The 53,871-nt window shown below is 38.3% G+C and carries 50 protein-coding genes, 3 pseudogenes and 1 riboswitch; of the genes and pseudogenes, 30 read left to right on the top strand and 23 right to left on the bottom strand.

From position 1 onward, the window contains the following. Nucleotides 1–158: 158 nt before the first annotated feature. Entirely contained in the window at nt 159–1,445 is a 1,287-nt protein-coding gene (locus HMPREF2574_RS05670; RefSeq protein ID WP_070812276.1) for an aminotransferase-like domain-containing protein, read from the bottom strand. Nucleotides 1,446–1,665: 220 nt separating this feature from the next. Here HMPREF2574_RS05670 and HMPREF2574_RS05665 point away from each other — a divergent pair, with 220 nt between their 5' ends. From HMPREF2574_RS05665 to rpsU, 3 genes are all read left to right on the top strand, one after another. After that, nucleotides 1,666–3,981, top strand: a complete 2,316-nt coding sequence (locus tag HMPREF2574_RS05665) for a CAP domain-containing protein (protein WP_070812275.1) — start codon at nt 1,666–1,668, stop codon at nt 3,979–3,981. 250 nt (nt 3,982–4,231) lie between these two features. Then, nucleotides 4,232–4,570, top strand: coding sequence for an ATP cone domain-containing protein (locus tag HMPREF2574_RS05660; protein ID WP_003024641.1), 339 nt, complete (start codon nt 4,232–4,234; stop codon nt 4,568–4,570). Between the two features lie 194 nt (nt 4,571–4,764). Beyond that, complete coding sequence (rpsU, locus tag HMPREF2574_RS05655; RefSeq protein ID WP_000048054.1) at nt 4,765–4,941, top strand: 30S ribosomal protein S21; 177 nt, start codon at nt 4,765–4,767, stop codon at nt 4,939–4,941. A gap of 242 nt (nt 4,942–5,183) precedes the next feature. Here the strand turns inward: rpsU and mscL are convergent, their stop codons facing one another. Then, a complete protein-coding gene (gene mscL / locus HMPREF2574_RS05650) occupies nt 5,184–5,564 on the bottom strand; it encodes a large conductance mechanosensitive channel protein MscL (protein WP_022525808.1) in 381 nt (126 codons plus the stop codon). A gap of 154 nt (nt 5,565–5,718) precedes the next feature. Between mscL and dnaG the strand changes: the two genes are divergently transcribed. The 13 genes and pseudogenes from dnaG (at nt 5,719) to HMPREF2574_RS05585 (ending at nt 20,308) form a co-directional block, all read left to right on the top strand. Then, nucleotides 5,719–7,494 carry a DNA primase gene (dnaG, locus tag HMPREF2574_RS05645; RefSeq protein ID WP_280921401.1) on the top strand — a complete coding sequence of 592 codons (1,776 nt, stop codon included), beginning with the start codon at nt 5,719–5,721 and terminating at the stop codon, nt 7,492–7,494. Between the two features lie 2 nt (nt 7,495–7,496). Continuing rightward, complete coding sequence (gene rpoD, locus HMPREF2574_RS05640; RefSeq protein ID WP_003024631.1) at nt 7,497–8,609, top strand: RNA polymerase sigma factor RpoD; 1,113 nt, start codon at nt 7,497–7,499, stop codon at nt 8,607–8,609. 18 nt (nt 8,610–8,627) lie between these two features. Further along, nucleotides 8,628–8,957: a metal-sulfur cluster assembly factor gene (locus tag HMPREF2574_RS05635; protein ID WP_003024629.1), complete on the top strand. Its 330-nt coding sequence runs from the start codon at nt 8,628–8,630 to the stop codon at nt 8,955–8,957. Nucleotides 8,958–9,111: 154 nt separating this feature from the next. Then, on the top strand, nt 9,112–10,440 hold the full coding sequence (gene brnQ, locus HMPREF2574_RS05630) for a branched-chain amino acid transport system II carrier protein (RefSeq protein ID WP_070812273.1): 1,329 nt from the start codon (nt 9,112–9,114) through the stop codon (nt 10,438–10,440). 136 nt (nt 10,441–10,576) lie between these two features. Next, the gene (gene ccdA2, locus HMPREF2574_RS05625; protein WP_024051563.1) at nt 10,577–11,287 is read left to right on the top strand and encodes a thiol-disulfide oxidoreductase-associated membrane protein CcdA2; all 711 of its coding nucleotides are present in this window, start codon (nt 10,577–10,579) and stop codon (nt 11,285–11,287) included. A 13-nt stretch (nt 11,288–11,300) separates the two neighbouring features. Continuing rightward, nucleotides 11,301–11,864, top strand: a complete 564-nt coding sequence (locus HMPREF2574_RS05620; protein ID WP_070812272.1) for a redoxin domain-containing protein — start codon at nt 11,301–11,303, stop codon at nt 11,862–11,864. Between the two features lie 12 nt (nt 11,865–11,876). Next, nucleotides 11,877–12,452, top strand: a pseudogene (msrA, locus tag HMPREF2574_RS05615) (peptide-methionine (S)-S-oxide reductase MsrA); the annotation flags it as partial. Between the two features lie 129 nt (nt 12,453–12,581). Continuing rightward, nucleotides 12,582–13,955 (top strand): H2O-forming NADH oxidase, encoded by a 1,374-nt coding sequence (gene nox / locus HMPREF2574_RS05610; protein WP_070812271.1) that lies wholly within the window; start codon nt 12,582–12,584, stop codon nt 13,953–13,955. 149 nt (nt 13,956–14,104) lie between these two features. Further along, on the top strand, nt 14,105–15,661 hold the full coding sequence (locus HMPREF2574_RS05605) for a ClC family H(+)/Cl(-) exchange transporter (RefSeq protein WP_070812270.1): 1,557 nt from the start codon (nt 14,105–14,107) through the stop codon (nt 15,659–15,661). A 189-nt stretch (nt 15,662–15,850) separates the two neighbouring features. Further along, nucleotides 15,851–16,834 carry a GMP reductase gene (gene guaC, locus HMPREF2574_RS05600; protein ID WP_024051558.1) on the top strand — a complete coding sequence of 328 codons (984 nt, stop codon included), beginning with the start codon at nt 15,851–15,853 and terminating at the stop codon, nt 16,832–16,834. After that, a riboswitch (purine riboswitch) is annotated at nt 16,830–16,925 on the top strand. (Overlaps the previous gene by 5 nt.) 99 nt (nt 16,926–17,024) lie before the next feature. After that, nucleotides 17,025–17,606, top strand: coding sequence for a xanthine phosphoribosyltransferase (locus HMPREF2574_RS05595; protein WP_070812269.1), 582 nt, complete (start codon nt 17,025–17,027; stop codon nt 17,604–17,606). Further along, nucleotides 17,606–18,871, top strand: coding sequence for a nucleobase:cation symporter-2 family protein (locus tag HMPREF2574_RS05590; RefSeq protein ID WP_070812268.1), 1,266 nt, complete (start codon nt 17,606–17,608; stop codon nt 18,869–18,871). Before HMPREF2574_RS05595 ends, HMPREF2574_RS05590 begins: the two co-directional genes overlap by 1 nt. A 99-nt stretch (nt 18,872–18,970) precedes the next feature. Further along, nucleotides 18,971–20,308, top strand: a complete 1,338-nt coding sequence (locus HMPREF2574_RS05585) for an MATE family efflux transporter (RefSeq protein ID WP_070812267.1) — start codon at nt 18,971–18,973, stop codon at nt 20,306–20,308. A 78-nt stretch (nt 20,309–20,386) separates the two neighbouring features. On the opposite strand, the gene HMPREF2574_RS05580 is transcribed toward HMPREF2574_RS05585, so the two are convergent. Next, entirely contained in the window at nt 20,387–20,587 is a 201-nt protein-coding gene (locus tag HMPREF2574_RS05580; protein WP_256381276.1) for a 4-oxalocrotonate tautomerase, read from the bottom strand. A 103-nt stretch (nt 20,588–20,690) separates the two neighbouring features. On the opposite strand from HMPREF2574_RS05580, the gene HMPREF2574_RS05575 reads away from it, so the two are divergent. The 8 genes and pseudogenes from HMPREF2574_RS05575 to HMPREF2574_RS05540 all read left to right on the top strand — a co-directional run. Further along, nucleotides 20,691–21,275 (top strand): thymidine kinase, encoded by a 585-nt coding sequence (locus tag HMPREF2574_RS05575; protein ID WP_042753923.1) that lies wholly within the window; start codon nt 20,691–20,693, stop codon nt 21,273–21,275. Nucleotides 21,276–21,293: 18 nt separating this feature from the next. Beyond that, nucleotides 21,294–22,373 carry a peptide chain release factor 1 gene (gene prfA / locus HMPREF2574_RS05570; RefSeq protein WP_003024565.1) on the top strand — a complete coding sequence of 360 codons (1,080 nt, stop codon included), beginning with the start codon at nt 21,294–21,296 and terminating at the stop codon, nt 22,371–22,373. Continuing rightward, the gene (gene prmC / locus HMPREF2574_RS05565; protein WP_024051553.1) at nt 22,373–23,203 is read left to right on the top strand and encodes a peptide chain release factor N(5)-glutamine methyltransferase; all 831 of its coding nucleotides are present in this window, start codon (nt 22,373–22,375) and stop codon (nt 23,201–23,203) included. The genes prfA and prmC overlap by 1 nt, the downstream gene beginning before the upstream one ends. Beyond that, entirely contained in the window at nt 23,196–23,786 is a 591-nt protein-coding gene (locus HMPREF2574_RS05560) for an L-threonylcarbamoyladenylate synthase (protein WP_003024558.1), read from the top strand. Before prmC ends, HMPREF2574_RS05560 begins: the two co-directional genes overlap by 8 nt. Nucleotides 23,787–23,835: 49 nt before the next feature. Continuing rightward, nucleotides 23,836–25,092 carry a serine hydroxymethyltransferase gene (glyA, locus tag HMPREF2574_RS05555; protein ID WP_070241675.1) on the top strand — a complete coding sequence of 419 codons (1,257 nt, stop codon included), beginning with the start codon at nt 23,836–23,838 and terminating at the stop codon, nt 25,090–25,092. A gap of 1 nt (nt 25,093) precedes the next feature. Next, nucleotides 25,094–26,068, top strand: coding sequence for a nucleoid-associated protein (locus tag HMPREF2574_RS05550; protein WP_024051550.1), 975 nt, complete (start codon nt 25,094–25,096; stop codon nt 26,066–26,068). After that, nucleotides 26,068–26,670, top strand: a complete 603-nt coding sequence (locus tag HMPREF2574_RS05545; RefSeq protein ID WP_024051549.1) for a lysozyme family protein — start codon at nt 26,068–26,070, stop codon at nt 26,668–26,670. Before HMPREF2574_RS05550 ends, HMPREF2574_RS05545 begins: the two co-directional genes overlap by 1 nt. A gap of 125 nt (nt 26,671–26,795) precedes the next feature. Continuing rightward, nucleotides 26,796–27,551: pseudogene (locus HMPREF2574_RS05540) on the top strand (alpha/beta hydrolase); the annotation flags it as partial. A gap of 65 nt (nt 27,552–27,616) precedes the next feature. Here the strand turns inward: HMPREF2574_RS05540 and guaA are convergent. After that, nucleotides 27,617–29,176 carry a glutamine-hydrolyzing GMP synthase gene (gene guaA, locus HMPREF2574_RS05535; RefSeq protein ID WP_070241687.1) on the bottom strand — a complete coding sequence of 520 codons (1,560 nt, stop codon included), beginning with the start codon at nt 29,174–29,176 and terminating at the stop codon, nt 27,617–27,619. Nucleotides 29,177–29,317: 141 nt separating this feature from the next. Here guaA and HMPREF2574_RS05530 point away from each other — a divergent pair, with 141 nt between their 5' ends. The 5 genes from HMPREF2574_RS05530 to xerS all read left to right on the top strand — a co-directional run bounded on the left by HMPREF2574_RS05530 (nt 29,318) and on the right by xerS (nt 33,761). Continuing rightward, complete coding sequence (locus HMPREF2574_RS05530) at nt 29,318–30,016, top strand: GntR family transcriptional regulator (RefSeq protein WP_003024508.1); 699 nt, start codon at nt 29,318–29,320, stop codon at nt 30,014–30,016. 115 nt (nt 30,017–30,131) lie between these two features. Beyond that, nucleotides 30,132–30,464, top strand: a complete 333-nt coding sequence (locus HMPREF2574_RS05525) for a putative DNA-binding protein (RefSeq protein ID WP_003024506.1) — start codon at nt 30,132–30,134, stop codon at nt 30,462–30,464. Between the two features lie 60 nt (nt 30,465–30,524). Then, nucleotides 30,525–32,075 carry a signal recognition particle protein gene (gene ffh / locus HMPREF2574_RS05520; protein WP_070812265.1) on the top strand — a complete coding sequence of 517 codons (1,551 nt, stop codon included), beginning with the start codon at nt 30,525–30,527 and terminating at the stop codon, nt 32,073–32,075. Nucleotides 32,076–32,150: 75 nt separating this feature from the next. Next, a complete protein-coding gene (locus HMPREF2574_RS10560; protein ID WP_070812264.1) occupies nt 32,151–32,498 on the top strand; it encodes a hypothetical protein in 348 nt (115 codons plus the stop codon). Between the two features lie 192 nt (nt 32,499–32,690). After that, on the top strand, nt 32,691–33,761 hold the full coding sequence (gene xerS / locus HMPREF2574_RS05510; protein WP_070812263.1) for a tyrosine recombinase XerS: 1,071 nt from the start codon (nt 32,691–32,693) through the stop codon (nt 33,759–33,761). Nucleotides 33,762–33,822: 61 nt separating this feature from the next. Here the strand turns inward: xerS and ucpA are convergent, their stop codons facing one another. From ucpA to HMPREF2574_RS11050, 19 genes and pseudogenes are all read right to left on the bottom strand, one after another. Next, a complete protein-coding gene (ucpA, locus tag HMPREF2574_RS05505) occupies nt 33,823–34,620 on the bottom strand; it encodes an SDR family oxidoreductase UcpA (RefSeq protein WP_070584663.1) in 798 nt (265 codons plus the stop codon). Between the two features lie 351 nt (nt 34,621–34,971). Next, the gene (locus HMPREF2574_RS05500; RefSeq protein WP_003034477.1) at nt 34,972–35,961 is read right to left on the bottom strand and encodes a lipoate--protein ligase; all 990 of its coding nucleotides are present in this window, start codon (nt 35,959–35,961) and stop codon (nt 34,972–34,974) included. A gap of 8 nt (nt 35,962–35,969) precedes the next feature. Next, nucleotides 35,970–37,673, bottom strand: a complete 1,704-nt coding sequence (lpdA, locus tag HMPREF2574_RS05495) for a dihydrolipoyl dehydrogenase (RefSeq protein WP_024051538.1) — start codon at nt 37,671–37,673, stop codon at nt 35,970–35,972. A 39-nt stretch (nt 37,674–37,712) separates the two neighbouring features. After that, nucleotides 37,713–38,756 (bottom strand): dihydrolipoamide acetyltransferase, encoded by a 1,044-nt coding sequence (locus tag HMPREF2574_RS05490; RefSeq protein WP_024051537.1) that lies wholly within the window; start codon nt 38,754–38,756, stop codon nt 37,713–37,715. 107 nt (nt 38,757–38,863) lie between these two features. Next, complete coding sequence (locus HMPREF2574_RS05485; protein ID WP_070812262.1) at nt 38,864–39,856, bottom strand: alpha-ketoacid dehydrogenase subunit beta; 993 nt, start codon at nt 39,854–39,856, stop codon at nt 38,864–38,866. 13 nt (nt 39,857–39,869) lie between these two features. Then, on the bottom strand, nt 39,870–40,838 hold the full coding sequence (locus HMPREF2574_RS05480; RefSeq protein ID WP_070584669.1) for a thiamine pyrophosphate-dependent dehydrogenase E1 component subunit alpha: 969 nt from the start codon (nt 40,836–40,838) through the stop codon (nt 39,870–39,872). A gap of 161 nt (nt 40,839–40,999) precedes the next feature. Further along, nucleotides 41,000–42,160: an ATP-grasp domain-containing protein gene (locus tag HMPREF2574_RS05475; protein ID WP_070241692.1), complete on the bottom strand. Its 1,161-nt coding sequence runs from the start codon at nt 42,158–42,160 to the stop codon at nt 41,000–41,002. A gap of 19 nt (nt 42,161–42,179) precedes the next feature. Further along, nucleotides 42,180–42,920: an esterase family protein gene (locus HMPREF2574_RS05470; protein WP_070241694.1), complete on the bottom strand. Its 741-nt coding sequence runs from the start codon at nt 42,918–42,920 to the stop codon at nt 42,180–42,182. A 34-nt stretch (nt 42,921–42,954) separates the two neighbouring features. Continuing rightward, nucleotides 42,955–43,779 (bottom strand): alpha/beta hydrolase, encoded by an 825-nt coding sequence (locus HMPREF2574_RS05465; RefSeq protein ID WP_024051532.1) that lies wholly within the window; start codon nt 43,777–43,779, stop codon nt 42,955–42,957. Between the two features lie 131 nt (nt 43,780–43,910). Continuing rightward, complete coding sequence (trmFO, locus tag HMPREF2574_RS05460) at nt 43,911–45,245, bottom strand: methylenetetrahydrofolate--tRNA-(uracil(54)-C(5))-methyltransferase (FADH(2)-oxidizing) TrmFO (protein ID WP_024051531.1); 1,335 nt, start codon at nt 45,243–45,245, stop codon at nt 43,911–43,913. Nucleotides 45,246–45,418: 173 nt separating this feature from the next. Beyond that, nucleotides 45,419–45,916 carry a phosphoribosylanthranilate isomerase gene (locus HMPREF2574_RS05455; RefSeq protein WP_024051530.1) on the bottom strand — a complete coding sequence of 166 codons (498 nt, stop codon included), beginning with the start codon at nt 45,914–45,916 and terminating at the stop codon, nt 45,419–45,421. A gap of 63 nt (nt 45,917–45,979) precedes the next feature. Further along, the gene (gene topA / locus HMPREF2574_RS05450) at nt 45,980–48,073 is read right to left on the bottom strand and encodes a type I DNA topoisomerase (RefSeq protein ID WP_024051529.1); all 2,094 of its coding nucleotides are present in this window, start codon (nt 48,071–48,073) and stop codon (nt 45,980–45,982) included. Between the two features lie 85 nt (nt 48,074–48,158). After that, nucleotides 48,159–49,001: a DNA-processing protein DprA gene (gene dprA, locus HMPREF2574_RS05445; RefSeq protein WP_024051528.1), complete on the bottom strand. Its 843-nt coding sequence runs from the start codon at nt 48,999–49,001 to the stop codon at nt 48,159–48,161. 82 nt (nt 49,002–49,083) lie between these two features. Next, nucleotides 49,084–49,641: a sugar O-acetyltransferase gene (locus HMPREF2574_RS05440; RefSeq protein ID WP_070812261.1), complete on the bottom strand. Its 558-nt coding sequence runs from the start codon at nt 49,639–49,641 to the stop codon at nt 49,084–49,086. Next, on the bottom strand, nt 49,631–50,458 hold the full coding sequence (locus HMPREF2574_RS05435; protein WP_070812260.1) for a PRD domain-containing protein: 828 nt from the start codon (nt 50,456–50,458) through the stop codon (nt 49,631–49,633). Before HMPREF2574_RS05435 ends, HMPREF2574_RS05440 begins: the two co-directional genes overlap by 11 nt. Beyond that, nucleotides 50,455–51,237, bottom strand: coding sequence for a ribonuclease HII (locus HMPREF2574_RS05430; RefSeq protein ID WP_024051525.1), 783 nt, complete (start codon nt 51,235–51,237; stop codon nt 50,455–50,457). Before HMPREF2574_RS05430 ends, HMPREF2574_RS05435 begins: the two co-directional genes overlap by 4 nt. Then, nucleotides 51,224–52,075, bottom strand: a complete 852-nt coding sequence (gene ylqF / locus HMPREF2574_RS05425) for a ribosome biogenesis GTPase YlqF (RefSeq protein ID WP_024051524.1) — start codon at nt 52,073–52,075, stop codon at nt 51,224–51,226. Before ylqF ends, HMPREF2574_RS05430 begins: the two co-directional genes overlap by 14 nt. 119 nt (nt 52,076–52,194) lie before the next feature. After that, a complete protein-coding gene (locus HMPREF2574_RS05420; RefSeq protein WP_070812259.1) occupies nt 52,195–53,112 on the bottom strand; it encodes an MBL fold metallo-hydrolase in 918 nt (305 codons plus the stop codon). A gap of 3 nt (nt 53,113–53,115) precedes the next feature. After that, nucleotides 53,116–53,403 (bottom strand): annotated as a pseudogene (locus HMPREF2574_RS11050) (acyl-CoA dehydrogenase); the annotation flags it as partial. Between the two features lie 122 nt (nt 53,404–53,525). Between HMPREF2574_RS11050 and HMPREF2574_RS05410 the strand changes: the two are divergent. Continuing rightward, on the top strand, nt 53,526–53,871 hold a 346-nt coding region (locus tag HMPREF2574_RS05410; protein ID WP_180363984.1), incomplete at its 3' end, for a transposase family protein.

Genomic DNA, 53,871 nt, shown 5'->3' with positions numbered 1-53,871 from the left:
AAGTGTCCCAGCTTCTATCAGATTTAGTAATAAAAGAATAACGCAGTAGGTGATTGGACTCTTCATTCGCTTTTCAAGCTCAGAAGAGCACCTAATCACTCTTGCGGGGGTGGGACTACGAACTAAAAATTTTCGATTTTTAGTTCTGTCCCACTCCCTTATAAATATTCATTTAAGCGTTCTAAGGTTTTTTCTAGATCCTCGTATTTAATTTTTGCGTATTGATAAGGACAATCCTGTATATAACTTGCTTCAAAAAAATACAATGGCAGATTGCTATGTTTGAGGGAGCTGACGGATTTAAGTCCACGTAGATCTAGTAAGATACCATCTCTATTGATAAAGTAGGAAAGTTTGAGCTGATTTTGGCTTAAAAGTTTTTTAGCTCTCGTCAATTCTTTTTCTTGTTGATTGAGAAGAGAAAGACGATTTTTTTCAAACATGAGATTGTCAATATAAAGAGATAGAGCTTTCTGCATGATGAGATTGCTGTCGTAGTCTACTGCTTTTTTGTAGGCGATAAAAGTAGACTGAATAGCTGGAGGAAATAGCAGAGCTGTTATCCGAAGGGCAGGGAAGAGGCTAGTAGAAAAAGATTTGATATAGATGACATGCTGGCTGTTGTCCAAGTAATGAAAGGTTAGTTCGCGTTTGCTGTCAAAGTCAGCCAAATAATCATCTTCTATGATATAAACATCATAAAGCCGAGCAAGACGAATGATTTCTTCCTTCTCCTTTCGACTGTAAGAATGCCCCAAGGGATAATGAAAGCGCGGGATAGTATAGAAGAATTTGATACGTCCAGTTTGAAAATTCCGCTCCAAGTCTCCTAAATCAATTCCTTCTGGAGTTCGTTCAATTGTTTGATAAGGAAGTTTTTGGGCAGTTAGCAAATTGTTTATCCGATGATAGGTCGGCTGCTCAACTAGAATTTCATATTTTTCATTTGGAAAGGCAATTTGCGAAAGAATATAAAGAGCCTGCTGGGTACCAGATGTCAGAACAATCTTGTCAGCAGAGGTGTAGATAGCTGAATCTAGAAGCAGCTGCTGGACAGATTCTCGCAAATCCTCTAGCCCCTCTTGTTGCGAGTAGTAGTTAAAAAGATAATTCTCACGTCCAATCAGCGTTTCATTGAGACAAAGTCGAAAGTCTTCATAAATTTGGTAGTGGTCATCTCTAACGGTTAGCTCCATGTCCTGCTGCTCCTCCAGACTATTTTCCAACACATAGTAGCCACTTTTAGGAACCGCATAGATATACTTTTGATATTTCAATTCCATTAGCGCCTTTTGAGCTGTATCCTTGCTACAGCGATAGTATTCTGCCAGCTGACGGACAGAAGGAATCTTTTGTCCCTTGGACAATTTCCCACTTTGAATATCTTGGCTAATCTGATCTACAATACATTGATACTTAGTTTTTATCATCTTAACTGTCCCCATACAGAAGGATTTTTCTCTATTGTAGCGTATTTTGAAATCTTTTACAATCAGGAAATGATAGTTTGGATTGTGTAGGATTCCCCCATAGATTTCTCCCTACCAATAATTAATGTAAAAGAAATTTAATGAAATAGTTATCTGAGTAATACATTAGCGGAATTGTAATTTAGGCTGAAATGGTTTATAATGAAAAGTAACAAGTATATTAGGAGCCCGTCTAATGGAGAGAAAAATTAAAAAATCGGTAGTTGCGACCGGTTTAGCTGCAACCACTATTATTTCAGGCGGTTTATCACATCAAGTAAATGCCGAAGAAGTAAAAACACAATCTACTGAGCCAAAGACATCTGAAAAAATCACCAAACCAGTTACAGAAACAGATGTTCAATCAGCAAAGCTGCAAGCCGATGCTGCAAAGGTTCAAACAGATGCTCAGCAAAAAGTTGTAGAGCAAGTCAAAGGAGATGTAAATACTTCAAAGGATGCGGTGGCAGATAGCGAAAAAGCTGTTGCAAATGCTGAGGCAGAAAAGAAAGAAGCAACTCCAGAAGTTATTGAAACCGCAAAAGAAGAAGTGGCGACATCAGAGAAGACGGTTACAACAGAGGAAAATAAAGTTCAAGCAGCAGAACAGTCTGAAACAAAGGCAAAAGAAGCTGTTAAAAATCAAGAAAATGTTGTTGCGGGGCAACAATCACTTGTTGACGTTGCACAACGCGAATTAGACACAGCTAAAGCTCCAGTTGCCAATGAAGAACAAGATCTTAACCGCGCAAAGGAAGAAGAAAAACAAGCTGAAAAGAATTTGGCAGAAAAGCAAAAAGATCTTGCTAAAGTGAAAGAAGAAATCGCTAATCTTCCTAAAGAAATCGATTCAGCGACTGAGCAAGTCAAGCAAAGTGAGCAAAAACTTGCAGAAAATCAAGCGACTATTGATCAAAAAGCCGCTGAAGTAGCCCGTGCTGAACATTCAGCTACCAATAGAAGAAATGTTGATTTAAACAAGGCAACCTATGGTGAATTTTTACAACACGCTAAAACAAATGGAGCCAACGAAGCGATTCGTAATGCCGCTACTGAAGCTCTAGCAACTTATGAAAGAGCTAAACGTGAAGACGGTATTACAGTTGGTTCTGACGCAACAAGTCCAGCAACTTTAGCAAATAACTTAAAAGCGATTGAATTGGTTAGAGCTATCAATGCTTATCGTAGACAAGCTGGATTAAAAGAATTATTGATTGATCCTTACAAGAATCCAGCCAGCCAAGTCCAAACTCTTTATTTTGAAAGAGCAGATTGGCATATGGGCAAATATTTGAGAAATGAAAATGTAGCGATTAGTTTTACTCCGAAAGGATCCGTTGATTTTTGGTATAAGGAAAAATCTATCTATATGGCTGAGGCAGCTAAGTATGGCTTAACAACCAATGAGCGAGACATTGATTCCAATCAAATTTATACCACCTTACGTAATCGTGGTCAACTTGCTTTCTTCTATAGAGTTGGTCACTATCTTCAAATGATGGATAAAAACTTTAATACCATTTCAGCTGCATATGATAAAGTTCCAAATCAATACAGTAATGTATATGGAACGTCTGAAGTTGGATTTCATAGAGAACCTAATTTTAATGCACGTGTTAACAACGGTACTCTTCTTAGCGCAGATGCGTATGAGCAAGCAATCCGTAATTTTGCTGGTGCTGCAAAGGCCGCAAATGCACAAGCAACAGTAGCGAAGAGTCAATTAGGCGTGTTGCGAGCTCAAAGAACGGGTTATGTATCTACTTTAAATATTCAAAAAGCAAAATTAGCAGACCTTCAAAAGTTGACTGCGAATCGTTCAGCTGCTCTTGCTACTGCGAATGCTGGAGTGATTACAGCTGAAGCGGCCTTGACAAAAGCAAAGCAAAATGTTGTAACAAAAGAAGCTGCTTTGAAGCGCGCAACTGCAACTATTGCATCCAAGTTGGCACCAAAACAAGTAGCTTTAGAAAAAGCTCAAAAAGTGCTAGATAGTGCTAAAAATAAATTAGCAGAACTAAAGAAAGCTTTAATTACAGCGGAGTTAAATGTTGCCAAGGCAAAAGACGCTTTGCAAGCTAGTCAAACCAAGCTAAAAGAAGCACAAGATAACTTGGAAAAATTACAAAATGCACCACAAGTACTTGAAGCAGCTCAAAAGGCCCTTCAAGCTGCACAAGCTGACTATGTCTCTAAGGTTAAAACGTTAAAAGATGAAGAAGCAAAACTAGAGATTTCTCGTTCAATTTATACCAAGTTACAAGAAAACTATGAGCAATTGAGAAGTCAACTTCCTCCGAAGGCTCAAAAAGAAACAGGTGGAAAAGTACAAAACTTACACTTATCCAGAACTTACCAACCAAAACCATTGTTAGTTAGACAACAAAATACTGGTCAAAAAGTTCTGCCTGCTACAGGTACTAAAGCAGATCAGGTTGCTGCATTAGGTTTGCTACTTGGTTTGGGAACTCTAGCTAGTGCTCGCCGTCGTAAAAGAAATAACGAAGATTAAATAATTGAAGATTTTAGAAAAAATCTAATCTTTCTTCCCAAAGGCAAACAACTCTGTTTTCGAGTGTTTGTCTTTTTGATTGAGATAATTAAAATCAACAGTGAAGAAATGATAATAAAATAGAATTTAAATTAAATGTAACTTCTGCCTGATAGATATTTAAAGTATCTATCATTTTGAGAATCAGCACAAAAATAGTATAATAGACTGTATTCTCTTAACGAAACGAATAAAACTAAAGGAGTTTTTCATGCAAGTCATCAAACGTAATGGAGAAGTTACTGATTTTAATCCAGATAAAATTTATCAAGCTATTCTGAAAGCAGCACAAACAGTCTATGTCTTGACAGATGATCTACGTCAAAATTTAGCGCTTGTAACTAAAAAAGTAGTGTTAGATCTAGAGGAAGCTGGTGTTGAACGAGCTACTATCAGTATGATTCAATCTATGGTAGAAAATCGCCTGTTAGGTGCTGGTTATATCACCATTGCCGAGCATTATATCTCCTACCGATTGCAACGAGATTTGGATCGCAATGGTTATGGCGATCATATTGCAGTCCATTTACATTTTGAACAAATTCGATAAATTTACAGCCTAGATTACAGAATGAAGTAGTTGGCAGATTTTTTGAAAAATTTGCTAAAAATCAACTCTCTTTTAAGTTAATAATATTGCTTGTTCTAGAAAAGTTTACACATTCCCTTAATTTCTGGGACTTGACAAGTGTATTTTAATATGATAAAATTTAAAAGATTTTAAGCTTGAAGGGAGTGAAAAAAATGTCAAAAACAGTAGTACGTAAAAATGAATCCCTTGACGATGCTCTTCGTCGTTTCAAACGTGCGGTTACTAAAGCTGGTACTCTTCAAGAAACACGCAAACGTGAATTCTATGAAAAACCTTCTGTAAAGCGGAAACGTAAATCAGAAGCAGCTCGTAAACGTAAAAAATTCTAATTGAGCAAAATGACAGACTTCGGTCTGTTTTTTGTTTCTATTTAGATAAAATCGAACTCGTACTCAATGAAAATCAATAGCTTTAGCAGTTTTACCGTATGGAAGTTATCTGTCATCTCAAAACTCCACCGCAAGATTAATAGAAGTAGCAGCTAGAGGGATAGGTTAAGGCAAACAGAATATCAAGAAACCGTGAGAGTAAACAAAAACACTGATTTTCATCAGTGAATGTTTTTTCATAATTATTTGCTTTCGAGCAATGCTTTGATTTCTTGAAGAACTTCTAATTCAGTTGGTCCTGCAGCTTCTTCAGCAGTATCTTCTTCTTTTTTTGTAAGACTTTGCGCTTTTTCAACAGACTTGACGATGAAGAAGAGAACTGTTCCGATGACAAGGAAATTGATAACAGCGCTTAAGAAACTACCGTATGCAATCCCATTCCATTTTAAACCAGCAATTTGTTCTACACCAGCAGCTTTTAAAGCTGGATTGAGAAAGAGTGGAGTAATAACATCTCCAATAAGCGAAGTCACAATAGCTCCAAAAGCATTGGCAATAATAACACCGACTGCCAAATCAATTACATTGCCGCGAAGCAAAAACTCTTTAAGGTCCTTTAACATTTTCTTTTTCCTTTCAAAATACTAAACTATATTATATCAAAAAAGGGGGGAAAGTCAATAAAATGTCTAAAAAATATAGTGAATATTTTACTTTTTGAAAAATTTATTATAAAATGTAAGTTGTTATTCTATGATAAATTGGGGGTGTTGTCTATTGATTGATAAAGAAATCATTTCTGATATTAAAAATAGTGTCAATATCGTCGAAATCATAGGAGAAGTCGTTGCTCTAACGAAAGCTGGAAGAAATTATCTAGGGCTTTGTCCTTTTCATGGTGAAAAAACTCCATCATTCAACGTGGTAGAAGAAAAGCAATTTTATCACTGTTTTGGCTGTGGAAAGTCAGGTGATGTCTTTAAATTTATTGAAGAATATCGTGGTGTTTCTTTTATGGACGCTGTACAAATTGTTGCCGATCGTGCAGGGTTTCCATTAGAAATAAAGCATAGTAGAAAAGAGCTGTCAACACATACACATCCTCATCAAGCACTTTATGATATTCATGCAGAAGCTGCAAGATTTTACCATGCGGTATTGATGACAACAAAGATAGGAGAAGAAGCACGTTCTTATCTTTATGAACGTGGCTTAACAGATGAAGTTATCAAGCATTTTCAAATTGGTTTAGCGCCCAATGAAAATAACTATCTTTATAAAAGTGTTAGTGGAAAGTTTGATGAGCAAGTCATTATGAATTCTGGTTTGTTCAACTTAGCTGATAACAATTTGGTTTATGACGCCTTTCAAAATCGGATTATGTTTCCATTGGCAAATGATAAAGGACAAGTCATTGCTTTTTCAGGTCGTATTTGGCAAGCAAGCGATATAGAGCAGAAAGTCGCGAAGTATAAAAATAGTCGCAGTACACCGATTTTCAATAAAAGCTATGAGTTGTATCATCTGGACAAGGCCAAAGCGACTATCAAGAAAAGTCACGAAATTTACTTAATGGAAGGCTTTATGGATGTTATAGCCGCTTATCGTGCTGGAATTGAAAATGCTGTAGCATCTATGGGGACAGCATTGACGCATGAGCATGTGGAGCATCTTCGTAAGTTCGCAAAGAAAATTATTTTAACGTACGATGGTGACAAAGCAGGACAAGCAGCGACAGCAAAAGCTCTGAATGAATTGTACGATTTATCAGTTGAAATTGTCAGGATTCCTGATAATATGGATCCAGATGAATTTATCAAAAAAAATTCTGCTGATGATTTACAAAATTTACTGACTAAAACACGAATTAGTGATATAGAGTTTCTTCTGAACTATCTGAAGCCAGATAATATCGAAAACTTGCAAGCTCAAATTGAATTTGTTGAACAAATGTCTCTGCTGATTGCACAGGTTCAATCAATCACTGCACAAAATTCCTATATTTATATGTTAGCTGAATTGTTACCTGATTTTGACTACCAGCAGGTGGAGCAAACTGTTAATAATCATCGTTTGGTAAATAGAAGAGTGCAACAACAGCAATCGCATCAACAAGTGTCAAGACTTGACATTCCGGTAACACGGCAAGTATCACGGCTAATTAAGGCAGAGAGTCATCTTCTGCAGCGGATGATTGATAATCCTGTAATTTTAAATGATTATCGTTTGAGGAAAGATTTTCATTTCGCAACAGTAGAATTGCAGACTTTGTACGATATTTTAAAAACAAATGGCGAGGTAACGCCACAAGATTTGTCTGAGCAAAATGATTCGGTACAGCAAGCTTGGTATCGGGTCTTAGAAGAAAATCTACCAGAGGAAGTTTCTGAGCAGGAACTGATTGAAGTGGAGCAAACGCGAGATAAGGAATTGCTTCGCAAAGAAAATCAATTGATTGGTAAAAAAGTCCGTGAAGCATCTCATAGTGGGGATGCAGATACGGCATTAGAAGAGCTAGAGCGATTTATTGCTCAAAAAAGGAGAATGGAGTAGGAATGGCTACAAAACAAAAAGAAGTAACAACTTTTGATGTTCAAGTTGCAGAATTTATTCGCAACCATAAAAAAACTGGTACAGCAACCGATGATGAAATCAATGATCGGCTAGTCATTCCATTTACTTTGGAAGCTGATGGCATTGAAGATCTTCTTCAACGGATTCAGGACGCAGGGATTGCTATTACGGATAAAGAAGGCAACCCAAGTGAACGGGTTTTAAATACAGAGGAAGAAGAAGCTGAATTAACAGATGAGGAGTTGCTTGGTAGCAATTCTGCTAAAGTGAACGACCCTGTCCGTATGTATTTAAAGGAAATTGGTGTTGTTCCGTTATTGACCAATGAAGAAGAGCAAGAATTAGCTGTTCTTGTGGAGCAAGGCGACTTAGAAGCGAAACAACGTTTGGCAGAAGCTAATTTGCGGTTGGTTGTCTCTATTGCTAAGCGCTATGTTGGACGCGGCATGCAGTTTCTTGACTTGATTCAAGAAGGCAATATGGGATTGATGAAAGCCGTTGACAAGTTTGACTATACCAAAGGTTTCAAATTTTCGACCTATGCCACTTGGTGGATTCGTCAAGCGATTACTCGTGCGATTGCTGACCAAGCACGTACGATTCGGATTCCGGTTCACATGGTTGAGACAATCAATAAATTAGTGCGGGAGCAACGAAATCTTTTGCAAGAATTGGGACAAGATCCAACGCCAGAACAAATTGCTGAGCGCATGGATATGACACCAGATAAAGTTCGTGAAATTTTGAAGATTGCCCAAGAGCCGGTCTCTCTTGAAACTCCAATTGGAGAAGAAGATGATAGTCATCTTGGCGATTTCATTGAGGATGAAGTGATTGAAAATCCAGTTGATTACACAACACGTATTGTCCTACGTGAGCAATTAGACGAGGTTCTTGATACATTAACAGACCGTGAAGAAAATGTACTACGTTTGCGATTCGGTCTAGATGATGGTAAAATGCGTACGTTGGAAGATGTTGGAAAAGTCTTTAACGTGACTCGTGAACGGATTCGACAAATTGAGGCCAAAGCCCTACGCAAATTGCGTCATCCAAGTCGTAGCAAGCCACTTCGTGACTTTATTGAGGATTAGTAGACAAAAGGAGGCACCATGGCATACACAAATGAACAAATTGATGATATTAAAAATCGTATCTTGGAAAGTTTGGAACAAGTTATTGACCCTGAATTAGGAATTGATATTGTAAATCTTGGTTTGATTTATGAAATTCGGTTCAATGGTGAAAATGGTGAGACGCAGATTGATATGACCTTAACAACAATGGGATGCCCGCTGGCTGACTTATTAACTGATCAGATTCATGATGCGATGTCAGATGTACCTGAAGTGAGCAAAGTAGAAGTGAGACTGGTGTGGTATCCAGCATGGACTGTGGATAAAATGAGTCGCTACGCACGCATCGCCCTAGGGATTAAATAAGAATATGGCAGCATGAGTTGATTATGCTGCTTTTGTTTTGCTCAAACATTCAGAATATGTGCAATATTTTAACTTTATACTTTATATCACTTGAAGTATTGTAAGAATCTGTTATAATGGTTGCACATACTGAATTTTAGAAAAGGGAGAGAAGATGATTAAAAAAGGAGCACTGACAGGATTACTATTGTTTGGAATATTTTTCGGCGCAGGAAATTTAATTTTTCCGCCAACTTTAGGAGCTTTGTCTGGCGAACACTTCTGGTCAGCGATTGCAGGATTTGTGCTTTCAGGAGTTGGAATTGCTATTTTAACATTGATTATCGGTACTTTAAATCCCAAAGGCTATGTTTACGAAATTTCTAAAAAGATTTCTCCTTGGTTTGCGACCAGTTACTTGGTAGTTCTGTATCTAGCGATTGGTCCATTTTTTGCCATTCCTCGGACGGCAACGACTTCTTATGAAGTTGGGATTGCACCATTGCTTTCGAGTAATATGACTGGATTAGGACTTATTATTTTTACAATCTTGTATTTTGTGGCTGCTTACTTGATTTCATTAAATCCTTCCAAAATTTTGGATTGGATTGGTCGGATTTTGACTCCTGTGTTTGCCATTTTGATTGTCATTCTAGTCATTTTAGGGGCGATAAAATATGGAGTAGCTGCACCGCAAGATGCTAGCACGGAATACGCAAAAGCAGCTTTTGGAACTGGCTTTCTTGAAGGGTATAATACGCTTGATGCACTTGCCTCTGTTGCTTTTAGCGTTATCGCTGTGCAAACATTGAACCAACTCGGCTTTGCTAATAAAAAAGAATATATCTCAACGATTTGGATTGTTGGAATTGTTGTTGCATTGGGATTTAGTGCACTTTATATTGGATTAGGATTTCTTGGAAATCATTTCCCAATTCCGGCTGATGTAATGGCGTCTGATGCCAATAAAGGAGTTTATGTCTTATCTCAAGCTACACAAGCTATTTTTGGTCCGACAGCACAGATTTTCCTTGCAGCCATGGTAACAGTGACCTGCTTTACGACTACGGTTGGTTTGATTGTTTCAACATCAGAATTTTTCAATAAAACCTTTCCTAAAATCAGCTACAAAACTTTTGCAACAGTCTTTACCTTGATTGGATTTGCAATTGCAAATCTTGGTTTGGGAGCGATTATTCAGTATTCAGTTCCTGTCTTGCAAATTTTGTACCCGATTACCATTGCGATTGTAATGATTGTGATTGTCAATAAGTTTCTTGCCTTATCTAAGATTGGAATGCAGCTAACGGTTGCAGTTGTAACAATTATTGCATTTGCGAATATTATTGGCTCGCAATTTAAATTGACTAGTGTGAGTAATTTAATCAATACTTTGCCATTTGCACAAGCTTCAATTCCTTGGCTGGTACCGACGATTGTCGGGATTGTGTTATCTTTGTTTTTGCCAAATAAACAGAAAAGTGACACATTTGAAATGGAATAATTAAAAAAACTATCATGAAAAGTGATAGTTTTTTTATGACCATATCAAATTCAAGTTTTTACAAATTGTATCCTCTATTTTTAGATAGTGAACTAGTGTATACTTTTCTTAGAAAGAAAATGAGGAGGAAAAGATAATGTTATCTATTGTGTTTTTGATTTCTGTATTTCTAGCGGGAATTTTATCATTTTTCTCGCCTTGTATATTGCCATTGCTTCCTGTATATGTTGGTATTTTATTGGATACAGATGAACCAAGAACAATCATTATTTTGGGAAAGAAGATTGCTTGGCATGGAATTGTAAAAACACTATTTTTCATTGCAGGATTGTCTGTAGTCTTTTTAATTCTTGGATATGGCGCTGGCTTTTTGGGAAAAGTTCTCTATACAGAGTGGTTCCGCTATGTATTAGGAGCAATTGTTATTTTGCTCGGTGTTCATCAAATGGAACTGATCAATTTTAAGCTACTCCAACGGCAGAAAAGTGTTCAATTAAAAAAAGATAAAAATAGAAATGATTTTTACAATGCTTTCTTGCTAGGTGTGACCTTTAGCCTTGGTTGGACACCCTGTGTAGGTCCTGTTTTGAGTTCTGTTCTCGCAATTGCAGCTTCTGGTGGTAATGGAGCAGTACAAGGTGGCTTCCTCATGTTAGTTTATACCCTTGGTCTTGCTATCCCATTTCTCATTTTGGCACTTGCCTCTTCTATTGTTTTACGCCATTTTGGGAAAATAAAACCTTATATGGGACTATTAAAGAAAATTGGCGGGTTACTTATCATCTTGATGGGAATTTTACTTATGCTAGGAAATCTTAATGTTCTAGATTCAATATTTGGTGGATAAAAGGAGGGATCTCATGAAAAAAACAATGTTAGTCATCACAGGTCTTGTTTGTGTTGCTCTGTTGGGTGCCTGTGGAAATCAAAAATCAGCTAGTGGAACTAAGTCTGGACACGGGCAATTTACAAATAAAACGACAGCTACAAAGTTGAATCAAGGCGAAGCAGCTCCTGATTTTGAACCAAAAGGAGTTGACGGGAAAACTTATAAATTGTCAGATTTCAAAGGAAAGAAAGTTTATCTCAAATTTGGGGTATCTTGGTGTTCTATCTGCTTATCTACATTAAAGGATACTGATGAGTTAGCTAAAAATGCTGGGAAAGACTATGTAGTTTTGATGGTTGTTTCACCTGGGCATGTTGGTGAAAAATCTGAAGCAGATTTTAAAAACTGGTATGAGAAATTAAATTATAAACATTTACCTGTTTTACTAGATCCTAGTGGTAAACTATTGGAACAATATGGTGTTCGTTCCTATCCGACAGCTGCATTTATTGGAAGCGATGGAAAATTGGTAAAAACTCGTCCTGGACTTATTAAAAAAGCAGAAATTGAATCAACTCTTAAAAGCATTAAATAGGAGGGGAGGATGATGGAACATAAAATGAAATGGTTATTATTTGGTGGAGCAGTCCTGCTGGTTTTAGGTTTATTTGTGCCGGGAAGTCGCATGATGCCAACCATTAAAAATCAGTCTGCTATTAATCAGATTAAAGAAGCAGCTGTTAGCCAGGCCGAATCGGTCAAGCAAAAGAAAGCGGACTTGAAAAATGCAAATTTAAAGCATATCTATTTGGCAGGAGGTTGTTTCTGGGGTGTAGAAGAATATTTTTTGCGAGTAGATGGAGTGGTTGACGCAGTCTCTGGTTATGCTAATGGCACTAGCGAAACCACAAAATACGAACTAATCTCGCAGACAAAACATGCAGAAACGGTTCATGTAACCTATGATGCCAATAAAATCTCTTTAAGAGAAGTCTTGCTACATTATTTTAGAATCATTGATCCGCTCAGCAAAAATAAGCAAGGCAATGATAGTGGAGTGCAATATCGTACAGGCGTGTATTATAAAGATCAGGCTGATGTAGAAACGATTAACAAAGTCTTTGACGAGCAGAAAGAAAAATTTAAAGAGCCATTGGCGGTCGAAAAACAACCATTAAATCATTCATGAAAAGTTCTTTTAAATTGATAGAAAATGTAATATTTTTCAGTTTTATGAGCAAAAATATTGTAAACGCTGACACGTAATGTTATAATGTTTTAGTAAATTAAAAATTAAGGTAGGAATTGCTCTATGAGTAAAATTGTTGTTATCGGTGCCAACCATGCTGGTACAGCTTGTATCAATACGATGTTAGACAACTTCGGAAATGAAAACGAAGTTGTGGTGTTTGACCAAAATTCAAATATTTCATTTTTAGGATGTGGAATGGCACTTTGGATTGGTAAGCAAATTGACGGCCCAGAAGGATTGTTCTATTCAGATAAAGAAAAACTTGAAGCAAAAGGTGCTAAAGTTTACATGGAAAGTCCTGTTTTATCAGTTGATTATGATAAAAAAGAAGTGACCGCACTTGTAAACGGTCAAGAACATCTTGAATCTTATGACAAATTGATTTTTGCGACTGGTTCACAACCAATTATCCCGCCAATCAAAGGTGTCGAACTTGTAGAAGGAAATCGTGAATTTAAAGCAACTCTTGAAAATATTCAATTTGTAAAATTGTATCAAAACTCTGCTGAAGTGATTGAAAAGCTGAAAAACAACGAAGGCATCAATCGCGTTGCTGTTGTTGGAGCTGGCTACATTGGTGTTGAACTCGCAGAAGCTTTTGAACGCCTTGGAAAAGAAGTAATCTTGATTGACGTTGCAGATACTTGCCTTACTGGTTACTACGACCGTGAATTGTCTGATTTGATGAGTCAAAACTTGGCAGATCATGGTATTAAACTTGCTTACGGTCAAACTGTGAAAGCAGTTGAAGGGGAAGGTAAAGTTGAACGTATTGTAACAGATAAAGAAACGTTTGACGTAGACATGGTCATTATGGCTGTTGGTTTCCGACCAAATACTGCCCTTGGCGCTGGCAAGATTGAACTTTTCCGTAATGGTGCATTCCTTGTTGATAAAAAACAAGAAACAAGCATTCCGGGAGTTTACGCAGTTGGTGACTGTGCAACGATTTATGACAATTCCCTTGGTAAAATGAGCTACATTGCACTTGCTTCAAATGCTGTTCGTTCAGGTATCGTCGGAGCTTATAACGCAACTGATCATGAATTAGAAGGCATTGGTGTGCAAGGCTCAAACGGTATTAACATTTACGATCTTAAAATGGTTTCAACTGGTTTGACATTGGAAAAAGCAAAAGCTGCGGGTTATAACGCAGTTGAAACAGGATTTAATGACCTTCAAAAGCCAGAATTTATCAAACACAACAACCATGAAGTAGCTATTCGTATCGTATTTGATAAAGATACACGCGTCATCCTTGGAGCACAAATGGCTTCGCACGAAGATATTTCAATGGGCATTCATCTCTTCTCACTCGCAATCCAAGAAAAAGTGACTATTGATAAATTGGCATTGACAGATATTTTCTTCCTGCCACACTTTAACAAACCTTATAATTACATCACGATGGCAGCATTAACAGCTGAAAAATAAGAGCAAGATCTTAAATTTACAAACCAGTTTCGTATGAGACTGGTTTATTTTTTTATCTGTATTTTATTCTCTAAAATAATTTCCGCAAGCAATAATAAAAATTGTAAAATTATGCTAAAATAGAGAGAGAATATATTTGGGAGGCAACGATGTCTGTTCAGACAGAAAAAGGTATATCAAATACCAAGAAAGAATTTGCATTTACATCTAGTTCGATTAGTCTGCAAGTTTCAAGAGGAATTTTAGTCGGGATTATCGTGGGTGCAATTGTTGGTTCTTTTCGTTTTTTAATTGAAAGGGGATTTCATATCATTCAACATTTCTATCAGCAAGGGCATGATAGTATGATTTGGGTTGCTTTTATTCTGTTATTTTATGCTTGTGTGATTTGGATAAGTGCAAAGTTAACACTCTCGGAAAAGGATATTAAAGGTTCTGGAATTCCGCAAGTAGAAGCAGAGCTGAAAGGTCTGATGAGCTTATCATGGTGGAGCGTTCTCTGGAAAAAATATATTCTAGGTGTTTTAGCCATTGCAAGCGGCTTGATGCTAGGACGTGAGGGACCCAGTATTCAACTTGGAGCAATGGGAGGAAAGGGAATTGCCAAATATCTTCATTTAAGCCCTGTGGAAGAGCGTTCTTTGATTGCTAGTGGAGCGGCAGCAGGGCTGGCAGCAGCTTTTAATGCTCCGATTGCGGGTTTACTGTTTGTTATTGAGGAAGTCTATCATCATTTTTCGCGTTTCTTTTGGGTCTCGTCTTTGGCGGCAAGTTTAACGGCGAATTTTGTTTCGCTTATGATTTTTGGAATGACCCCTGTATTAAATATGCCAGATAATATTCCTCTGATGGGGCTAGGGCAATACTGGCTTTATTTGTTGTTAGGAATTTTTCTTGGTTTTTCAGGATTTTTATATGAAAAAGTTGTTCTAGCTATGCCTCGTATTTATGATATGATTGGAGAAGTTTTGCACCTTTCTTCGCAATACTATCCCATTATAGCTTTCTCTTTCATTCTTCCAATAGGGTATTTTCTTCCACAACTTTTAGGTGGTGGCAATCAACTGGTTCTCTCTTTAACCAGTCAACACTATCTGCTATTAACATTAATGATGTTTTTCGTTATTCGCTTTATCTGGAGTATGATCAGCTATGGTAGCGGGCTTCCTGGCGGTATTTTTCTACCCATTTTAGCTCTCGGCTCTCTTTTAGGAGCAATTGCTGGCGTCATTTGTGTGCAATTAGGCTTTGCAACACAAGAGCAATTTCCTATTTTTATTATTTTAGGTATGAGCGGCTACTTTGGTGCAATTTCTAAAGCTCCATTGACAGCAATCATCTTGGTGACTGAGATGGTTGGCGATATACGAAACCTCATGCCTCTTGGTTTAGTGACTTTAGTGGCATACGTTGTAATGGATTTATTGGGCGGAGCACCTGTGTATGAAGCTATGCTAGAACGAATGCTTCCAGATAGTGTGGCAGATGACGGAGAGATGACGCTTATCGAAATTCCTGTCTCTGAAAAAATAGCCGGCAAGCAAGTTCATGAGTTGGAGCTGCCAAGAGATATTCTGATTACCATGCAACACCACAACGGAAAGAACCAAACAGTGAATGGCAGCACGCGCCTGTATCTAGGAGATATGATTTATGTGGTATTGAAAAAATCAGATATTGGACGCATTAAAGATTTACTCTTATAAAAGAGGGGGACCTCTTTTTTTAGAATCTGAAAAAATAACTTGCAATTTCCGAACGATAAGAAATATTATACGTCATTATATTGTAATTTCTGTACCTTGTGTTATAATACTAAAGGAAACGTCAGGAAAGGCGTAGCGATGCGAAAGCATAGGTAGGTCATTTTTAACATAAAATTAAAGGAGAATGATATGCTGAACGAATTTCCTATTTTTGACTACGAAGATATCCAATTGATTCCGAATAAATGTATCATCAAAAGCCGCTCAGAAGCAGATACGACAGTTACTTTTGGGAATCATACTTTTAAACTTCCTGTTGTTCCAGCTAACATGCAAACAATTCTGGATGAAGATGTAGCAGAAAAATTGGCGAAAAGTGGCTATTTCTACATCATGCACCGTTTTGACGAAGCTGGCCGCATTCCTTTCATCAAGCGCATGCATGAGCAAGGACTAATTGCGTCTATTTCAGTTGGTGTAAAAAATTATGAATATGATTTTGTTAGCCAGTTGAAAGAAGATGCACCAGAATATATCACGATTGATATTGCGCATGGACATTCAGATAGTGTGATTGATATGATTCAGCACATCAAAAAAGAACTCCCCGATACTTTCGTGATTGCAGGAAATGTCGGGACACCAGAAGCTGTTCGTGAGCTGGAAAATGCTGGAGCAGATGCAACCAAAGTTGGCATTGGACCAGGAAAAGTTTGTATCACAAAAGTAAAAACTGGCTTTGGTACAGGTGGCTGGCAATTAGCGGCTCTTCGTTGGTGTGCAAAAGCTGCTCGCAAACCGATTATTGCGGACGGTGGTATTCGTACGCATGGCGACATTGCCAAATCTATTCGCTTTGGTGCTACCATGGTGATGATTGGTTCCCTATTCGCAGGTCATATCGAAAGCCCAGGTCAAACGGTCGAAGTAGATGGTGAACAATTCAAAGAGTATTATGGTTCAGCTTCAGAGTATCAAAAAGGTGCTTACAAGAATGTGGAGGGAAAGAAAATTCTTTTACCAGTTAAAGGACATTTAGCTGACACTTTGGTTGAAATGGAGCAAGATTTGCAAAGTGCCATTTCCTATGCTGGTGGAAGAGACTTGGCTGGTCTTAAACACGTAGACTACGTCATTGTGAAAAATTCTATTTGGAACGGTGATGCGCATTAACAATAAAATAATTACTTATTTATATTACGAATTTGGCGTAATGTTTCTGCAAGGCATCTAATGTCTAACAATAAGTAAGTCTTCAACTTTCCTGCTATGTTTTTAGCAAGGAATTTTGTATTCAGTTGGGTAACCAATTGTTTTAGGCTTGCTTTTGGCAAGCCTTTTGTTTTTTCTAAAAGGAGATTTTATGAAATTATTAGAAGAACGTATCCTAAAAGATGGAAATGTTTTAGGAGAAAATATTTTAAAAGTGGATTCATTTCTGACTCACCAAGTCGATTTCAACTTGATGAAAGAAATTGGTAAAGTGTTTGCAACCTATTTTCGCTCGGCTGGTATTACAAAAGTTGTGACAATTGAAGCATCTGGCATCGCACCTGCTATTTATACAGCAGAAGCATTGGGCGTTCCGATGATTTTTGCGAAAAAGTCAAAAAACATTACTATGACGGAAGATATTTTGACGACAGAGGTCTATTCTTTTACCAAACAAGTGACAAGTACGGTCTCAATTGCAGGGAAATTTTTAAATCATCATGATAAAGTGCTTATTGTCGATGATTTTCTAGCAAATGGTCAAGCAGCTAAAGGGCTTGTTAATATCATTGAACAATCAGGTGCCCATGTGGAAGCGATTGGTATCGTAATTGAAAAATCATTCCAAGAGGGAAGAAAGTTGCTAGAAGAAGATAAGCGAAAAGTCGTTTCTTTGGCTCGTATTCAAACATTTGAAAATGGAAAAGTTGTATTTATGGAGGCTGATGCATAATGGAACTGAAAGAAGAAAAACATTCACAGGCGGCTGTCTTAGGTTTGCAGCATTTATTAGCAATGTACTCTGGGTCAATCCTTGTACCCATTATGATTGCTGGTGCGCTAGGTTATTCGAGCCAACAGCTGACCTATCTTATCTCCACAGATATTTTTATGTGTGGTGTGGCAACATTTTTGCAATTGCAACTCAATAAATATTTCGGAATTGGCTTGCCAGTCGTACTTGGCGTTGCTTTTCAATCGGTTGCGCCTCTGATTATGATTGGTCAAAAACATGGAAGCGGAGCTATGTTTGGAGCGCTCATCGTTTCCGGTATCTACGTTCTTTTGATTGCAGGCATTTTTTCTAAAATTGCTAATTTCTTTCCACCAATTGTGACGGGCTCAGTCATTACTACCATTGGCTTAACACTTATTCCTGTTGCGATTGGCAATATGGGAAATAATAGTGAAAAACCAACTGCACAAAGTTTGCTGTTGGCTGCTGTCACGATTTTAATTATACTGTTAGTAAATATCTTTGCGAAAGGCTTTCTAAAATCCATTTCCATTCTGATTGGCTTAATTATTGGAACGATTATTGCCAGCTTTATGGGCTTAGTAGATTTTGCGCCAGTAACTCAAGCTCCTCTTGTACATGTTCCGACACCGTTTTATTTTGGAATACCTAAGTTTGAACTTTCATCCATCGTCATGATGTGTATTATCGCAACAGTTTCTTTGGTAGAATCAACAGGTGTTTATTTTGCACTTTCAGATATTACAAACGAAAAGTTAGACAGCATTCGTCTGCGAAATGGTTATCGTGCAGAAGGACTTGCAGTGCTTCTTGGCGGTATTTTTAACACTTTCCCTTATACAGGATTTTCACAAAATGTTGGTTTGGTCAAACTTTCTGGAATTAAAATACGGCTCCCAATCTATTATGCAGCAGGATTCTTAGTCTTGTTAGGATTGGTACCGAAATTCGGAGCTTTGGCACAAATCATTCCAAGTCCTGTACTCGGTGGTGCTATGCTTGTCATGTTTGGTTTTGTTGCTGTTCAGGGAATGCAAATGCTAGCGCGAGTTGATTTTGAACACAATGAACACCATTTCTTGATTGCCGCTGTATCTATTTCCGCAGGAGTCGGTCTAAATGGAAGCAATCTTTTTAACAGTTTGCCAACCGGCTTGCAAATGTTTTTCTCAAATGGAATTGTTATGGCGAGCGTCATTGCGATTGTATTGAACCTTATTTTAAATCGTGAGAAAAAATAAAACTCGACAAGAGGCTGGGAGGATTTTCTCCTAGCTTTTTTGACTATTTTGAGCGCTTATAGTATAGTTAAGAGAGAAAGCTTTGTTTGAGGAGATTGTATGTACCAAGCGCGCAATTTAAAAGAGCGAATGACCCTATTTATTTCGATTTTTTTGCCAATTTTGATTTATCAACTGGCCAATTTTTCAGCCTCGTTTGTGGATACAACCATGACAGGGCAATACCATACGTTGCATTTGGCGGGAGTTTCAATGGCGACTAGCTTATGGAGTCCGTTTTTCACTTTTTTGACTGGTATTGTCTCAGCCTTGGTTCCGATTATTGGACATCATCTAGGACAAAAACAGGAAGAAAAAATCGCTTCTGATTTTTATCAGTTTATTTATCTATCTCTCGGTTTGTCTCTTCTCTTATTTGGGCTCGTTTTTTTAGGTGCACCGCTTGTTTTGTCCAATATTGGCTTAGAACCACTAGTAGTAGAAGTTGCTATACACTACCTCTGGTATTTAGCGTTTGGTATTATCCCTTTGCTTTTATTTAGTGTTGTACGTTCTTTATTAGACGCATTAGGATTGACAAGACTATCCATGTACCTTATGTTGCTCTTGCTACCGTTGAATGCCAGTTTTAACTACATTTTAATTTATGGAGCATTTGGCTTACCAGAAATGGGCGGAGCAGGAGCGGGGCTAGGGACTTCGTTGGCTTACTGGGTGCTGCTAATTCTTTCAATAGTCGTTGCAAAAAGACACTCTAAAATCAAAAAATATCAATTATGGAAAATTCGTCCTTTAGACAAAAAAGAGTTGCTGGAAGGGATTCGTCTCGGTTTTCCTATTGGCGGGACTGTCTTTGCAGAAGTTGTGATATTTTCAGTCGTAGGTTTGCTCATGGCTAAGTTTTCTTCGTTAATCATTGCCAGTCACCAGTCGGCTATCAGCTTTTCCAATCTTATGTATGCTTTTCCTATGAGCATTTCTAATGCTATGGCGATTATCGTTTCTTACGAAATTGGCGCAAAGCGTCTAGACTATGTCAGAAAATATTGTGTTTTGGGAAGATTGACTGCGCTTGGATTCGCTGTTTTCACGCTGACATTTTTATATCTTTTCCGTTATCAAGTCGCTTCATTATATGGAACCAACAAAGAATTCATTCGTCTGACATCGGTTTTCTTAACTTATAGTTTGTTTTTTCAATTAGCAGATACTTTCGCAGCGCCTCTTCAAGGAATTTTACGTGGTTATAAGGATACAAAAGTGCCATTTTATTTGGGATTGATTGGCTATTGGGGGGTGTCACTACCAGTTGGGTTACTATTGGATCACACGACAAATTTAGGTCCCTTTGCTTATTGGATTGGTTTAATCTCTAGTCTGGTCGTTAGTGGCATTTTATACCAACTTCGTCTTAATCATATTCAAAAAAGAAATTAGCTTAAATGTTGCATCTACACCATTTATCATTCTGAATAAAAAAAGAATCTCAGATTTTTATCCAAGATTCTTTTTTTGTTATTTTGTACGCATTTCACCTTGTGGGAAATAAGTCCCTTCTGGCATATCGTTGATGATGACATGAACAGCAGATTGTGGCGCGCCAGTATTTTTCACGATAGCAGCAGTAACTTCTTTTGCAAGAGCTTTCTTTTGTTCTAACGTGCGTCCTTCAAATAAATCAATTCTGACAAATGGCATGTGGTTTCTCCTTTTTATCTTTGATATTTTTATTTTATCACAAATTAGGTTTTAAAGCGTGTCAGAATGTGGTAAAATAAGAAGTATTAAAAATTGGAGAATTTGGAACGAATTAAAGAAAATGGTTCAGTTGTATTATAAATATGGCACGATGAATTCGGGCAAAACAATCGAAATTTTAAAAGTAGCACACAACTATGAAGAACAAGGCAAAGGTGTTGTCATTATGACGAGCGCACTTGATACACGTGACGGTTTTGGCGTTGTTTCTAGTCGTATCGGAATGAAGCGAAAAGCAATTGCAATAGCAGAAGATACTGATATTTTCCACTTTATTCAGGAAATGCCCGAAAAGCCTTATTGTGTATTGATTGATGAAGCGCAGTTTCTATCTCGTCGTCATGTCTATGACTTAGCGAGGGTAGTTGACGAATTAAACGTACCAGTTATGGCTTTTGGTTTGAAAAATGATTTTCGCAATGAGTTATTTGAAGGCTCGAAATATCTCTTGCTTCTAGCAGATAAAATTGATGAGATTAAAACAATTTGTCAATTTTGCTCCAAAAAAGCAACCATGGTATTAAGAACAACGAATGGTAAGCCGGTCTATGAAGGTGAGCAAATTCAAATCGGTGGGAATGAAACATATATTCCTGTCTGTCGGAAGCATTATTTTAAGCCAGAAATTGACGAAATGAAGAGTTAAGGAGAGGTGTAGCAAACGATGAATATTTATGAACAACTACAAGCCGTTGAAGATCGCTATGAAGAGTTGGGAGAACTTCTGAGTGACCCAGATGTTGTTAGTGACACCAAGCGTTTTATGGAATTGTCCAAAGAAGAAGCGAGTACACGCGATACGGTAGCAACTTATCGTGACTATAAAAGGGTGCTCCAAAACATCACAGATGCCGAAGAAATGATCAAAGACGCTTCTGGCGATGCTGATTTGGAAGAAATGGCAAAGCAAGAGCTCAAAGATGCAAAAGCTGAAAAAGAAGAATACGAGGAAAAATTGAAAATTCTTCTTTTACCAAAAGATCCAAACGATGATAAAAACATCATCTTAGAAATTCGTGGTGCAGCAGGAGGTGATGAAGCCTCGCTCTTTGCCGGTGATCTTCTGACAATGTATCAAAAATACGCCGAATCGCAAGGATGGAAATTTGAGGTTATGGAAGCCTCCATGAATGGAGTCGGTGGCTTCAAAGAAGTAGTAGCGATGGTTTCTGGTCAATCCGTTTATTCCAAACTAAAATACGAATCAGGTGCTCATCGCGTACAGCGTGTCCCAGTGACAGAAAGCCAAGGACGGGTTCACACTTCGACAGCAACAGTCTTAGTTATGCCTGAAGTTGAAGAAGTGGAATATGATATTGATCCAAAAGATCTTCGGATTGACATTTATCACGCTTCTGGTGCTGGAGGTCAGAATGTCAACAAAGTTGCAACAGCCGTTCGGATTGTACACTTGCCGACAAATATCAAGGTTGAAATGCAGGAAGAACGAACCCAACAAAAGAATCGTGATAAAGCTATGAAGATCATTCGTGCGCGCGTAGCAGATCATTTTGCACAAATTGCGCAAGACGAGCAAGATGCCGAGCGGAAATCAACTATTGGTACTGGAGACCGCTCGGAGCGGATTCGTACCTATAATTTTCCACAAAATCGTGTGACAGATCACCGTATCGGTTTAACGCTGCAAAAGCTAGATACGATTTTAGCTGGGAAATTAGATGAAATCGTAGACGCCTTGGTATTGTATGACCAAACACAAAAACTGGAAGAATTGAATAAATAATGAATTTAGCTCAAATTATTGCTGAAATGGAAAAACAGCTTGAAGCAGTTGGCGAAGAAGCTGAAAGTCTCTCCTTTACTTTTCAAGTTTTGAGAAACTTATCTTTTACCCAATTTGTGTTGAAAATGCAGGCAGAAGCAACAGAAGATGATATAGAATTACTGGAAAAGATTCAATCTCAATTATTAGTTCATAGACCTGCCCAATACATTATTGGGAACGCAGCATTTCATGGACATTCGTTCAAAGTAGATGAACGAGTGCTAATTCCCCGACCAGAAACCGAAGAATTGGTCAACCTTATCTTGTCTGAAAATCAAAATAGCAGTCTGAAAGTTTTGGATATTGGCACTGGAAGTGGAGCAATTGCTCTATCTTTGGCTGCTGAGCGTGCGAATTGGCAGGTCACGGCTTCCGACATTTCCCAAGATGCTCTGGATTTGGCGCAAGAAAATGCGGAAGCAATTGATGTAGCGATTGATTTTGTTCGGTCTGATTGTTTTCAGGCAATTACAGGAAAGTATGATATTATTGTATCCAATCCGCCCTATATTTCAGAGACGGACAGAGAAGAAGTAGGACTAAATGTACTTGCTTCAGAACCTCATCTTGCTCTTTTTGCTGAAGAAGACGGGTATGCTGTTTATCGAAAAATTGCTGAGAACGCCCAAAAACATTTGACAGAAAAAGGAAAAATCTATCTCGAAATTGGCTACAAACAAGGGGAACATGTAAAAAAAATATTTGAGTCTGCATTTCCAAAAATGAGAATTCGCGTCTTGCAAGATCAATTCGGAAAAGATAGAATGGTAGTGGTAGATAATGGATAAAATTGAGGAAGTACTGAGCAGTGGAGGAGCAGTCGTGCTGCCAACTGAGACTGTATATGGTTTATTTTGTAAAGCACTGGATGAGCAGGCCGTCAGTCATGTCTATGACTTAAAAGGCAGACCTCGCGAAAAGGCCTTGAATTTAAATGTTTCAAGCTTAGAAGAAATTTATCAATTTTCCAAACATCAGCCTCAGTATTTAAAAAAGCTCTATCAAGCCTTTCTACCCGGTCCTTTGACCATTATTTTACAAGCTAATGAACAAGTTCCGATTTGGGTAAATTCAGGTATGAAAACAATTGGTTTTCGTGTCCCTAGTCATCCTAAAACATTGGACTTGATTAGAAAATTTGGACCTCTCATTGGTCCGTCCGCAAATTTATCTGGAAAGAGTAGCGGAGTAAACTTCCAGCAAATTATGACCGATTTCAATCACGAAGTTCTTGGTATAGAAGATGATGCTTTTCTAACAGGACAGGATTCAACTATTTTGGATTTATCTGGTGAAACAGCATATATTCTACGCCAAGGTGCTGTCACTTGCGAAGAAATTCTCGCTAAAATTCCAGAAATTCACTTCTAAACCTTGACTAAATAGGTTTTAGCCCCGCTTTAAGAGAAGGGAGACTCTTATGATTTTTGACCATAAAAACTATAAAGAATATGACGCTGAGCTTTGGGAAGCCATTGCTGCAGAAGAAAAACGTCAGCAAAACAATATTGAATTGATTGCTTCAGAAAACGTTGTTTCAAAAGCTGTTATGGCAGCACAAGGTTCTATTTTAACCAATAAATATGCCGAAGGTTATCCAGGTCGTCGCTATTATGGTGGTACGGACGTTGTGGATGTGATTGAGACATTAGCAATTGAACGTGCTAAAGAAATTTTTGGAGCAAAATTTGCCAATGTTCAACCCCACTCAGGCAGTCAGGCGAATTGTGCGGCTTATATGGCCTTAATTGAGCCAGGTGATACAGTAATGGGAATGGATCTTGCAGCAGGCGGACATTTGACACATGGCGCAGCTGTTAGCTTCTCTGGGAAAACCTATAACTTTGTGCCTTATAATGTCGATCCTGAAACGGAACTTTTAGATTTTGATGCTATTTTGGCGCAGGCTAAAGAAGTCAAACCTAAATTGATTGTTGCAGGTGCTTCTGCCTATTCACATATTATTGATTTTGCTAAATTCCGTGAAATTGCAGATACTGTCGGAGCCAAACTCATGGTAGACATGGCTCATATTGCCGGTTTAGTTGCTGCTGATTTGCATCCAAGTCCAGTACCGTATGCACATATTACGACAACTACCACTCATAAAACCCTTCGAGGACCTCGTGGCGGCTTAATTTTGACCAACGATGAAGAATTGGCGAAAAAGATTAATTCCGCAATCTTCCCAGGAATTCAAGGAGGACCGCTAGAGCATGTCGTAACAGCTAAAGCAGCTGCTTTCAAAGAAGTATTGGATTCAGATTTCAAAGTTTATGCTCAGCAGATTGTAGATAATGCTAAGGCAATGGTTCAAGTATTCCAACAGCATGGTAATTTCCGTGTCATTTCAGGCGGTACGGAGAATCATCTTTTCCTTGTGGATGTGACCAAAGTCGTTGAAAATGGAAAAGTCGCTCAAAACCTTTTGGATGATGTCCATATCACTCTCAATAAAAACTCTATCCCTTATGAAACCTTATCTCCATTTAAAACAAGTGGCATTCGTATCGGAACCGCAGCTATTGCAGCTCGTGGCTTTGGGGTAGCTGAAAGTACTAAAGTAGCAGAATTGATCATCAAAACTTTAGAGAATGCAAACAACGAAGCTATTTTACAGCAGGTTCGTGCAGAAGTTAAAGAATTGACCGATGCCTTTCCACTATATGAGGACTGAAATGGACATTTACGTAAAAAAAGCTATTATTCATCAATTTAGTCCGTCAGACACCGACCTTCTTTTAGCAGATAAATATCTTAATATTACTCCAAAAATTGAAGAATATCTTCGCAAAAAGATTGAACGTATCTATTCAGATGAGGCCAAAACAGGTATTTTTACCGAAGATAATGTCTTTTTATCACATATGACAAAAGACCTTTTAGAAACTTCTATAACGATTGCCAATCTCTGGAAAGAGGAGTTTTCGGTGAGCGAAAATCAGAAAACCAATGATTTGATTTTTGTTCAATTTGACAAGAAAGGAGTAGAGCATCTTGCTTTTTTGCGCATTGCTCTGCGGGAAACCCTCACCCACTTAGGTGGAGAAGTAGATAATCCTATCAAGATTACCCAGAACAACTTGCCGGGATTTGGTACAGGCGCTGATGAAGCCTTGGTCATCAATCTTCAATCACGTAAATACCATTTGATTGAAAAGCGGATTAAATACAATGGTGCTTTTCTCAATTATTTTTCTGATAATCTGTTACAAGTCAATCCTAAAATTTCTCCCAAGAAATCTATCAAAGCCTTAGAAAAAACAGCTCAAAAAGTTGCAGAGAGCTTTCATCAAGATGATTTTCAATTTCAATCCAAGGTTAAATCGTCTATTTTCAAACATTTAGAAGAAAATGATGAATTATCACCAGAAAAATTAGCAGATGACTTGTTCGATAACAATCTGACAGCTCGTTTGACTTTTATTAATCAGGTTAAGGAAACAATTCCAGAAACTGTTAAATTTGATGAAATTGATAGTAGTCATCAGAAGAAAAAATTTGAAAATCAAAAGCTCTCTCTTTCAAATGGGATTGAACTCATTGTCCCCAATAACATCTATCAAGATGCGGAATCCGTAGAATTCATACAAAACGAGAATGGAACCTATTCCATTCTCATCAAAAACATAGAAGATATCCAAAGTAAATAATGTTTAAAATTCTTAGAAAATTGATCCTTCTCATTCTTTTAATCTTTGTTGGTTACAAGCTTGTTCAAGTTCATCATGATATCAAGCAAGTGATGACCTACCGTAGCTTAGTGAGAGAAGTGCTAGACGAGCAAGATACTGCAGCCAATGAAGAACTAGTCCTTGCTATGATTTACACAGAAACAAAAGGAAAAGTTTCTGATGTCATGCAATCTAGTGAAAGTGCGACGGGTCAGAAAAACTCTATTTTAGATAATAAAGAAAGCATTCGTCAAGGTGTTCAGACCTTATCTGCGAATCTAAATGTAGCTCAAGAAAAGAAAGTAGATGTTTGGACCGCTGTACAAGCCTATAACTTTGGTCGAGCTTACATCGATTATATTGCAAAACACGGTGGCGAAAATACCCTTGATTTGGCAAAAAAATACTCCAAAAATGTTGTCGCACCAAGTTTAGGAAACGTGACTGGGCAAACCTATTCTTATTACCACCCCATCGCCCTCCTTCATGGCTCTAAGCTCTATATCAATGGTGGGAATTATTATTACTCCCGACAAGTTCAGATGAATATGCACATCATGAAAGTGATGAATTGGTTTTAATAACATCAACCCTAGTAGCTTATTTCTACTAGGGTTTTTCAAACAAATCAATTATTATTTATATCGTTACGTGTTATACTTAAAAATATATCTCACAGAAAGAAGCGATAAAAATGACGAAAAAAGCGGACGGTAAATTGGACAAAAAGGATTATGTACAATCCACTACGCCAACCCTTTTCTTTCATGGTTATGGAAGTAGTGCCAATGCGGAGTGGCATATGACGAATGCAGTAAAAAAAGCAGGGGTAACAAAAACAGTTATTCGAGCAAATGTTGATAGAAATGGTACAGTTACGTTAAGGGGAGACATTCCCAAAGGTGCTATCAATCCAATCGTAGAAGTGAATTACGAAGACAATCGCAATCCCATTGATGTTGGACGGTATACAAAAGCTGTCGTCAGCAAGCTACAGGAAAAGTATGGCTTTACAAAAATGAATATGGTAGGTCATTCTTTAGGGAATATGTCGATTTTGTATTATCTTTTAGAACATGCTCAAGATGAGAACTTGCCACAGCTGCAAAAACAAGTGAATATCGCAAATTTCGCTGCCGGTTTAAAAGCTATGGGCTTATCATCTGATGTGAAAGTTGACAAAACAACAGGTCAACCAAACCAAGTCACGCAAACTTTCCAAAGATTATTACCATTACGTGAAGTATTCCCACAAAATCAAATTGACGTTTTGAATATCTATGGTGATTATAAAAATGGATCAGACGGTTCTGTTTTAAATTCTTCATCTCGCAGTTTGAAATACTTAGTTGCAGACAATGCCAAATCTTATCAAGAAAAGAAAATTACCGGCAAACTAGCACAACATAGCCAATTACATGAAAACCCAGAAGTAGATAAAATACTGATTCAATTTTTGTGAGGAAAATAAACTGACAAATTTAAAAGCCAAACTTCAAGAAATAAGAAGTTTAGCCTTTTCTGTTTTTATTCCCACTCAACCGTTGCTGGTGGTTTGCTGGTAATATCGTAGACAATGCGGTTGACGTGGTCTACTTCATTGACGATACGAACAGAGATTTTTTGTAGTACTTCCCAAGGGATTTTAGCGAAATCTGCTGTCATCCCGTCGATAGAAGTAATAGCACGAATAGCAATGGTATAATCATAAGTTCGACCATCCCCCATAACACCGACCGAGCGAACACCAGTATTCACAGTGAAGTATTGCCAAATATCACGATCAAGTCCAGCTTTCACGATTTCTTCACGGAGAATGGCATCGGATTCGCGAACAGTTGTGAGTTTTTCTTCGGTAATCTCGCCCATAATACGAATGGCAAGTCCTGGGCCTGGGAATGGCTGACGCCAAACAATTTCATCTGGCATACCAAGTTCTGTACCAAGCGCACGAACTTCGTCTTTATAAAGTGTATTGAGAGGCTCAATCAACTCAAACTGCATATCTTCTGGCAAACCACCAACATTATGGTGAGACTTGATAGTTTGAGCAGTATCTGTACCAGATTCGATAACGTCAGTATAGAGCGTTCCTTGTGCGAGGAATTTTACATCTTTTAACTTGCTAGCTTCATCGTCAAAAACATAAACAAACTCATTACCAATGATTTTACGCTTTTGTTCTGGATCAGATACACCAGCTAATTTATCAAGGAAACGTTTGGCAGCGTCTGCTTTGATGATATTCAGACCGAATTTTCCTCCAAGGGAATCCATGACTTGATCTGCTTCGCCCTTACGGAGCAATCCATGATCTACAAAGATGCAGATAAGCTGGTCTCCGATAGCTTTTTGAAGAAGAACGCCAACAACGGATGAATCAACACCACCCGAAAGACCCAGAAGAACACGTTTATCGCCAACCGTTTCTCGAATTCGCTTGATTTGCATTTCAATAAAGTTATCCATTGACCAGTCGCCTTTGGCGCCACAAATATTCAAAGCAAAATTGCGTAGAATATCATACCCATAAACAGAGTGGCGTACTTCAGGGTGAAATTGAATGCCATAAATCTGCTTTTCAGGTTGTTCAATAGCTGCAAATGGACAGTCGGCAGAAGTACCAGTACGTACAAATCCTTTAGGAATTTCGGTGACAGCATCTCCATGACTCATGAGAACGATTTGATTTTCAGGAGTTCCTGCAAATAATTTAGAATCAGTATGAGTGAGCTCGGATTGACCGTACTCACGGTTTCCGGCATTTCCAGCAGGTACAACTTTCCCGCCTAATTTGTGAGTCAAAAGCTGCATTCCATAGCAAATTCCCAAAATTGGAATACCCAATTCTAAAATTTCAGGATCAATGTCAAATGCTCCTGCTTCATATACGGACTTTGGTCCACCTGACAAAATGATTCCGACTGGATTTATCTCACGAACCTCAGCAGCTGTGATTTTATTGCTTTTCAGCTCAGAAAAAACACCAATCTCGCGGATTCGGCGTGAAATAAGCTGATTGTATTGGCTCCCATAATCCAGTACAATAATTCTTTCAACATCTTGCAATTCAGTTGTAGTTGTCATTTCTTCCCTTTCTTAAAAGAATTTTCTTTTTTTATTTTAACACAAAATAGAGACTTTTTCCAATAACATTAAGTAGCGATTGACTTTTATTTCAATTGATAATACAATGAAGAGGGGAAATCATTCTTGAAAGGGGTTACTATGCTTCCAGCCTATATTAAAATTCACGATCAAATAAAAAAAGAAATCGACGAAGAAATTTGGAAAATCGGACAGCGATTGCCAAGCGAGCGCGATTTAGCTGAACAATTTGAAGTTAGTCGCATGACACTCCGTCAGGCAATCACTCTTTTAGTAGAAGAAGGAGTACTGGAACGTCGTATGGGAAGTGGTACATTTGTAGCCAGTACGCGAGTTCAGGAAAAAATGCGTGGCACAACTAGCTTTACAGAAATTATCAAAGCCCAAGGCAAGACACCATCGAGCCAGCTGATTTCTTATCGCCGAACATTGCCAAGTAAAGAGGAAGTCGAAAAATTAGGAATCGAAAAGACGGAAAACGTCATTCGTATGGAGCGGGTGCGGTATGCGGACAATATTCCTGTAGTTTACGAAGTCGCTTCCATTCCAGAGAAATTCATCAAAAATTTTAATAAAGAAGAAATTACGAAGCATTTTTTTCAAACCTTACAAGAACATGGCTATAAAATCGGAAAATCTCAACAGACCATCTATGCTCGTCTTGCAAAAGAAAAGATTGCGCAGTACTTAGAAATTCCTAGAGGACACGCCATTCTTGGTTTGACACAGATTTCTTATTTTGACAATGGCACCGCTTTTGAATATGTTAAAAGTCAGTATGTCGGCGAACGGTTTGAATTTTATTTAGAAAACAACTGATCTGTTTTACATAATTTAATATACGTAAACACCCTTGGCGATTTAAGAGTGTTTTTTAGTGAGTAAAGCTCTTCGCTAGTAGAGTTTATCTGTATTTTTTGATATAATAATCTTTATGGAAATTGAAAAAACCAATCGAATGAATGCTCTTTTTGAGTTTTATGCAGCGCTTTTAACAGATAAGCAAATGAATTATATTGAGCTTTATTATGCAGATGATTATAGTCTAGCTGAGATTGCTGAAGAATTTCAAGTTAGTCGTCAGGCTGTTTATGACAATATCAAACGAACAGAAAAGATTCTCGAAGACTACGAAATGAAACTGCACATGTATTCAGATTATATCGTCAGAAGTCAGATTTTTGATCAAATAATGGAAAAGTATGCAGATGATACCTATTTACAAGAGCAAATTTCGATTTTATCCAGTATTGACAATCGAGAATAGTGAATTGTCAGCTCAAAAATATCCAAACATCAATAACAATAACTAGGAGAAATACATTTTATGGCATTTGAAAGTTTAACTGAACGTTTACAGAACGTTTTTAAAAATCTGCGTCGCAAGGGCAAAATTTCAGAGAGTGATGTTCAAGAAGCGACCAAAGAGATTCGTTTGGCACTCTTGGAAGCCGATGTAGCTTTGCCAGTTGTTAAAGACTTTATCAAGAAAGTTCGTGAACGTGCTGTCGGACATGAAGTTATTGATACGTTAAATCCTACTCAGCAGATTATCAAGATTGTTGATGAGGAATTGACCACTGTCTTGGGTTCTGATACGGCAGAAATTATCAAATCTCCAAAAATCCCGACTATTATCATGATGGTCGGTCTTCAAGGTGCTGGTAAGACTACGTTTGCCGGAAAGTTGGCCAATAAACTCAAGAAGGAAGAAGGCGCTCGTCCTTTGATGATAGCTGCTGATATTTATCGTCCAGCAGCCATTGATCAACTTAAAACTCTAGGTCAGCAAATCGATGTACCAGTCTTTTCATTAGGCACAGAAGTACCAGCAGTAGAGATTGTTCGTCAAGGCCTGGAGCAAGCCAAAGCTAATCACAACGACTATGTCTTGATTGATACGGCAGGTCGTTTACAAATTGACGAAAAACTCATGAATGAGCTGCGCGATGTCAAAGCACTAGCTCAACCAAATGAAATCCTCCTGGTCGTAGACGCAATGATTGGTCAAGAAGCCGCGAATGTAGCTCGCGAATTCAATGCTCAGTTGGAAGTAACTGGGGTTATTCTGACTAAGATTGATGGCGATACACGTGGCGGTGCAGCCTTATCTGTCCGGCAAATCACTGGCAAGCCAATTAAGTTCACTGGTACTGGAGAAAAGATTACCGATATTGAAACTTTCCACCCAGATCGGATGTCTAGCCGCATTTTGGGCATGGGAGATATGCTGACCTTGATTGAAAAAGCTTCTCAGGAATACGATGAACAGAAATCACTTGAGATGGCTGAAAAAATGCGAGAAAACACTTTTGATTTCAATGATTTCATCGACCAGCTAGATCAAGTGCAAAACATGGGACCAATGGAAGACTTGCTAAAGATGATTCCTGGCATGGCTAACAACCCTGCGATGAAGAATTTTAAGGTAGATGAAAACGAAATTGCTCGTAAACGTGCCATTGTATCATCTATGACACCTGTCGAACGGGAAAATCCCGACCTTCTTAATCCAAGTCGTCGCCGTCGGATTGCTGCAGGTTCTGGTAATAGCTTTGTCGAAGTGAATAAGTTTATTAAGGACTTTAACCAAGCAAAATCCGTCATGCAAGGTGTCATGTCTGGCGATATGAATAAGATGATGAAGCAAATGGGGCTCAATCCTAATAATTTACCGAAAAATATGCCAAATATGAACGGTATGGATATGTCAGCCCTTCAAAATATGGACATGTCCGCTTTAGGGGGAGCTGGTAATCCTGATATGAGCCAGATGTTTGGTGGCGGACTTAAAGGAAAAATTGGCGAATTTGCAACCAAACAAGCCATGAAACGTATGGCAAATAAAATGAAAAAGGCTAAGAAAAAACGAAAATAAACATATTTTGTAGTAAATGATGATTGGAATAAAGCAGTTCAATTTGGTGGGCTGTTTTATTTTTTTGAAAAACTATTGACATTTGATGATAAACGTGTATTCGAGAAATTTCAGGAGGACAATTACAACGCGCAGGTATCTGTCGTGCGTTGTGCTATGATAAATCAACCAGAACTTTTATTTGCTGATGAACCTACAGGTGCTTTAAACTCAAAAATCAGCCAGAAAGTGATGGAAAGTTTTAAAGAAATCAACAAAAAAGGTGTGACTATTGTTTTAGTCACTCATGATAGCAAGGTATCAGCTTACGCCAACCGAATTGTTTTTATGAAATATGGCAAAATACTTACTGAACTAGAACATATAAAAAAACAAAACCAAGATATTCAAAACGATAACGATATAACGATATTGATAATATAATAAGATCAGTTGTATAAAATTCAGTGATTCCAACCGATCTTATTTTGTATTGTGTATTATCTATTACAAAGTAAAGAAACGAATCTTTCAATAGACTCTCACATACATCTTTCCGAAAAACTATAATTTTCTTGAAAAAAATACAGGAGTGTGCTATACTTCTATTTATAGAAAATGATGGAGAATATCTTAATGAAACGCGAAATATTGTTAGAAAGAATTGAAAAACTAAAGGCCATCATGCCTTGGTACGTTTTGGAATACTATCAGTCTAAATTGACTGTTCCATACAGTTTTACAACCTTATATGAATATCTCAAAGAATATGATCGCTTTTTTCATTGGATTTTAGACTCTGGAATTGATGATGGGCCGCAGATTGCAGAAATTCCTCTGTCAGTATTGGAAAATATGACTAAAAAAGATATGGAAGCGTTTATTCTTTACTTACGGGAGCGTCCATTGCTTAATGTTAATACTACACAGAACGGAGTATCGCAAACCACCATTAATCGCACTCTTTCTGCTCTCTCTAGCCTTTATAAATATTTAACTGAAGAGGTGGAAAATGAGAATGGGGAACCTTATTTCTATCGTAATGTCATGAAAAAAGTGTCTACTAAGAAAAAGAGAGAGACTTTAGCCGCGCGCGCTGAAAACATCAAACAAAAACTCTTTTTGGGCGAAGAAACTGAACAATTTTTGAATTATATTGATGAAGAATACCCTAAAAATTTATCAAATCGGGCTCTCTCCTCTTTTGACAAAAATAAAGAGCGAGATTTGGCAATCATAGCACTGCTTCTTGCATCTGGTGTTCGTCTATCCGAGGCAGTAAATCTTGATTTGAAAGACCTAAATCTTAAAATGATGGTCATTGAAGTTACTCGTAAGGGCGGGAAAAGAGATTCTGTCAATGTTGCAGCTTTTGCCAAAGCTTATTTGGAAAGGTATCTGGAGGTTCGCTCTAAACGTTACAAAGCGGAAAAATCAGACACTGCCCTCTTTTTGACAGAATATAGAGGTGTTCCTAACCGGATTGATGCTTCTAGTGTAGAAAAGATGGTTGCTAAGTATTCTGAAGATTTCAAAGTTCGAGTGACACCTCACAAACTCCGCCATACGCTGGCTACTCGACTTTATGATGCTACTAAATCTCAAGTTTTGGTCAGTCATCAGCTAGGACATGCCAGCACTCAAGTTACAGACCTCTACACCCATATTGTTAATGACGAACAAAAAAATGCATTGGATAACTTATAAAATAAAAAATTTGCATACCTTAAATTATGCAAATTTTTTATTTGAATTGAGCTAAATGCTGCTAGTTTGTGCCCATGCTCATAGTTTCTGGTAGGGTACTACCGCCGTCAATGACAATTTGAGATCCTGTAAGATAGGAGGATTCATCACTACCTAAAAAGGCAAAGAGTTCCCCTACTTCTTGCGGTTTAGCTAATCTTTTCATTGGAACAGCGGCCGCAATATCTTGAATAGGAACTTCTGGATGTTCTGGGTTGGATTCCAGGGCCATTTTTTCGACCATCGGTGTCCGAGCATAGCCTAGCTGGCTGCAGTTAACCCGGATATTGCGATCGGCATATTCTACTGCCAAGGCCTTGGTTAAGCCGACCAGAGCTGCCTTGGTCATCGCGTAAGCTGCTTCTCCAGCATCAGCAACCAAATCGCCTGTCACAGATGATGCGATGACGATAGCGCCTGCTCTCTGTTTCAACATGGGCTTGATGGTTGCCTGACAAGTGTTCCAAACGCCCTTGATATTGACATTAATATGTTGATCCCGTATCTGGTCTGTCATTTCTTCAAAGGGCGCCAGCTTGCAGATACCAGCATTACAGCAGGCAATATCAAGATGCCCAAAGGCTTGGATAGTCTGAGAGACAGCCGCTTCCAAATCTTCTAGACGACTGACATCACCGATATAGCTGATAATATCTATTTGATAGCTGTCACGAAGTTCTTGAGCAGTTGCTTCTACTTGAGGGTCTCGATCAAAAAGGCAGAGCTTGGCGCCATATTTAGCATAGACTGAGGCAATGCCCTGACCCAGACCGAGAGCCGCTCCAGTAATCAAAGCAACTTTTCCATCTAATTTAGCCATAGTAACCATCCTTTCTAAAACGAAGAAGTCTGACAGATTTTTGTGACATTTTATGATGTATTTCTAACTTTAGTCTAGTACTTTTCTAGTTGCTTGTCAATATAATAATGAAGGAAAACCTCGCATTTGCTATGATGTTTCGTCCTCTTTATAAAAAATCTATCCAATAATTTCTGTAGGGTTCGATAATAAGGAACTTGCTCCAAAGCGGATATTCTTCAAGCGATTATTGGCTGTGGTGTATCCCAGAAGCATCTGAACATTCTGATAACCAACTTCTTCAAACTATAGAAAAAACATCCTTAGTTAAATAAATGTAAGAATGTTTTTATTTTGTTATAGTCTTGTGATTTAGCCAACCACTGCTTCTGCAATTTCTTCTTGGCTAATTCCAGCGAAATAGCGAGAAATATCCAGGTTTTCAAGAGCATTTAAAACATCTTCTCTTTCATATTTAACACCCTTGAGGACTTCTTCTACTGCTGCTACATCTTCGATTCCAAAGAAATCTCCGTAAATTTTGATGTTTTCGATTTTTGACTGAACAACATTGGCAAAGATTTCCACTTTACCGCTAGTAAATTTGGTACTACGATGAACATTGTACTCTGGCGATTTGCCATAGTTCCAATCCCAAGTAGCAAATTTAGTTTCCTTGATATGGTTGATTTCAGCTAGTTCATCATCGGAGAAGACATATTCTGTCATTTCTGGATATTCTTTCTTCATATAGTCTAGCAGGAGGTCGCGAAATTGCTCGACAGTAATCTTTTCAGGCAATTCATCAATGATATTGGTTACACGAGCTCGAACAGACTTAACACCTTTGGACTCGAACTTGTCCTTGGAAACTTTTAAGGCATTCGCTAAGACGGATAATTCTACGTCAAAAAGCAGGCAGCCGTGGTGCATGATTCGACCATTGATGTAGGCCTGAGCATTGCCACAGAACTTTTTACTGTCAATTTCCAAATCGTTGCGCCCTGTAAATTCGGCTTTTACACCTAATGCTTCCAAGGTCTTGATGACCGGAATAGAGAAGCTCTTAAAATCAAAGGCTTTGTTCTCAGATTCTTTGGAAATAATGGTGTAGTTAAGATTGTTATAGTCATGATAGACAGCTCCGCCTCCACTGATACGACGAACAACCTCAATGCCATTTTCACGTACAAAATCTCGATTGATTTCCTCCACGGTATTCTGATGACGTCCGACAATGATAGAGGGTTTATTGATCCAAAGCAAGAAAATCATATCTTCATCAAGGAGATGCTTGAAAGCATATTCCTCAAGAGCGATATTAAAAGCTGTATCGTTACTATTATTGATAATGTATTTCATAGTGTCTCTTATCTTTTCTTAGGGGCATGGATAGCCATGCCGAGTACGTCTGCAAATGCTTCGTACATAACTTCTGAGAATGTCGGATGACCGTGAATGGTCTTGAGCATTTCTTCCACCGTGATTTCCATTTCGATGATAGTAGAGGCTTCATTGATTAACTCGGCTGCAGCGGGACCGATGATGTGAACACCGAGAACTTCTCCGTATTTCTTATCAGCAATCACTTTGACAAATCCTTGAGCAGCATCAGATGCAATTGCTCGTCCGTTTGCTGCGAAGTTGAATTTGCCGATAGCTACATCGTATTTTTCGCAAGCTTGTTCTTCTGTCAGACCGACTGCTGCAACTTCTGGCAAAGTGTAGATGGCTGCTGGAGTTAGATTTAATTTAGCAACTACATGATTGCCTTTGAGAGCATTCTCTGCAGCTACTTCTCCCATACGAAAAGCTGCATGCGCCAACATCTTGGTACCGTTAATGTCTCCGGGGGCGTAAATTCCTGAAACAGAAGTTTCCATATATTCATTGACCTTGATACGACCGCGGTCTAGTTCAAAGTCAACCTCGCCAATTCCCTCCAAATCAGGCACGCGTCCGATAGAAAGCAAAGCTTTATCAGCTATGATATCTTCCTTTCCTGCAACTTTGATGCAGAGCTTGCCATTTTCTTCGATAATTTCTTCCAACTTGGTCTCTGTCAAAATGGTCATGCCCTTGCGTTCAAGAATGAGCCGAAGGTTCTTAGAGACTTCTGCATCCATAGCTGGAACAATCCGATTCATCATTTCGACAACCGTCACCTTACTGCCAAAGGTCATGAAAGCCTGTCCTAGCTCAATACCAACAACGCCACCACCGATGATTACTAAACTTTCTGGAACTTCCTTCATACCCAGGATATCATCGCTAGTCATGACAAGTGGTAATTCCATACCTGGAACGTTAATCTTGCTGACTTTTGATCCACCAGCTAAGATAATTTTCTTGGTTTCAAGAAGTTCAGAACCGTTCACTAAGACATTCTTATCTTTGGTAATGGTACCAATTCCTTTGTGAACATCAACATCATAGCTGCGAAGCAGACCTGCAACACCTCCGACAAGTGTGTTGACAACCTTGTTTTTGGTTTCCAGAACTTTATCCATATTGACGGTAAAGCTTGGATTTTCAATGATAATTCCGCGGTTTGCTGCATGGTCTAGGCTTTCAATAATTTCTGCATTGTGAAGATAGGTCTTAGTCGGGATACAGCCACGGTTGAGGCAGGTTCCACCTAGTTCAGATTTTTCAACAAGGGCAATCTTGCCTCCTAATTGAGCTGCTTTAATCGCTGCCACATAGCCAGCTGGTCCGCCACCAATAACCACAATATCATAAGCGTCATCACTCTTATTATCGTCGTTAGAAGTTGTGGTTGCAGTTGGTGTTGAACTAGCATCTGAAGCAGCCACAGTAGTCGGAATATTTTCTCCTTCTTCGCCCAGATAACCGATAACTTCCGTTACAGGAACAATCTCACCGTCTCCTTTTAAGATAGCAATCAAGTAGCCGTCTTCCTCTGCTTCTAACTCCATGCTGACTTTATCTGTCATGATTTCTAGAAGGATTTCTCCTTCTTTTACAAATTCGCCAACTTTTTTATTCCATTGAACAATCTGTCCTTCTGTCATATCAACGCCGGCTTTTGGCATAATTACTTCTAAGGCCATGTTTTTATTTTCCTCTCATTTAAACTTTTAAACTTTCTCTTATACCAACATTGAAATTGGGTCTTCAATCAGTTCTTTTAGGTCTTTCATGAATTTAGCACCTGCCATACCGTCCACGACTCGGTGATCGATGGTTAATCCAAGACTCATAATTGGTCGAATCACAATTTCTCCGTTTACTACGACTGGTTTTTCAACGGTTGAACTGACTCCCAAAATCGCCGAATTAGGCTGATTGATAATTGGTCCGAAGGATTGAACACCAAACATTCCTAGATTGCTAATCGTAAAAGTTGAGTTTTGCAGCTCACTTGGGGCTAATTTCCCGTCTAAAGTCCGACCAATCACATCCTTAAAAGCAACAACTAACTCAGACAGACTCATTTTTTCGGCATTGTAAACCACTGGTGTCATAAGCCCGTTATCCATACCAACAGCCATAGCCAGATTGACATACTTATGCATGATAATGGTTTGCCCATCTTCTGTCAGAGACGAATTGAGATAAGGGTGCTTCATTAAGATTTTAACAACTGCCATAGAAAGTAAATCCGTAACCGTCATTTTCTTTCCTGTCGCTTCCATAATTGTCTCTAAAACCCTCTTGCGCAGCGCCAGCAACTCTGTCATATCTACATCATAATTGAGAGTGAAAGTTGGTGCTGTCAGATAAGAATCCACCATTCGTTTAGCAATGACCTTCCGCATTGGCGTCATTGGAAGGCGCTTAATTTCTCCATAAGGAGTGGTGTTGTCAGGTATTTCTTCCGCTTTCTCAATTTGAGCCGGAGACTTGATACTGTCTGAGTCAACATTTTCAGGCAGCAAAGCCAGAATATCCTTTTTCATAATCCTGCCGTGCACGCCTGTCCCTTGGATTTCCTGCCAAGCGATGTTATTTTCTTCTGCAATACGTTTTGCAAGGGGCGTAATTTTCACAATATTGAATTCTCGATAACTTTCAATATCTTCTTTGTGAATGCGTCCCTTTGCGCCAGTACCAGATACGTCATAGAGATTGATACCCAAATCATCTGCTAATTTTCTAGCAGCCGGGGTCGCTCTTAACTTATCATCAGTCATAGCTTCTCCTATTTCTTTTTTATTGATTGTTCTTTAATCTTGAACTGTTTTTGTTTTTACATAATTTTGGTTATGTATAAATGTTGTAGCCAATATCAATTTCAGTTTTATTCTTTATTGTAAGTCTTACGGATAACCTCTTTGATACTTTCAACTGTCGGAATCATAGCATTTTCAAGATTCTGAGCATAAGGCATAGGAACATCTTCGCCAGCACAACGGCGAATTGGTGCATCCAAATAGTCAAATGCTTCTGATTCGGAAATGATAGCAGAAATTTCACCGATATAACCACTAGTTTTGTGGGCATCATTGACTAGAACGACTTTTCCTGTTTTTTTGACTGAGTTGATAATGATATCCTTGTCCAGAGGCACCAAGGTACGAGGATCAACCACTTCTACTGAAATGCCTTCTTCTACCAATTCTTCAGCTGCTTGCATAACCCTACGGAGCATTTTTCCATAGGTCACAACTGTCACGTCCGTTCCCTCTTTTTTGATGTCACCAACACCGAGAGGGATTGTATAATCAGGATCAAGCGGAACTTCGCCTTTTTGGTTGAATTCTGACTTGTACTCAAGAATAATAACAGGATTGTTGTCGCGGATAGAAGATTTTAGCAACCCTTTCATATCCGCAGGAGTGCCAGGTGCCACGACCTTTAAACCTGGAATGTGGGTAAACCAAGATTCCAAAGATTGTGAGTGTTGACCAGCTGATCCGACACCATTTCCAGCTGCGCAGCGAATTGTCATCGGAACCTGACCTTTACCACCGAACATATAACGCGTTTTAGCAGCTTGGTTGACAATTGCATCCATGGCAATGACAGAAAAATCCATAAAAGTCATATCTACAATTGGGCGTAGTCCAGTCATGGCCGATCCTGCTGCAGCTCCTGAAATAGCTGCTTCAGAAATTGGACAATCACGTACTCGTTCTGGACCGAATTCTTCTAACATTCCGACAGATGTTCCGAAATCTCCTCCGAAAATACCGACATCTTCTCCCATTAACAACACATTTTCATCGTGACGCATTTCCTCAGACATAGCAAGGATAATGGTATCACGGAAGGACATTGTTTTTGTTTCCATTTTATCTCCTCTCTTAGTCCGCGTAAATATCTTCAAAAGCTGACTCAAGCGGTGGGAATGGACTTTCCTCTGCAAATTTTACAGATGCTTCCACTGCTTCTTTAACCTCTGCTTGGATAGCTTCTAACTCTTCGTCGCTTGCAATCTGATTTGCTAGCAAGTATTTACGAAGAGTTTCGATTGGGTCTTTTTTCTTCCACTCCTCTACTTCTTTGCGCGTTCGATACTTACCAGGATCAGAAGAAGAATGTCCTAACCAGCGATAAGTAACACTTTCAATCAAGACAGGCCCTTTACCACTTCGAACGTATTTAACAGCTTTTTGAAAACCTTCATAGACCTCAATAACGTTGTTCCCGTCTGGGATAAAGATGCCAGGAATACCATAGGCAGCACTCCGCTCATGAATGTGCTCTATATTGGTCATTTTCTTAATATCCGCAGAAATACCATATCCATTATTGATACAATAGAAAATCACTGGCAAATTCCAAATAGAAGCCATATTAACCGCTTCATGAAAAATACCTTCGTTCGTTGCTCCGTCACCAAAGAAGCAAACCACGATTTTATCTGTTTGGTGCATTTGCTGAGTGAGGGCGGCACCGACTGCAATTCCCATGCCTCCGCCAACGATACCATTTGCTCCTAAGTTTCCGGCATCCAAATCAGCAATGTGCATGGAGCCACCTTTTCCTTTGCAGGTTCCGTTATATTTGCCCATGATTTCTGCCATCATGCCGTTCAGATCAATTCCTTTGGCAATCGCCTGACCATGACCACGGTGGTTAGAAGTAATCAAATCATCAGGATTGAGGGCCAGCATAGCTCCAACGCTAGCTGCTTCTTCTCCAACAGAAAAGTGAGTCATTCCTGGAACTTTCCCCTTTTTTACGAGTTGGGCAATTTTTAAGTCCATCCGACGGCTCTCTTCCATTTTACGAAACATCTCTAGCATAAGATTTTTATCTAAAGTTGACATAGTCGAGCCTTTCTATGAGTGTAATTCTATAATTTCATTCTATCCAAACTAAAAAATACTGTCAAAATTTATGCTTGAACAATTTCACAAAGAAAAATCAGCTAACCTTGCTGGCAAGCTGATTTGAATTGACTAAATAAAAATTTCACAAATAGATTTTTCTACTTTTTCCCAAAATCCTCTATCATTCGATCGATTTCCGAACAACTTGGTGTTGTCAAAATATAATGAACATCTCCTTGTAAGTCTGCAAATGCCTTTGGCATGATTTTGACTGCTTTTAATTTATCGCCGTACTTTGCACGCAATTCTTCTTCTGAATACACATAATTTGAGGTTGAACGGCGTGAAGTAACCAAGCCATATTGTGCTTCGACTTGAGGTTGTGGGAAAGGTTCGCCATTCACAATATCTGCATATCCACGATAAAGGTCAATGGAGTGAGCAAAGTTATACAAATCAATCGTAAAAGCACCTGCTGGACGATTATTGTATTCTATGGCAATATAATCATCTCCGTCACGGAAAAATTCAATATGAAAGAAGCGTTCTTTCATGCCAAACGCTTTAATGATAGCTTCCCCATATTGACGTAACTTGGGATCCATGTCTTTTATAATATAATATGAGTTTTCATAATGATTCAAAACTAAGTCTAAAGGAGTATAAGCATAGTCGAAAGTTGTTGAAAACACAATATTTCCCTTTGAATCCAGTAATCCGTCAAACGTACAAATTTGTTCAGAGTCAACGAATTTTTCAAAGAAATAAACGGTTTGCTTATCCCACTCTTGTTTAAATTGTTCAACATCTTCAGTAGTTTCAAGTTTATAAGTTCCTGCTGCGCCAACTCCATTGTCTGGCTTCGCAATCATCGGAAGTCCAATTTTACTGACAGCCATGTCAACTGCCTGCAAGGTTTTTACAATTTGACCAGGAACGACAGGAACTCCAGCCTTTTTAAAGAGTTTCTTCATTTCAGACTTAAATTTTGTCTTTTTCAAGTCTTTTGGCTTTGGTCCTACAACATTAAATTGTTCACGCAATTTTGCGTCTTGCTCCAACCAATATTCATTGTGTGACTCAATGCGGTCAATTGGTCCGTGCTTGTAAAAAAGGAAGGCTACAGCACGTTTCACTTCATCAAGATTTTCTAAATTTTCCACACGAAAATATTCTGTTAAAGCATTTTTCAACGGTTGATCTAGTTGATCATAAGGTTCTTGCCCGATGCCCAAAACAGTAATTCCTTTATTTGCAAGTTCAACAGTAAATTGTTGAAAATTTTGCGGATAATAAGGTGAAATAACGATATAGTTCATAATAGTGTTTCCTTTCTAATCATAGGTTTAATTGATTGAGAAAATAAGGCATTTGCTTGCGCCACCAAATCCAGTCATGCGAAACATCATATTCCCATTCAGCAAACCATGCTGGAATGTTCTTATGTTCAAAGGCTTCTTTTAAGGTGTAGAAAGAAGGCAGTCCGTCCTGTTCCCATGCACCAAGTCCTGTACAGACAATGATATCAGCATTGCGATAGCGGTCAATAAACCAACCGTCGTTTTGATTCCAAATGTAATCTGCTGGTGAATTTTGATAAATTGCTTCATCATCTAAACAATCACCGACAAAGAAGCGGGCATCGTAAACTCCGCTGAGGGCGATGACCTTGTTAAAGACATCGGGGTGCTGGAGAAAGAAATTAACAGCGTGATAGGCTCCCATAGAACAACCTGTCGTCATCATTGGATCAAACCAACCTGTTTTATGCTTGATAAAAGGAATGGCTTCCTCAATGACATAGCGCTCATAAGCTCGGTGCATTTCCGCGCGGTCGTGAGGAGCTTTCCAATCAGCCAGCCAGCTTTCACTATCTACACTACTCAAAGTGAAGAATTGAATTTTTCCTGTTTCGATAAACCATGAACAAGCCTCAATCATACCAAAATCTGCATATTCATTGTGACTGCCTCCTGATGAAGCAAAAACGACTACAGGCATTCCAGCGTGCCCGTAACGATTCACATACATTTCACGATTTAAATGACCACTCCAATGACTTAAAAATTCAACATGCATATAAATTCTCTCCTCATATTCTTAATTAATTTATTTACCATTTTTCACTAAAGAAGCGAAGACAATCAGGTAAATGCTCAGCCCAAGCCATTTCATTGTGTTCTGCCCCAGCTTGAATATGAAACAATAGATTTTCCAAATCTAAACCGCCCGCAATTAACTGACGAAAGTAGGTTAATGACGAATCAATGTAAGCTTGCTTGATATTGCCAGCCATCAAGGTTTTATCGGTGTCATCTGCTTCTTCTGTTCCAACATAAATATAAATACGCTGATCTGCTAATAAGTTATGGCGTTCTATATAACGATTGAACGCTTCCTGATGCAGCCAGTTTGCAGATGAGAAAACACCCAAGCAGCCAATTTGCTCTTGGTATTCAATTCCCATAAACTGTGTAATGTTTCCGCCTAAAGAAGAACCAACCATAGCCGTGTGCGCTCGGTCTGACTTGGTACGATAATACTCGTCAACAAAGGGTTTTACAACTTCCATGACAAACTCCGCATACTCTGTCCCCTTGCCGCCAAATTGCATACCTGGAATAGTTGATTCTTGATATTTCCATGCAGAATACTCATTCATTCGATTAAAACCGTCATTGTCAATCGCCACCACAATCATTTTTTCAATATCGGGATTTCTCTTAATCGTTGGAATGATTTTCCAAGAATGTCCACTAAAAGACTCTTTACTATAAAGGATATTTTGACCGTCGTGAAAATAAACTACAGGATAGGATTTCTGAGTATCTTGCTCATAATTTCTAGGAAGTAGCACTCGAACACGACGCTTTTGTTTGCTATAAGGCACTTCTAATGCATGTTCCCTTACTTCAAGGTAAAAATAGGATTGATTCATTGTCAGAAAACTTTCTATTTTCAAAATTTTTATTTATTATATCATAAAATATACAAAAAAGTTAGGGAATTCCTAACTTTTTAATACTTTTATAACAAATCATCATTATTTCTATCTTTTCCAAAAGAAAACTAGAGATTTTGATAATTTTTGATAGCTTGTAGCGCTCGTTTTGCTATTTTTTCATAGCGTTCTTTTTTGTCTCGAATGCGTGGACCGTCCAACTCCTTGATAATTCCAAAATTGACATTCATTGGCTGGAAATGTTTGCTATCAGCATGCGTGATATAATGAGGTAAGCTTCCAATAGCAGTTGTTTCTGGAAAGACCAGAGCTTCTTCTCCATTGAAAAGTCTAGTTGCATTGATACCGGCTACCAGCCCAGATGCAGCGGATTCTACATACCCTTCTACACCGGTCATCTGACCTGCAAAGAAGATATTCTCTTGTTTTTTAGACTGGAACGTCTGTGTCAGGAGATTTGGTGAATCCATGTAAGAATTGCGGTGCATAACTCCATAGCGAACAAATTCTGCATTTTCTAATCCCGGAATCATCCGAAAAACGCGCTTCTGTTCACCCCATTTTAGATGTGTTTGGAAACCAACAATATTATAAAGGCTTCCAGCTGCATTGTCTTGACGAAGCTGAACGACTGCATAAGGTGTCTTAAATCCACCGTCACGAGGTCCTTTATAGTCATCTGGGTATTCCAAACCAACTGGCTTCATAGGACCGTAGAGCATGGTTTTTATTCCTCTTTTTGCTATCACCTCAATCGGCATACAGCCTTCAAAGTATTTTTCTTTTTCAAAGCTATTTAACGGTGCTTCCTCGGCATTTACCAAAGCGTCATGAAAAGCCATAAACTCATTCTTAGTCATAGGAGCATTGAGATAAGCAGCCTCTCCCTTGTCATAGCGAGATTTGAGGTAAACTTTCTCCATGTCAATTGTATTGACATCTACAATCGGTGCTGCTGCATCATAAAAGTAAAATCCAGCTCCACCATTTAGCGCGTGAATCTTTTCAGCAAGTGTATCACTTGTCAAAGGTCCCGTCGCAATAACAGTAATCGTATCATCAGGAATTTTGGTGATTTCCTCACGAATAACTTCGATTAAAGGATGGTTTGTCACCTCATCAGTCACCATTTGTGAAAAACCGTCACGGTCAACTGCTAACGCTCCTCCGGCCGGTACACGCGTAGCTTCTGCTGCTCGCATAATGATTGAATCCAAACGGCGCATTTCTTCTTTTAACAAACCAACCGCATTCGTTAGCGAATCCCCCCGTAGAGAATTCGAGCAGACTAGCTCTGCAAAATCACTAGTCTTATGTTGCGGAGTAGATTTCACTCCTCGCATTTCATACAGCTTAACAGGAATACCGCGTTTAGCAATTTGATAAGCTGCTTCGCTGCCAGCCAGACCAGCTCCTATGACATTGATATAAGATTGAGACATGAAACAAATACCTCTTTGGGAGGAGACTCCCACAAATCTTTCTAATTATTCTTAACCATTATAACAGAAAAAGCCCCTACTGACGAGTGAGACTTTCTAGGACGCAAATACACTAACTTATTAGTATCCATCCTCAAACATTGGTGTAAAGAATATAATGATTGGTCATGTATCTATTTCTTTAACATTTTTTCCAGATAAGCAATTTTAACAAAATCCTTATCATTATTTTGGTCATTTCGATAGGAATCTTGCGAAGATGCTGTGTAAATCTTAAGATATTGTTCAGCATCAGGAAGAAAATAAACTACCCCTGCTGTTTCATGTTTTACCAATTCATCTAAAGGAATCCCAGCAAAGTTTTCCAAAGTATTCATGCTACCAAACTCAACCGATAGATTTCCTTTTTGAAATTCGTGCTCGTGCAAATCTACTAATTGGTAGTCAAGCCGGTTCATAATCGTTTCAATCTTTTTAAAATCATAAATTCGTACCTCATCAGGTGCGTCCCATCCCCTAGGATCTCCTGGAACATGGATATCAATATCTCGTGCTTGCCAGTCGTGGCCAGTTACCTGTTCAAGCCCTAGTGAACCCATAAGCAAGGGAGTGATTCCAATTCCGTTCAATTCCTTTGCAATCTTTAAAAATTCATCAAATTTCTCTTTCATACAGTTTCCTTTGCTATATATAAAGAAAGTTTACATAAAATAAATTACGTAAACATCTTTAGCTTATTTTACTTTTTCTTCTTCGTAATCCCCATTGCTGCAGACAACTTGCTTGCCTCCACCACGAACTTTCTTTTCTACAAGATACTGACCGCATTTCGGACAAGAGCGACCAACCGGTTTATCCCAAGAAGTAAAGTCACAATCTGGGTAGCGATTGCAGCCATAGAAAAGGCGATTGCGTTTGGTTTTGCGCTCAATGATTTGCCCTTTGTGACACTTAGGACACTCTACACCGATTTCTTTGACAATCGCTTGAGTATGACGACAGTCAGGAAAATTGCTACATGCATAGAATTTACCATAGCGGCCTAACTTGATAACCATAGGACTTCCACAAACTTCGCAATCAAAACCAGCCGGTTCGTCTTTAATTTGAATTTTCTCCATTTCAGTTTCTGCTTTTGCAACTTCTTTTTCAAATGGCTTATAAAATTCATCAATGACCTTTTGCCATTGCTCTTTTCCTACTTCGACATCATCTAGCTTAGCTTCCATATCAGCGGTAAACTTCACATTGACAATATCTGGGAAGAATTCAACAATCAGAGAGTTCACGATTTCTCCCAGTTCAGTTGGCTCAAAGCGCTTAGAAACTAATTTGACATAGTAGCGTTTTTGAATAGTTTCAATTGTTGGTGCATAAGTTGACGGACGCCCAACGCCATTCTCCTCCAAGGTCTTAATTAAAGTTGCTTCTGAATAACGTGCTGGTGGTTGAGTAAAATGCTGCTCAGGATTGGTGTTGATACGCTTAACCAAATCACCTTTTTTCATGTCTGGCAGCATTTTGTTTTTATCAGAGTCGTTATAAATAGCTAGATAACCATCAAATTTAACCTGACTACCATTTGCAGCAAATTGAACACCATTTTGCTCTAACTTCACACTCATCGTGTCAAATACCGCAGCAGTCATTTGACTCGCCACGAAACGATTCCAAATCAACGTATACAATTTCAATTGATCTTTATCTAGATATTTTGCGATATTGTCAGGTGTATTAAATACACTTGAAGGACGAATCGCTTCATGGGCGTCTTGTGCGCCAGAAGCATTTCGGACTCTACTGCCGTGTTTAGAATATTTCTCACCAAAACGATCTGTAATGAAGGTTGCAGCTTCATTTTGAGCTACCGGACTAATTCGAGTGGAATCTGTACGCATATAGGTAATCAAACCTTGCACACCAGATCCGATATTAATTCCTTCATAAAGCTGCTGAGCAACCATCATCGTCTTACGAGTTCGGAAATTAATTTTATTGGCAGCGTCCTGCTGCATAGATGATGTGGTATAAGGCAGCGGAGCATTGCGCTTGCGTTCCTTTTTCTCAACGCTTTCGACAGTAAATTCATCACCTTCAATATGAGAAAGAACATTTTTTACATCATCGTTGGTAGCAAGCTTCATCTTCTTGCCATTCATGCCATAAAAGCTGGCTTGAAATTGACGAGTTCCTTTTTTGAAAGTTCCGTCAATCGTCCAATACTCTTTCGGCTTAAAAGCATTGATTTCATTTTCACGGTCAATGATGAGTTTCAAGGCAACAGATTGCACACGTCCAGCTGACAATCCCTTTTTGACTTTTTTCCAGAGAATTGGAGAGATAGAGTACCCCACAATACGGTCAAGGACACGACGCGCTTGTTGAGCATCTACCAAATCCATGTCAATCTGGCGCGGTTCTTTAAAAGCATTTTTTACTGCATCTTTCGTGATTTCGTTGAAAACAACACGATTTTTATCTGTCTCGTCCAGATTTAAGATATGAGCCAAATGCCAAGAAATAGCTTCTCCTTCACGGTCCGGGTCACTTGCAAGATAGACTTGTTTCGCTTTTTTAGCTTCTTTTTTCAAATCATTGATAAGAGGCCCTTTCCCGCGAATATTGATATATTCTGGCTCATAGTTGTTTTCAAAATCGATGGACATGGTAGACTTTTTCAAATCGCGAATATGTCCAACGCTGGCTAAAACTTTGTAGTTCCGCCCTAAATATTTTTCAATTGTTTTTGCCTTAGCTGGCGACTCTACAATCACCAGATTTTTTTTAGCTGTTATTTTTTTCTTTGTTTTTGTTGCCAATCTAAACACCTTCTAAAAGTAATAAACCTCATAGAGTTTAAACTATTTTTTTCAAGATGTCAACTAGTAGCATTCTCTTATAGGAGAACTTGTTTTAAAATTGGAATTCAGAAAGTACGTCAGCCCCTGATGTGATGCATTTCGCTCCCTCCTGAATCAAATGATGACAGCCATCACTTCTTCCATCTAAAATTGACCCTGGAATAGCAAATACATCTCGCCCTTCTTCCATTGCTCGCTCACAAGTAATAAGGCTGCCTGAGCGCATTTTGGCATCAGCAACAATAACCCCTCTGCACAATCCTGCTATAATCCGATTACGCTCTGGAAAATGAAATTTTAATGGCTCTGCTTCAGAACTATATTCACTAAGTACTAGATGATGTTCTCCCAAATACGATTGGAGTTTTTTATTCGCCCTTGGATAAAAAACGTCTAGACCCGTTCCGATAACTGCAATTGTTCGACCACCATTTTGCAATGCTGCCATGTGAGCCGAGGTATCAATTCCGCGTGCTAAACCACTCACGATAACCAATTCATTGTTTAGCTCTTTAATAATCTTTTGAACGGATTGACTGCCTACTCGGCTACTATTCCGACTTCCTACAACAGCTACTTTAGGTAATTTTAGCAAATCCAAATTACCTTTATAAAAAAGAAGAACGGGTGGATTATAAATTTCACTCAAATCCCAAGGATACACATCATCCAAGATAGAAAAAGACGGAAATTTTTCAAATTCTTGACATAACAAATCATCATCTAGCTGCAGATATTTTTCAATGAAAAGAGCTGGATTACGGCATTCCGACACAACTGCCATATCTTTTACTGATAATTCTTTTTCTTGTATCTCAGCATACGAGAGAACATTGATGACCTGCTGATTGGTCAAGCCAGCTTCTTTTAATTTATAGATATCAAAATTATCCATTTTATCATTCCTTTTACTTTTTAATTACACTTCACTTATATTATTCGTAAAAGGAATTAAAAAAACGAGAATTTCTCGCTTTTCACATTTTATCTAATTCTTTAATAATTCGAGCTGGGTTTCCAGCCAAAACAACATTATCACCATAAGATTTGGTGACAACCGATCCCGCTCCAACGACGACATTGTCTCCTAATGTTACTCCAGGCAAAATCGTTACACCGCCACCCGCCCAGAAATTATCGCCAATGGTAATTGGTGCACCGTATTCTATACCTGATATGCGTTCTTGTGCATCTAAAGGGTGGAGAGGGGTCAGAAGTTGACAATTTGGTCCAAACAATGCATTTTTTCCAATAGTAATTGGACAAACATCAAGCATGGTCAAATTCCAATTAGAATAGAAATTTTCTCCTAAGTGAATGTTGATACCATAATCGCAGACAAAGTTTGGTTTCATCGAAATGTTCTCACCAGTTGAGCCGAACCATTCTTTTACGAGTTTACTTCTTTTTTTACCGTCCTGTTCTGCATTAAATGCGTATTGAAATTGACGAGAACGTGTTACCAATTTTCGTAATTCGGGATCTTGCGGATTGTATAATTCTCCTGCAATCATTTTTTCATATTCAGTTTTCATTGACTTCTCTTTTCATTCTTGATAAGTGAATGGTTAGATACATTTGTTCATCATCAGACGTCTGATAATTGCGCGTCTGCTTGAGATATTGGGTAATCTTTGTTGTCGTTTCATAAGCTGACGGATACTTGATTTTCAGTAAATCAAACATGTCATTGTCGTCTAACTCTTGATGTCCAGTGTCCGTTAAAACACGTTCGCAAAAAAATTTCAGATGCGTAATAAAGCGTTGAACATAAATATCCTCGTCATCTAATGAGATCTTTAAGCTGTATTTGACGATTGTCATGATTTCTTCCATTAGTTGCGTCAAATCTTGAGCGGCTACATTGCCATTATCTAATTCAGCATTGACAATGGTCAAAGCCATAAAACCTGCTTCGTCCAAAGGTAAATCTTGCCCTAAATAGTCACCCAACAATTGATTGGCATACTTGCCAACTTCAAATTCGTCAGGAAAAAATCGCTTAATGTCCCACATGAGGAAATTTTTCATAAAGAAATGATCTTGGATACGTAAAACCACACCATACAGGTGGTCAGCCATCGCTAAAAAAGCACCATCTTGCAATTTTTTATTTATTTTTGCATGTGCGTAAGTGATAATTTTATCAGCCATTTCTATGATGTCAGCAGGTAATTCTAACAATAATTCACGCTTGTTTTCTGACAAAACATATTTTTTCTCAATCAGATTATCCCGAATATCATCTCCTGCTTTACATCCAAAAGCCAGTCCACGTCCCATCAACACTACTTCTTGGTGGTTTTCTTCAGAAATGACCACATTATTATTTAAAACTTTAGTAATAATCATCTCTTGTCCTCGACTTCTTCAAGCATGGATTTAATTGGTTCAAAGGTTGTCCGATGAATAGGAGTGATTCCCTTTCGTTTCAATCCTTCTAAATGATGCTGGGTTCCATAACCAACATTGTGTGCAAAGTCATAACCTGGATAAGTTAGCTCATAATTTGTCATCATGCGATCTCTAGTCACCTTGGCTACGATTGAAGCGGCCGCAATAGACAGCGAATTGGCGTCTCCTTTGATAATAGACGTTTGCGGAACTTGAACATCTAACTGCATAGCATCAATCAAGAGATGTTGCGGAGCAACTTCAAGATTTCCCACCGCCTCTAGCATAGCTAATTTCGTCGCTTCATAGATATTCACTTCATCAATAACTTGATTATCCTTGATACCAATACCAACTGAAATTGCTTGTTTGAGCACTTCTTGATAGATTTCTTTGTGCTTTTTCTTGGGAACTTTCTTGCTATCGTTGAGACCTTTGATTTTACAGTTTTTAGGTAAAATAACTGCCGCTGCCACAACAGGACCTGCTAAGGGGCCACGCCCAACCTCATCAATCCCAGCGATATATTGGCAACCAGTAGCATAAAGCTCCTTTTCATATCGTAACATTTGCTCCAAACGACGGTATTCGTCCAATTCAGCTTGAATTTGTTTTTTACGTTTCACAATGAGCTTGTGGACACCAGCTCGACTATCATCTCGAAATTGCTCAAAAACAGGACTCTCTATGTTTGTTATTTCAGATAAGATTTCTTGAATCTCTTTAATCGTTGCCATGTATCTCACCTAAAGTATCTAAAGTATAACGTCCCAATTTACCGTCACGAATGTCTTTGATAAAAAGACGATAAAAACGATCATAATCATCTCGAAAACCCAATTTTTGTGTCATATCTATAATGATTTCCGGTGCTTCTTCTTCCAAGTCCATTTGCTTGAACCGTTCTTGAAGTTCCTTTGGATAATGTTCTTTGAAATAATTGATTCCAAAAATAGTAACCTCATCCATTGGAAGCAAATCGTCTTTAATCGCTCCTGTTAAAGCGAGTTTCAAAGCAACTTTTTCATCTTCAAACTTAGGCCAGAGAATCCCTGGAGTATCTAAAATTTCCAAGTCCCTATTAGATTTGAGCCACTGCTGCCCCTTGGTAACACCCGGTTTATTTCCAGTCACAGCGATTTTTTTCCCAGCTAAACGGTTCATCAGGGTTGATTTACCAGCGTTTGGGATGCCGATAATCATAGTCCGCAATGTTTCAATTTGGATCCCACGTTCTTTTTGCCGAGCAATTTTTTCTTTCATCAATGACTTAGCTGCTTCTGTGACTTTTTTAACAGTTGATTGTTCTTTAGAATTGATTGCCAAGGTCTTGATACCTTGACTTTCAAAATATCTTCGCCACTCTTTCGTCAGATCAGAATCAGCTAAATCCGTCTTATTTAAAATAAGAAGCTTGGGCTTATCGCCCACGATTTTAGTTAGCATAGGATTTTGACTAGATAATGGCAAACGCGCATCTACTAAAATTGTCACAAAATCCACAAATTTGATATTTTCTTGTACTTGTCTCCGAGCCTTGGACATGTGTCCCGGAAACCATTGAATAGTAGCCATGAAAACCTCTTTCTTACACTAGTTTAACATCTTCATTATACCAAAATTTTAGCTAATTCGCATTGATAAATCATGCAACAAAAAATCACCTTTCAAAAACAAAAGGCAATTTTTGAATCTTAATGATACAAAACAGGCTTTCTATCCTGTTTATCGATAAACGGAAGTCTTGATTCGCGAATCCGTTTTACATAGTCAACAATTTCTTTCCCTTCGTTGTCAAATTCTACAACAGTAAAAAATTGATCATGATAAAACAAAAATTTATAATGATTTTCAAATGCTTCTTTGAGCCATTTTTCTTTTGCAATAATGGAACGCATGGGGTAATCATCTACAGCAGCGACCCATACAGGCTTGCGATGCGCGTGAGTTAAAAGCAAGTCCGCCATATGAATCATGGTTTCATTTCCTTGTTTCAACAAAATGATACTATGATCATTGCTATGACCACCAGTATGAACCATTTGAATTTCCGGTATGACATTTAAGTATTCCGTAAATGTCTCCACTTGATGTTGAATAGGCTCCCAATTTTCTCTGAGATAAGTCCCTTTAGTCCGATTATTTGGGTTCATCATCTCGTACCATTCAATATCATTTACAAAAATCTTAGCATTAGGAAAAGTTGAAACCAACTGATGATTTTCATTTAATTTTGTCAATCCACCAGAGTGATCGTGATGCATGTGAGTCATCAACACATAAGAAATATCTTCAGGAGTCAAACCTAAAAGTTCCAAGCTCTCTTCAATTCTGCCTTCAGATAAAATCCCTAAATTTCGTCTTTGTTTATCAGATAGTTTCGCAGTGTTAAAACTTGCATCAATTAAATAATTTTTATTTTTGTATTGAATCAATATTGGATCGGTTAATTCAACCATCATATTTTCTTCAGTTGTTGGATAATAGCGTGACCAAACAACTTTTGGTACAGGAACAAATAAAGTGCCTGCATCTGTCATCTTGTCAACTCCACGTAACCAAATTAATTTCATGTCTCCAAATTGATACTCTTGTAGAGCGAGTTCTGTCATTTCTTACTCCTTTAGCCACCTTTCGGCAATTTCTCTTCTGAGAGAATTTCCAGATCTTCCATAGTTTTCAATAGTTTCTGCATCCTTTAAATAACGTTTGATATTAACCTTGTCGAATTTTTGTAAGGGACCAATTAGTCGAAGGATTTCATCGGATATCTCAATAGCAACTTTCGTCGTGTACAGTTTTATTCGAGAAACAAATTTTGCATCTTCTTCAATTTGACTAGGATAAGAATCAAAATAAGCTTCTGCAGAGCATAATTTATTGTATAAATCAGCAAATTTATCGGCTCTATAATATTTGTAGTGGGTAAACCCCCTATAGATCTTATAGAGCCTATTTTTGTGTAGAAAAAAGCCCCATAATATCTATAATGAAAAGCGACAAAACCATCATTAGAAAGAATCATATGGAACAACTACATTTTATCACAAAACTCCTTGATATCAAAGATCCTAATATCCAAATTATAGATATCATCAATAAGGATACACACAAGGAAATCATCGCTAAACTGGACTACTACGCTCCTTCTTGTCCTGAGTGTGGAAGTCAAATGAAGAAATATGACTTCCAAAAACCGTCGAAAATTCCTTACCTCGAAACAACTGGTATGCCTACTAGAATTCTCCTTAAAAAGCGACGTTTCAAGTGCTATCAGTGCTCGAAAATGATGGTCGCTGAGACTTCTCTCGTCAAGAAGAATCATCAAATCCCTCGTATCATCAACCAAAAAATTGCTCAGAAACTGATTG

It is taken from the genome of Streptococcus sp. HMSC034E12 (genome assembly GCF_001835915.1).
GTDB classification, from domain to species: domain Bacteria; phylum Bacillota; class Bacilli; order Lactobacillales; family Streptococcaceae; genus Streptococcus; species Streptococcus vaginalis.
Note: the sequence above shows the minus strand (reverse complement) of the source record. Positions and strands in the feature narration are given on the sequence as shown.

Bases quoted from the DNA above. Each gene is read 5' to 3' on its own strand.
- ucpA (WP_070584663.1), bottom strand. From the start codon at position 34,620: ATGGCTAAATTAGATGGAAAAGTTGCTTTGATTACTGGAGCGGCTCTC.
- HMPREF2574_RS05545 (WP_024051549.1), top strand. From the start codon at position 26,068: ATGTTTAAAATTCTTAGAAAATTGATCCTTCTCATTCTTTTAATCTTT.
- HMPREF2574_RS05575 (WP_042753923.1), top strand. From the start codon at position 20,691: ATGGTTCAGTTGTATTATAAATATGGCACGATGAATTCGGGCAAAACA.
- HMPREF2574_RS05485 (WP_070812262.1), bottom strand. From the start codon at position 39,856: ATGGAAACAAAAACAATGTCCTTCCGTGATACCATTATCCTTGCTATG.
- HMPREF2574_RS05440 (WP_070812261.1), bottom strand. From the start codon at position 49,641: ATGAAAACTGAATATGAAAAAATGATTGCAGGAGAATTATACAATCCG.
- brnQ (WP_070812273.1), top strand. From the start codon at position 9,112: ATGATTAAAAAAGGAGCACTGACAGGATTACTATTGTTTGGAATATTT.
- nox (WP_070812271.1), top strand. From the start codon at position 12,582: ATGAGTAAAATTGTTGTTATCGGTGCCAACCATGCTGGTACAGCTTGT.
- HMPREF2574_RS05635 (WP_003024629.1), top strand. From the start codon at position 8,628: ATGGCATACACAAATGAACAAATTGATGATATTAAAAATCGTATCTTG.
- guaC (WP_024051558.1), top strand. From the start codon at position 15,851: ATGCTGAACGAATTTCCTATTTTTGACTACGAAGATATCCAATTGATT.
- HMPREF2574_RS05605 (WP_070812270.1), top strand. From the start codon at position 14,105: ATGTCTGTTCAGACAGAAAAAGGTATATCAAATACCAAGAAAGAATTT.
- ffh (WP_070812265.1), top strand. From the start codon at position 30,525: ATGGCATTTGAAAGTTTAACTGAACGTTTACAGAACGTTTTTAAAAAT.
- ccdA2 (WP_024051563.1), top strand. From the start codon at position 10,577: ATGTTATCTATTGTGTTTTTGATTTCTGTATTTCTAGCGGGAATTTTA.
- dprA (WP_024051528.1), bottom strand. From the start codon at position 49,001: ATGGATAATTTTGATATCTATAAATTAAAAGAAGCTGGCTTGACCAAT.
- HMPREF2574_RS05475 (WP_070241692.1), bottom strand. From the start codon at position 42,160: ATGAACTATATCGTTATTTCACCTTATTATCCGCAAAATTTTCAACAA.
- HMPREF2574_RS05530 (WP_003024508.1), top strand. From the start codon at position 29,318: ATGCTTCCAGCCTATATTAAAATTCACGATCAAATAAAAAAAGAAATC.
- HMPREF2574_RS05660 (WP_003024641.1), top strand. From the start codon at position 4,232: ATGCAAGTCATCAAACGTAATGGAGAAGTTACTGATTTTAATCCAGAT.
- HMPREF2574_RS05550 (WP_024051550.1), top strand. From the start codon at position 25,094: ATGGACATTTACGTAAAAAAAGCTATTATTCATCAATTTAGTCCGTCA.
- trmFO (WP_024051531.1), bottom strand. From the start codon at position 45,245: ATGTCTCAATCTTATATCAATGTCATAGGAGCTGGTCTGGCTGGCAGC.
- HMPREF2574_RS05490 (WP_024051537.1), bottom strand. From the start codon at position 38,756: ATGACTGATGATAAGTTAAGAGCGACCCCGGCTGCTAGAAAATTAGCA.
- HMPREF2574_RS05420 (WP_070812259.1), bottom strand. From the start codon at position 53,112: ATGACAGAACTCGCTCTACAAGAGTATCAATTTGGAGACATGAAATTA.
- prmC (WP_024051553.1), top strand. From the start codon at position 22,373: ATGAATTTAGCTCAAATTATTGCTGAAATGGAAAAACAGCTTGAAGCA.
- HMPREF2574_RS05465 (WP_024051532.1), bottom strand. From the start codon at position 43,779: ATGAATCAATCCTATTTTTACCTTGAAGTAAGGGAACATGCATTAGAA.
- HMPREF2574_RS05470 (WP_070241694.1), bottom strand. From the start codon at position 42,920: ATGCATGTTGAATTTTTAAGTCATTGGAGTGGTCATTTAAATCGTGAA.
- ylqF (WP_024051524.1), bottom strand. From the start codon at position 52,075: ATGGCTACTATTCAATGGTTTCCGGGACACATGTCCAAGGCTCGGAGA.
- HMPREF2574_RS05665 (WP_070812275.1), top strand. From the start codon at position 1,666: ATGGAGAGAAAAATTAAAAAATCGGTAGTTGCGACCGGTTTAGCTGCA.
- HMPREF2574_RS05480 (WP_070584669.1), bottom strand. From the start codon at position 40,838: ATGTCAACTTTAGATAAAAATCTTATGCTAGAGATGTTTCGTAAAATG.
- HMPREF2574_RS05560 (WP_003024558.1), top strand. From the start codon at position 23,196: ATGGATAAAATTGAGGAAGTACTGAGCAGTGGAGGAGCAGTCGTGCTG.
- lpdA (WP_024051538.1), bottom strand. From the start codon at position 37,673: ATGGCCTTAGAAGTAATTATGCCAAAAGCCGGCGTTGATATGACAGAA.
- HMPREF2574_RS05525 (WP_003024506.1), top strand. From the start codon at position 30,132: ATGGAAATTGAAAAAACCAATCGAATGAATGCTCTTTTTGAGTTTTAT.
- HMPREF2574_RS05670 (WP_070812276.1), bottom strand. From the start codon at position 1,445: ATGGGGACAGTTAAGATGATAAAAACTAAGTATCAATGTATTGTAGAT.
- HMPREF2574_RS05500 (WP_003034477.1), bottom strand. From the start codon at position 35,961: ATGAAATACATTATCAATAATAGTAACGATACAGCTTTTAATATCGCT.
- HMPREF2574_RS05430 (WP_024051525.1), bottom strand. From the start codon at position 51,237: ATGGCAACGATTAAAGAGATTCAAGAAATCTTATCTGAAATAACAAAC.
- mscL (WP_022525808.1), bottom strand. From the start codon at position 5,564: ATGTTAAAGGACCTTAAAGAGTTTTTGCTTCGCGGCAATGTAATTGAT.
- HMPREF2574_RS05595 (WP_070812269.1), top strand. From the start codon at position 17,025: ATGAAATTATTAGAAGAACGTATCCTAAAAGATGGAAATGTTTTAGGA.
- HMPREF2574_RS05585 (WP_070812267.1), top strand. From the start codon at position 18,971: ATGTACCAAGCGCGCAATTTAAAAGAGCGAATGACCCTATTTATTTCG.
- rpoD (WP_003024631.1), top strand. From the start codon at position 7,497: ATGGCTACAAAACAAAAAGAAGTAACAACTTTTGATGTTCAAGTTGCA.
- glyA (WP_070241675.1), top strand. From the start codon at position 23,836: ATGATTTTTGACCATAAAAACTATAAAGAATATGACGCTGAGCTTTGG.
- HMPREF2574_RS05590 (WP_070812268.1), top strand. From the start codon at position 17,606: ATGGAACTGAAAGAAGAAAAACATTCACAGGCGGCTGTCTTAGGTTTG.
- HMPREF2574_RS05455 (WP_024051530.1), bottom strand. From the start codon at position 45,916: ATGAAAGAGAAATTTGATGAATTTTTAAAGATTGCAAAGGAATTGAAC.
- prfA (WP_003024565.1), top strand. From the start codon at position 21,294: ATGAATATTTATGAACAACTACAAGCCGTTGAAGATCGCTATGAAGAG.
- xerS (WP_070812263.1), top strand. From the start codon at position 32,691: ATGAAACGCGAAATATTGTTAGAAAGAATTGAAAAACTAAAGGCCATC.
- HMPREF2574_RS05620 (WP_070812272.1), top strand. From the start codon at position 11,301: ATGAAAAAAACAATGTTAGTCATCACAGGTCTTGTTTGTGTTGCTCTG.
- rpsU (WP_000048054.1), top strand. From the start codon at position 4,765: ATGTCAAAAACAGTAGTACGTAAAAATGAATCCCTTGACGATGCTCTT.
- guaA (WP_070241687.1), bottom strand. From the start codon at position 29,176: ATGACAACTACAACTGAATTGCAAGATGTTGAAAGAATTATTGTACTG.
- HMPREF2574_RS05435 (WP_070812260.1), bottom strand. From the start codon at position 50,458: ATGATTATTACTAAAGTTTTAAATAATAATGTGGTCATTTCTGAAGAA.